59 protein-coding genes and 1 tRNA gene (2 of these 60 running past the window's edge) are annotated in these 55,134 nt (G+C 69.7%); 37 read left to right on the top strand and 23 right to left on the bottom strand.

Annotated features, from left to right (window positions below; all coding sequences use genetic code 11):
- The 3 genes in view from AB0B82_RS05645 to AB0B82_RS05635 are tightly spaced (at most 48 nt apart) and all read left to right on the top strand, a layout consistent with a single transcriptional unit that may run on beyond the window.
- A protein-coding gene (locus AB0B82_RS05645) for a hypothetical protein (protein ID WP_360162937.1) crosses the window boundary here: on the top strand, positions 1-54 show its 3' end. The gene continues 543 nt to the left of window position 1, outside the view; the window shows 54 of its 597 coding nt (coding positions 544-597); the start codon falls outside the window, past its left edge; the stop codon is at positions 52-54.
- Positions 55-102: 48 nt separating this feature from the next.
- Positions 103-768, top strand: a complete 666-nt coding sequence (gene cseB, locus AB0B82_RS05640) for a two-component system response regulator CseB (RefSeq protein WP_360162934.1) — start codon at positions 103-105, stop codon at positions 766-768.
- 3 nt (positions 769-771) lie between these two features.
- Positions 772-2,016, top strand: coding sequence for a HAMP domain-containing sensor histidine kinase (locus AB0B82_RS05635; protein WP_360162931.1), 1,245 nt, complete (start codon positions 772-774; stop codon positions 2,014-2,016).
- A gap of 140 nt (positions 2,017-2,156) precedes the next feature.
- Here the strand turns inward: AB0B82_RS05635 and fahA are convergent, their stop codons facing one another.
- The gene (fahA, locus tag AB0B82_RS05630) at positions 2,157-3,362 is read right to left on the bottom strand and encodes a fumarylacetoacetase (RefSeq protein ID WP_360162929.1); all 1,206 of its coding nucleotides are present in this window, start codon (positions 3,360-3,362) and stop codon (positions 2,157-2,159) included.
- Complete coding sequence (locus AB0B82_RS05625; RefSeq protein WP_360162926.1) at positions 3,359-4,219, bottom strand: hypothetical protein; 861 nt, start codon at positions 4,217-4,219, stop codon at positions 3,359-3,361. The genes fahA and AB0B82_RS05625 overlap by 4 nt, the downstream gene beginning before the upstream one ends.
- Before the next feature lie 94 nt (positions 4,220-4,313).
- Between AB0B82_RS05625 and AB0B82_RS05620 the strand changes: the two genes are divergently transcribed.
- From AB0B82_RS05620 to AB0B82_RS05610, 3 genes are read left to right on the top strand one after another with little or no spacing between them, the layout of a single operon-like run.
- Positions 4,314-5,507, top strand: coding sequence for a homogentisate 1,2-dioxygenase domain-containing protein (locus AB0B82_RS05620; protein ID WP_360162923.1), 1,194 nt, complete (start codon positions 4,314-4,316; stop codon positions 5,505-5,507).
- Between the two features lie 46 nt (positions 5,508-5,553).
- Positions 5,554-6,246, top strand: a complete 693-nt coding sequence (locus AB0B82_RS05615) for a hypothetical protein (RefSeq protein ID WP_360162920.1) — start codon at positions 5,554-5,556, stop codon at positions 6,244-6,246.
- Between the two features lie 25 nt (positions 6,247-6,271).
- Entirely contained in the window at positions 6,272-6,829 is a 558-nt protein-coding gene (locus AB0B82_RS05610; protein ID WP_360162917.1) for a hypothetical protein, read from the top strand.
- On the opposite strand, the gene AB0B82_RS05605 is transcribed toward AB0B82_RS05610, so the two are convergent.
- A complete protein-coding gene (locus AB0B82_RS05605; RefSeq protein WP_360162914.1) occupies positions 6,804-7,631 on the bottom strand; it encodes a polysaccharide deacetylase family protein in 828 nt (275 codons plus the stop codon). The genes AB0B82_RS05610 and AB0B82_RS05605 overlap by 26 nt on opposite strands.
- A gap of 123 nt (positions 7,632-7,754) precedes the next feature.
- Between AB0B82_RS05605 and AB0B82_RS05600 the strand changes: the two genes are divergently transcribed.
- Positions 7,755-9,617, top strand: a complete 1,863-nt coding sequence (locus AB0B82_RS05600) for a 5'-nucleotidase C-terminal domain-containing protein (RefSeq protein ID WP_360162911.1) — start codon at positions 7,755-7,757, stop codon at positions 9,615-9,617.
- A 30-nt stretch (positions 9,618-9,647) separates the two neighbouring features.
- Here the strand turns inward: AB0B82_RS05600 and AB0B82_RS05595 are convergent, their stop codons facing one another.
- Entirely contained in the window at positions 9,648-10,622 is a 975-nt protein-coding gene (locus tag AB0B82_RS05595; protein WP_360162908.1) for a hypothetical protein, read from the bottom strand.
- Between the two features lie 96 nt (positions 10,623-10,718).
- Here AB0B82_RS05595 and AB0B82_RS05590 point away from each other — a divergent pair, with 96 nt between their 5' ends.
- From AB0B82_RS05590 to AB0B82_RS05575, 4 genes are all read left to right on the top strand, one after another.
- A complete protein-coding gene (locus AB0B82_RS05590; protein ID WP_360162905.1) occupies positions 10,719-11,408 on the top strand; it encodes a FadR/GntR family transcriptional regulator in 690 nt (229 codons plus the stop codon).
- A 53-nt stretch (positions 11,409-11,461) separates the two neighbouring features.
- The gene (locus AB0B82_RS05585; RefSeq protein ID WP_360162902.1) at positions 11,462-12,190 is read left to right on the top strand and encodes a creatininase family protein; all 729 of its coding nucleotides are present in this window, start codon (positions 11,462-11,464) and stop codon (positions 12,188-12,190) included.
- 86 nt (positions 12,191-12,276) lie between these two features.
- Positions 12,277-13,212 (top strand): poly(3-hydroxybutyrate) depolymerase, encoded by a 936-nt coding sequence (locus AB0B82_RS05580; RefSeq protein WP_360162899.1) that lies wholly within the window; start codon positions 12,277-12,279, stop codon positions 13,210-13,212.
- Positions 13,209-14,744 (top strand): AbgT family transporter, encoded by a 1,536-nt coding sequence (locus tag AB0B82_RS05575; RefSeq protein WP_360162896.1) that lies wholly within the window; start codon positions 13,209-13,211, stop codon positions 14,742-14,744. The genes AB0B82_RS05580 and AB0B82_RS05575 overlap by 4 nt, the downstream gene beginning before the upstream one ends.
- A 10-nt stretch (positions 14,745-14,754) precedes the next feature.
- Here AB0B82_RS05575 and AB0B82_RS05570 read toward each other — a convergent pair whose 3' ends face one another.
- Positions 14,755-15,333 (bottom strand): isochorismatase family protein, encoded by a 579-nt coding sequence (locus AB0B82_RS05570; RefSeq protein WP_360162893.1) that lies wholly within the window; start codon positions 15,331-15,333, stop codon positions 14,755-14,757.
- A 78-nt stretch (positions 15,334-15,411) separates the two neighbouring features.
- Complete coding sequence (locus tag AB0B82_RS05565) at positions 15,412-16,188, bottom strand: SDR family oxidoreductase (RefSeq protein WP_360162890.1); 777 nt, start codon at positions 16,186-16,188, stop codon at positions 15,412-15,414.
- 179 nt (positions 16,189-16,367) lie between these two features.
- Here AB0B82_RS05565 and AB0B82_RS05560 point away from each other — a divergent pair, with 179 nt between their 5' ends.
- Positions 16,368-17,912 carry a fibronectin type III domain-containing protein gene (locus tag AB0B82_RS05560; protein ID WP_360162887.1) on the top strand — a complete coding sequence of 515 codons (1,545 nt, stop codon included), beginning with the start codon at positions 16,368-16,370 and terminating at the stop codon, positions 17,910-17,912.
- A gap of 2 nt (positions 17,913-17,914) precedes the next feature.
- Here AB0B82_RS05560 and AB0B82_RS05555 read toward each other — a convergent pair whose 3' ends face one another.
- Complete coding sequence (locus AB0B82_RS05555) at positions 17,915-19,324, bottom strand: alpha/beta fold hydrolase (protein WP_360162884.1); 1,410 nt, start codon at positions 19,322-19,324, stop codon at positions 17,915-17,917.
- Between the two features lie 65 nt (positions 19,325-19,389).
- Between AB0B82_RS05555 and AB0B82_RS05550 the strand changes: the two genes are divergently transcribed.
- The gene (locus AB0B82_RS05550; protein WP_360162882.1) at positions 19,390-20,502 is read left to right on the top strand and encodes a histidine kinase; all 1,113 of its coding nucleotides are present in this window, start codon (positions 19,390-19,392) and stop codon (positions 20,500-20,502) included.
- On the top strand, positions 20,495-21,166 hold the full coding sequence (locus AB0B82_RS05545; RefSeq protein ID WP_360162879.1) for a response regulator transcription factor: 672 nt from the start codon (positions 20,495-20,497) through the stop codon (positions 21,164-21,166). Before AB0B82_RS05550 ends, AB0B82_RS05545 begins: the two co-directional genes overlap by 8 nt.
- Before the next feature lie 8 nt (positions 21,167-21,174).
- Here AB0B82_RS05545 and AB0B82_RS05540 read toward each other — a convergent pair whose 3' ends face one another.
- Positions 21,175-22,176: a YdcF family protein gene (locus tag AB0B82_RS05540; protein WP_360162876.1), complete on the bottom strand. Its 1,002-nt coding sequence runs from the start codon at positions 22,174-22,176 to the stop codon at positions 21,175-21,177.
- Positions 22,177-22,345: 169 nt separating this feature from the next.
- Between AB0B82_RS05540 and AB0B82_RS05535 the strand changes: the two genes are divergently transcribed.
- On the top strand, positions 22,346-23,581 hold the full coding sequence (locus AB0B82_RS05535; RefSeq protein WP_360162874.1) for a D-arabinono-1,4-lactone oxidase: 1,236 nt from the start codon (positions 22,346-22,348) through the stop codon (positions 23,579-23,581).
- 106 nt (positions 23,582-23,687) lie between these two features.
- Here the strand turns inward: AB0B82_RS05535 and AB0B82_RS05530 are convergent, their stop codons facing one another.
- Both AB0B82_RS05530 and AB0B82_RS05525 read right to left on the bottom strand, forming a co-directional pair.
- On the bottom strand, positions 23,688-24,164 hold the full coding sequence (locus AB0B82_RS05530; protein ID WP_360162871.1) for a MarR family transcriptional regulator: 477 nt from the start codon (positions 24,162-24,164) through the stop codon (positions 23,688-23,690).
- Entirely contained in the window at positions 24,161-25,495 is a 1,335-nt protein-coding gene (locus AB0B82_RS05525) for a nicotinate phosphoribosyltransferase (RefSeq protein ID WP_360162868.1), read from the bottom strand. Before AB0B82_RS05525 ends, AB0B82_RS05530 begins: the two co-directional genes overlap by 4 nt.
- A 49-nt stretch (positions 25,496-25,544) precedes the next feature.
- On the opposite strand from AB0B82_RS05525, the gene clpS reads away from it, so the two are divergent.
- The 6 genes from clpS to AB0B82_RS05495 all read left to right on the top strand — a co-directional run bounded on the left by clpS (position 25,545) and on the right by AB0B82_RS05495 (position 29,267).
- Positions 25,545-25,832: an ATP-dependent Clp protease adapter ClpS gene (gene clpS, locus AB0B82_RS05520; protein WP_360162865.1), complete on the top strand. Its 288-nt coding sequence runs from the start codon at positions 25,545-25,547 to the stop codon at positions 25,830-25,832.
- Entirely contained in the window at positions 25,829-26,383 is a 555-nt protein-coding gene (locus AB0B82_RS05515) for a DUF2017 domain-containing protein (protein ID WP_360162862.1), read from the top strand. The genes clpS and AB0B82_RS05515 overlap by 4 nt, the downstream gene beginning before the upstream one ends.
- A 122-nt stretch (positions 26,384-26,505) precedes the next feature.
- Positions 26,506-27,483: an aldo/keto reductase gene (locus AB0B82_RS05510; RefSeq protein ID WP_360162859.1), complete on the top strand. Its 978-nt coding sequence runs from the start codon at positions 26,506-26,508 to the stop codon at positions 27,481-27,483.
- Between the two features lie 71 nt (positions 27,484-27,554).
- Entirely contained in the window at positions 27,555-28,010 is a 456-nt protein-coding gene (locus tag AB0B82_RS05505; RefSeq protein WP_360162856.1) for a M67 family metallopeptidase, read from the top strand.
- 3 nt (positions 28,011-28,013) lie between these two features.
- Complete coding sequence (locus AB0B82_RS05500; RefSeq protein ID WP_360162853.1) at positions 28,014-28,292, top strand: MoaD/ThiS family protein; 279 nt, start codon at positions 28,014-28,016, stop codon at positions 28,290-28,292.
- 27 nt (positions 28,293-28,319) lie between these two features.
- On the top strand, positions 28,320-29,267 hold the full coding sequence (locus tag AB0B82_RS05495) for a pyridoxal-phosphate dependent enzyme (RefSeq protein ID WP_360162850.1): 948 nt from the start codon (positions 28,320-28,322) through the stop codon (positions 29,265-29,267).
- 112 nt (positions 29,268-29,379) lie between these two features.
- Here AB0B82_RS05495 and AB0B82_RS05490 read toward each other — a convergent pair whose 3' ends face one another.
- Positions 29,380-29,742 (bottom strand): hypothetical protein, encoded by a 363-nt coding sequence (locus AB0B82_RS05490; protein ID WP_360162847.1) that lies wholly within the window; start codon positions 29,740-29,742, stop codon positions 29,380-29,382.
- A gap of 167 nt (positions 29,743-29,909) precedes the next feature.
- On the opposite strand from AB0B82_RS05490, the gene murI reads away from it, so the two are divergent.
- Together murI and AB0B82_RS05480 are read left to right on the top strand one after the other, a co-directional pair.
- A complete protein-coding gene (gene murI, locus AB0B82_RS05485; protein ID WP_360162844.1) occupies positions 29,910-30,713 on the top strand; it encodes a glutamate racemase in 804 nt (267 codons plus the stop codon).
- Between the two features lie 127 nt (positions 30,714-30,840).
- Complete coding sequence (locus AB0B82_RS05480) at positions 30,841-31,587, top strand: MBL fold metallo-hydrolase (protein ID WP_360162841.1); 747 nt, start codon at positions 30,841-30,843, stop codon at positions 31,585-31,587.
- Positions 31,588-31,589: 2 nt separating this feature from the next.
- Here the strand turns inward: AB0B82_RS05480 and AB0B82_RS05475 are convergent, their stop codons facing one another.
- Positions 31,590-32,414: a hypothetical protein gene (locus AB0B82_RS05475; RefSeq protein WP_360162838.1), complete on the bottom strand. Its 825-nt coding sequence runs from the start codon at positions 32,412-32,414 to the stop codon at positions 31,590-31,592.
- A gap of 173 nt (positions 32,415-32,587) precedes the next feature.
- Complete coding sequence (locus AB0B82_RS05470; RefSeq protein WP_360162835.1) at positions 32,588-33,760, bottom strand: Gfo/Idh/MocA family oxidoreductase; 1,173 nt, start codon at positions 33,758-33,760, stop codon at positions 32,588-32,590.
- Positions 33,761-34,077: 317 nt separating this feature from the next.
- Between AB0B82_RS05470 and rph the strand changes: the two genes are divergently transcribed.
- From rph to AB0B82_RS05455, 3 genes are read left to right on the top strand one after another with little or no spacing between them, the layout of a single operon-like run.
- Positions 34,078-34,794, top strand: a complete 717-nt coding sequence (rph, locus tag AB0B82_RS05465; protein ID WP_360162832.1) for a ribonuclease PH — start codon at positions 34,078-34,080, stop codon at positions 34,792-34,794.
- Positions 34,791-35,396 (top strand): RdgB/HAM1 family non-canonical purine NTP pyrophosphatase, encoded by a 606-nt coding sequence (gene rdgB, locus AB0B82_RS05460; RefSeq protein WP_360162829.1) that lies wholly within the window; start codon positions 34,791-34,793, stop codon positions 35,394-35,396. The genes rph and rdgB overlap by 4 nt, the downstream gene beginning before the upstream one ends.
- A 2-nt stretch (positions 35,397-35,398) precedes the next feature.
- The gene (locus AB0B82_RS05455) at positions 35,399-35,989 is read left to right on the top strand and encodes a hypothetical protein (RefSeq protein WP_360162827.1); all 591 of its coding nucleotides are present in this window, start codon (positions 35,399-35,401) and stop codon (positions 35,987-35,989) included.
- On the opposite strand, the gene AB0B82_RS05450 is transcribed toward AB0B82_RS05455, so the two are convergent.
- Both AB0B82_RS05450 and AB0B82_RS05445 read right to left on the bottom strand, forming a co-directional pair.
- Entirely contained in the window at positions 35,990-36,577 is a 588-nt protein-coding gene (locus tag AB0B82_RS05450; protein WP_360162824.1) for a transcriptional regulator, read from the bottom strand.
- A complete protein-coding gene (locus AB0B82_RS05445; RefSeq protein WP_360162821.1) occupies positions 36,577-36,957 on the bottom strand; it encodes a hypothetical protein in 381 nt (126 codons plus the stop codon). Before AB0B82_RS05445 ends, AB0B82_RS05450 begins: the two co-directional genes overlap by 1 nt.
- A gap of 72 nt (positions 36,958-37,029) precedes the next feature.
- On the opposite strand from AB0B82_RS05445, the gene AB0B82_RS05440 reads away from it, so the two are divergent.
- Positions 37,030-38,103 carry a PEP/pyruvate-binding domain-containing protein gene (locus AB0B82_RS05440; RefSeq protein ID WP_360162818.1) on the top strand — a complete coding sequence of 358 codons (1,074 nt, stop codon included), beginning with the start codon at positions 37,030-37,032 and terminating at the stop codon, positions 38,101-38,103.
- An 11-nt stretch (positions 38,104-38,114) separates the two neighbouring features.
- Here the strand turns inward: AB0B82_RS05440 and AB0B82_RS05435 are convergent.
- The 3 genes from AB0B82_RS05435 to bcp all read right to left on the bottom strand — a co-directional run bounded on the left by AB0B82_RS05435 (position 38,115) and on the right by bcp (position 40,691).
- Positions 38,115-38,195 (bottom strand) — tRNA-Leu (locus AB0B82_RS05435).
- Positions 38,196-38,253: 58 nt separating this feature from the next.
- Positions 38,254-39,906 carry a substrate-binding domain-containing protein gene (locus AB0B82_RS05430; RefSeq protein ID WP_360162815.1) on the bottom strand — a complete coding sequence of 551 codons (1,653 nt, stop codon included), beginning with the start codon at positions 39,904-39,906 and terminating at the stop codon, positions 38,254-38,256.
- Between the two features lie 317 nt (positions 39,907-40,223).
- A complete protein-coding gene (gene bcp, locus AB0B82_RS05425) occupies positions 40,224-40,691 on the bottom strand; it encodes a thioredoxin-dependent thiol peroxidase (RefSeq protein WP_360162812.1) in 468 nt (155 codons plus the stop codon).
- An 88-nt stretch (positions 40,692-40,779) separates the two neighbouring features.
- On the opposite strand from bcp, the gene AB0B82_RS05420 reads away from it, so the two are divergent.
- The 9 genes from AB0B82_RS05420 (at position 40,780) to AB0B82_RS05380 (ending at position 49,233) form a co-directional block, all read left to right on the top strand.
- The gene (locus AB0B82_RS05420; protein WP_360162809.1) at positions 40,780-41,823 is read left to right on the top strand and encodes a glucose 1-dehydrogenase; all 1,044 of its coding nucleotides are present in this window, start codon (positions 40,780-40,782) and stop codon (positions 41,821-41,823) included.
- 79 nt (positions 41,824-41,902) lie between these two features.
- Positions 41,903-42,166, top strand: a complete 264-nt coding sequence (locus tag AB0B82_RS05415; RefSeq protein WP_360162806.1) for a DUF3618 domain-containing protein — start codon at positions 41,903-41,905, stop codon at positions 42,164-42,166.
- A gap of 41 nt (positions 42,167-42,207) precedes the next feature.
- Positions 42,208-42,501 (top strand): co-chaperone GroES, encoded by a 294-nt coding sequence (locus AB0B82_RS05410; protein WP_360163134.1) that lies wholly within the window; start codon positions 42,208-42,210, stop codon positions 42,499-42,501.
- A gap of 67 nt (positions 42,502-42,568) precedes the next feature.
- A complete protein-coding gene (gene dapC / locus AB0B82_RS05405) occupies positions 42,569-43,669 on the top strand; it encodes a succinyldiaminopimelate transaminase (protein ID WP_360163131.1) in 1,101 nt (366 codons plus the stop codon).
- Positions 43,670-44,059: 390 nt separating this feature from the next.
- Positions 44,060-45,208, top strand: coding sequence for a M15 family metallopeptidase (locus AB0B82_RS05400; protein ID WP_360162803.1), 1,149 nt, complete (start codon positions 44,060-44,062; stop codon positions 45,206-45,208).
- 134 nt (positions 45,209-45,342) lie between these two features.
- Complete coding sequence (locus AB0B82_RS05395; protein ID WP_360162800.1) at positions 45,343-45,990, top strand: hypothetical protein; 648 nt, start codon at positions 45,343-45,345, stop codon at positions 45,988-45,990.
- A gap of 58 nt (positions 45,991-46,048) precedes the next feature.
- On the top strand, positions 46,049-47,203 hold the full coding sequence (locus AB0B82_RS05390; RefSeq protein ID WP_360162797.1) for an amino acid deaminase/aldolase: 1,155 nt from the start codon (positions 46,049-46,051) through the stop codon (positions 47,201-47,203).
- Positions 47,200-48,501 (top strand): D-arabinono-1,4-lactone oxidase, encoded by a 1,302-nt coding sequence (locus tag AB0B82_RS05385; RefSeq protein ID WP_360162794.1) that lies wholly within the window; start codon positions 47,200-47,202, stop codon positions 48,499-48,501. Before AB0B82_RS05390 ends, AB0B82_RS05385 begins: the two co-directional genes overlap by 4 nt.
- 9 nt (positions 48,502-48,510) lie before the next feature.
- Entirely contained in the window at positions 48,511-49,233 is a 723-nt protein-coding gene (locus AB0B82_RS05380) for a PIG-L deacetylase family protein (protein WP_360162791.1), read from the top strand.
- Positions 49,234-49,938: 705 nt separating this feature from the next.
- On the opposite strand, the gene AB0B82_RS05375 is transcribed toward AB0B82_RS05380, so the two are convergent.
- The 4 genes from AB0B82_RS05375 to gndA form a co-directional block, all read right to left on the bottom strand.
- Positions 49,939-50,352, bottom strand: a complete 414-nt coding sequence (locus tag AB0B82_RS05375; RefSeq protein ID WP_360162788.1) for a hypothetical protein — start codon at positions 50,350-50,352, stop codon at positions 49,939-49,941.
- Positions 50,353-50,561: 209 nt separating this feature from the next.
- Positions 50,562-51,098, bottom strand: coding sequence for a DUF6817 domain-containing protein (locus tag AB0B82_RS05370; protein ID WP_360162785.1), 537 nt, complete (start codon positions 51,096-51,098; stop codon positions 50,562-50,564).
- A 324-nt stretch (positions 51,099-51,422) separates the two neighbouring features.
- Positions 51,423-51,890 carry a DUF6319 family protein gene (locus tag AB0B82_RS05365; RefSeq protein ID WP_360162782.1) on the bottom strand — a complete coding sequence of 156 codons (468 nt, stop codon included), beginning with the start codon at positions 51,888-51,890 and terminating at the stop codon, positions 51,423-51,425.
- Positions 51,891-52,031: 141 nt separating this feature from the next.
- Positions 52,032-53,504 carry an NADP-dependent phosphogluconate dehydrogenase gene (gene gndA / locus AB0B82_RS05360; protein WP_360162779.1) on the bottom strand — a complete coding sequence of 491 codons (1,473 nt, stop codon included), beginning with the start codon at positions 53,502-53,504 and terminating at the stop codon, positions 52,032-52,034.
- Positions 53,505-53,737: 233 nt separating this feature from the next.
- On the opposite strand from gndA, the gene AB0B82_RS05355 reads away from it, so the two are divergent.
- Positions 53,738-54,259, top strand: coding sequence for an isochorismatase family protein (locus tag AB0B82_RS05355; protein WP_360162776.1), 522 nt, complete (start codon positions 53,738-53,740; stop codon positions 54,257-54,259).
- Between the two features lie 418 nt (positions 54,260-54,677).
- On the opposite strand, the gene tyrS is transcribed toward AB0B82_RS05355, so the two are convergent.
- On the bottom strand, positions 54,678-55,134 hold the 3' end of the coding sequence (gene tyrS / locus AB0B82_RS05350; RefSeq protein ID WP_360162773.1) for a tyrosine--tRNA ligase. It continues 728 nt past the right edge of the window; the window shows 457 of its 1,185 coding nt (coding positions 729-1,185); its start codon lies beyond the right edge, outside the window; its stop codon occupies positions 54,678-54,680.

Genomic DNA, 55,134 nt, shown 5'->3' with positions numbered 1-55,134 from the left:
GTCTACCGTTGGAACGGCCGGCAGATGATCAAGGTGAGCTCGACGGACCAGTAGGGAGACTGAAGTTCGGTGGTACCGGAAGAACCGGCAGCGCGCATTCTCATGGTCGAGGACGACGCGGTGATCCGTGAGGCGACCCAGTTGACCCTCGAGCGGCACGGCTACGACGTGACCACGGCCGAGGACGGCCTGGAGGCGATCGAGCGCTTCGAGAAGATCCATCCCGACGTCGTGATGCTGGACATCATGCTGCCCGGGCTGGACGGCATCTCGGTGTGCCGGCGGATCCGCGAGTCCAGCACGGTCCCGATCGTGATGGTCTCCGCCCGCGGTGACGCGCTCGACGTCGTCCTCGGCCTGGAAGCAGGCGCCGACGACTATGTGACCAAGCCCTTCGACACCCAGGTGCTGGTGGCGCGACTGCGGGCGGTGATGCGGCGCGCGGTCTCCGACCCGGAGCGTCCGGCCCCGGCGGCCGGCTCCGGCGTCGAGTCGTTCGGCGACCTGGAGCTGGACCGCGAGGCGCTCGAGGTACGCCGCGGCGGGCAGACCGTGCAGCTGACGCCGACCGAGCTGAAGCTGCTGATCGAGTTCGCGAACAACCCCGGTGTGGTGCTCAGCCGCTCGACGTTGTTGCAGCGGGTCTGGGACTACGAGTGGGGCGGCGACGGCCGGCTGGTCGACGTCCACCTGCAGCGGCTGCGGACCAAAATCGGTGCCGACCGCATCGAAACCGTCCGCGGCTTCGGGTACAAGCTGCGGGCGTAACGGATGGGACTGCGCGCGAAGCTCGGTCTCATCTTCCTGCTGGTTTCGTCGCTCGCGATCCTGGTGCTGTGCGTCGCGGTCTACACCCAGGCCCAGTCGGCCCGGCTGGACCGCACGCGCAGCTTCGCGGACGAGCGGATCCAGCTCGCGGCGCAGAGCTACGACACCAACGACGTCCCGGTGTTCGGCGCGAAGGTCGACGATCCGGACCTGCCGCCGCAGCTGCGGGAGGCCGTACTGCAGGGCAAGCGCGCCACGTTCAAGACCGGCTCGCCGAACGCGAAGATGTGGGCGGCGGTCGCGGTCAAGGACGGCAAGGTGCTGTCGATCGAGCAGGACTACGAGAGCACCGACGACTCGATGAAGGCGCTGCAGCAGGCGCTGATCCTGGGCGGCATCGGTACGGTCGCGCTGGTCGCACTGGTCTCGGTGATCCTGGCCGGCAGCCTGTCGAAGCGGATCGTCGCGGTCGCGGGGACGGCCCGGCGGATCGCGGCCGGTGACCTGGACGCGTCGGCGGCCGAGGCCATCGGCAAAGGCAAGGACGAGGTGCAGGCGCTGGCGACCGCGCTGGACACGATGGCCAGTTCGTTGCGCGGTCAGCTCGAGGCCGAGCGCCGCTTCACCGCGGATGTGGCGCACGACCTGCGGACCCCGGTGACCGGGCTGACCACCGCCGCCGAACTGCTGCCGCCGGGCCGTCCCAGCGAGCTGGTCCGCGACCGGGCGAAGGTGTTGCGCCGCCTGGTCGAGGACCTGCTGGAGATCGCGCGCTTCGACTCCGGTGTCGAGCAGGCGGACCTCGAGCTGGTCGGTCTGGGTGCCTTCGTCGGCTCGGCGGTCGCCCGGTTGCGGATGCAGCAGGCGCTCGCTCCGGACAGTGTCGTCGTACACCAGATCGGGCCGGACCAGACGGTGTCGACCGACTCGCGCCGGATCGAGCGCATCCTCGCCAACCTGATCGTCAACGGCATGCGGCACGGCAAACCGCCGGTCGAGGTGACGGTCAGCGGCCGGACGGTGGAAGTCGTTGACCATGGCAACGGCTACCCGGAGGAACTGATCGCCGAGGGCCCGCGCCGGTTCCGGTCCGGGATGGCCGAGCGTGGCGTCGGCCACGGCCTCGGCCTGACCATCGCGGCCGGCCACGCCAAGGTCCTGGGCGCCGAACTCACCTTCGGCGAGGCTCCCGGCGGCGGCGCCCTCGCCCGGCTGATCCTCCCGGCCGGCCCTGAGGCGCAGTCTTGACCACCATCCCTGGCGTCGGCCACTTCTCGGGGGAGTGGACAGGTAATGGGGGCCTTGCACACGAAATAACCTGTGCAAGGCCCCCGTTCAGGGTGCAAGCCCCCGACTTCTGGGCGGCGGCGCGACCGTGCACACCCAGTTCAGCTGCGTGCGGGCAAAACCCGACCGCTGACCGCACCCAAACCTGTCCGGGAGCCGTCCGCTGCGGTTGCCCAGGCAGTGATCGTGACCTCGTCGCCGTCCTCGAGGAATGTGCGCTCCCGGCCGTCCACGATCAGCGGCTCGCGGCCGCCCCAGCTCAGCTCGATGAACGAGCCGCGCTGGTCCTTTTCGGGTCCGCTGACGGTGCCGGACGCGTACAGGTCACCGGTGCGGACGCCGGCGCCGTTGACGGTCATGTGCGCGAGCATCTGCGCCGGCGACCAGTACAGGTGCTTGTACGGCGGGGTGCTGACGAGGTGACCGTTGAGGAACACCTCGAAGGTGATGTCGTAGTTCTCCAGGTTCTCCCCGGCGAGGTACGGAAGGACCGGCGGATCCTGCGGCCCGAGCGGTACGGCGGCTGTGGCCAGCGCGTCGAGTGACACCACCCACGGCGAGATCGACGTCGCGAACGACTTCCCGAGGAACGGGCCGAGGGGGACGTACTCCCACGCCTGCAGGTCGCGCGCGGACCAGTCGTTGACGACGACCACGCCGTAGACGTGCTCGGCGAAGTCGTCCACGGACACCGGTCGGCCGAGGGCAGACGGTGTACCGACGACGTACCCGAGCTCGACCTCGATGTCGAGCCGCTGCGACGGTCCGAACGTCGGTGCCGGCGCGTCCGGCGCCTTGCGCTGGCCTGACGGCCGGACGATGTCGGTGCCGCTGGCAACGACTGTGCCGGCGCGGCCGTGGTAGCCGACCGGGAGGTGTTTCCAGTTCGGCAGCAGCGGCTCGGCGTTCGGGCGGAACAGGCGGCCGAGGTTCGTGGCGTGGTGTTCCGAGGCGTAGAAGTCGACGTAGTCCGCGACCTCGAACGGCAGTTGCATGGTCACGGCCGACTGCGGGATCAGGTGCGGCTCGACGGCGTCGCGCTGCGCGGGGTTACCAACCAGGTCGAGCAGCCATTCGCGCGTCGCGCGCCACCCGGACCGGCCGACGGCGAGGAACGCGTTCAGTGTCGGCTGGGTGAACAGCTGGGCGCCGTCCAGCATCTGCGCGGAAGCGACCGGCGCGAGGTCGATGATCTGGTCTCCGATCGCGGCGCCGACCCGCGGCTCCTCCTCGCCGTACCGGAACACGCCCAGCGGCAGATTCTCCGGCCCGAACGGCGACCCGTCCGGAATACTGATCCAGCTCACGACGCCTCCGTCAGACGCAGGGTGGTCAGGTCGGTGTGGGGTTCGTCGATGCTGCACGAGCCGAACGAGGTGAACCAGCGGCGGGTGCTCGCGGCCTGGTCGTCGGACAGTTCGCGGGCGCGCGCCGCCAGCGTCTCGCCGGACCGCTCGCTCAGAACCGCCGCCACCTCGTCGGCGGACGCGCCGTCGAGCGACGCCCGCGTGGCGAGCAGTACGTTCAGGAACCCGTGATGCTCGAAGCCGGTGTCGGACGCCGTGTGCCGTACGGCGTTGTGCAGGCCGGCCGTGCACTTGAAGGCGACCTCGCGATCCAGGCAGGCGGTGATGAAATCGGCCACCTGCCGCTCCGACGGGAACAGCGACGCGTCGAGACCGCCGGTCCGGAGCTTCGCGGCGTAGCCGGCGTCCGCGACCACGTCGAGCGCACGCTCCCAGCCGCCGTCCAGGCCGACCTCGACGTACGCCGTCTCGTCGTCGAGGCAGTCGTCACACGCCCGCACCACGCGCAGTGCGTTGCGTGACAGGTCGTCCTCGTCACGCAGCCGAACCTCGACCCCCGTGACCACGATGTCGTCCGAGCGGTCGCCGTACCGCACTGCGGGCGCGATGCCGCCGGCGCCGCCGCTGATCACGACGCTGACCGCGAGCGGGCCGTGGTCTGCACCGGTCCGCGCGGCCTCGGCCGCGACCTTCATCAGGTCCTCGTCGGTGCAGACGAACGGGCCGACGAGGTCGCCGTACGGCGCGACGCGGTGTGCCCGGTGCGCGGCGGCGGCCTCGGTCAGCGGCAGATTGCCGGGCGGGAACATCGAGGCGTCGTCGACCAGGTGCCGGAACAGGGCAGGGATGGTTGACATGGTGTAGAGCCTAACGGATGCTTTCGGTAAGCGGACGCAAGCGTTCGCATATCGGATAGGCGCTCAGGCAGCATCGGATTGGCAGGGCAGGACGATGGCGTACTACCGGCAGGTCGGCGAAGTTCCGCCCAAGCGGCACACCCAGTTCCGCAGACCGGACGGCGGGCTGTACTACGAGGAGCTGATGGGCGAGGAGGGGTTTTCGTCGGACTCGTCGCTGCTCTACCACGCCGGCGTCCCGTCCGCGATCGTCGACTCCCAGGTGTGGGACCTGCCTGACCTGGCCACGGTCGCGAACCATCCGCTGACGCCGCGGCACCTGAAGCTGCACGACCTGTTCACCGACACCGCGAAGTCGAACGCCGTCGAGGACCGCCGGCTCGTGCTCGGCAACGGCGACGTGCGGATCTCGTACGTCGTGGCCGAGCAGCCCTCGCCGTACTACCGCAACGCGATCGGCGACGAGTGTGTGTACGTCGAGAAGGGCTCGGCGACCGTGGAAACGGTGTTCGGCGTGCTGAACGCGGTGCAGGGCGACTACGTGATCATTCCGCGCGCGACCACGCACCGCTGGCTGCCCGGTCCCGAGGGCGTCCACCTGTACTGCATCGAGGCCAACTCGCACATCGCGCCGCCGAAGCGTTACCTGTCGCGGTACGGGCAGTTCCTCGAGCACGCGCCGTACTGCGAGCGCGACCTGCACCCGGCGACCGAGCCGTTCGTGGTCGAGGGCACCGACGTCGAGGTGCTGGTGAAGCACCGCGGCAACGGTCCGGGCGGGATCGTCGGCTCGCGGATGACGTACGCCACACATCCGTTCGACGTGGTCGGGTGGGACGGCTGCCTGTATCCGTACACGTTCAACGTCAGCGACTTCGAGCCGATCACCGGGCGCGTGCACCAGCCGCCGCCCGTGCACCAGGTCTTCGAGGGGTACAACTTTGTGGTCTGCAACTTCGTGCCGCGGAAGGTCGACTACCACCCGCTCTCGATCCCGGTGCCGTACTACCACTCGAACGTCGACTCCGACGAGGTGATGTTCTACTGCGGCGGCGACTACGAGGCACGGAAGGGCTCCGGGATCGGGCTCGGGTCGATCTCGCTGCACCCCGGCGGGTACGCGCACGGGCCGCAGCCGTCGGCGATCGAGGCCTCGCTCGGGGCCGAGCGGTTCGAGGAGCTCGCGGTGATGGTCGACACCTTCCGCCCGCTCGAGCTCGGCGAGGCCGGTCGCGCCGTCGACGACGGTGTCTACGCCTGGACCTGGGCGGGCCGCCGCAAGGAGTGACCGGCTTCGGGAGGCGGGTGCACACCCGGTGTGGGATTCTTCTCCCGTGAGTGAGGACGGGGACGCGGGATCGCAGGTCATTTCACAGGACACTCCGGAGGTGCTGGTGCAGCAGGCACCACCTGAGCTGGGCAAGCCGTTCCTGGTCGGTATCGACCGGGAGGCGGTACTGCGGCGGCGCGAGGTGGTGCGGACGGTCGAGCGCCGCGGCGCGTGGATCACGTTCGTGCTCGGCGTGGTCGGTATCGCGGCCGCGGTCTACGCGCTGGTCGCGTTCCGCGGATCCGGGCTGTGGCCGTTCGCGTTGCTGCTGGTCGCTGCCATGGTCCCGCTCGTCCTCAGCACGGTGATGGTGTACCGCCTGCAGGCCGAGCGTGCCGAGTGGTACGACGCCAACGAGCTGCCGCCGGTCGCGATGCGGATCTCCGCCAAGGGACTCGAGCTCGCCTGCGACGGAGCGGCGTACCCGGTGGTGCTGCCGTGGGGCACGGTCCGCGGTTTCACGCAGCACAAGCTGCTCGGCCAGTACATGCTCGACCTGGCGCTGGTCCGCGGCGTGTCCGCGACGACGGCCGGCGTTCGCGGTCTGGATCAGCCGTCGGTGCGGAGTGTCGTCAAACCGAACCCGTTGCTTCGGCCAACCGGAATGTTCCTGGTCAAGGCCCTCGACCAGCCCGTCCATGTCATCGACGAAGCCCTGAAGCACTTCTCGAACGGAACCGCCGCCATCCAGCGCTGACCCGCCGGCCTGCCAGGCTCGGGGGATGGACGAGAGCTTCGTGGTGGGCCTGAAACACGACGAGATCCTGCGCCGCCGGACCCGGACCCGGCGGCTCCAGGTGATCAGCAGCGGATTCAATTTCGTGCTCTCGCTGGTCGGCCTGGGGCTCGCGCTCGTGCTGCTCCTCCGCAGCGACGGCGGCTGGGTGGTGGGCGGGCTGCTCTTCGCGGCGATGTTGCTGCTCCTCGGCAGTGCGCTCGTCGTCATCGTCCAGCGGGCGAAGCTGCAGCGGTGGGCCGCCGGCACGGACCTGCCGCCGTACGCCCTGCGGATGACGCGCGCCGCGCTCGAACTCGGAGTGGAAGGCGCTTCGGCCCCGGTCGTGCTGCCCTGGCCGGCCGTACGCGGCTTCCGGCGGAAGCGGAAGCTCGGGCAGTCACTGCTGCAGATCGCCGTACAGCCCGGGGTCACCAGCGTCAGCGGGCGGGCCGGGCTCTACAGCGTCGCGGCCCTCGACCAGCCGGTCGAAGCCATCGATCAGGCGCTGCACTACTTCTCGAACGGCACCGCCGCCGTCAGCAGGGGAGGGCACGGTAGGTAAAGCCGAGCTTGGTGAGTTTGGTGAGGGCTCGGTCGAGGGCGGCGACGGTTTGGGCGCGGTTGCCGCCGCCGTCGTGCATCAGGATGATCGCGCCGGGGCGGGCGCCCTTGAGGATCGCGTGTTCGATGTGTGCGGCGCCTGGCTTCTCCCAGTCCTTGGTGTCGACGTCCCACAGCACCTCGCGCTGGTGGTACGCCGCCGCGGCGGCAGCGACCTTCGCGTTGGTCGCACCGGTCGGTGGCCGCAGGCACTTCGACGTGATCCCGCCGGCGATCTCCTGGCGGATCTTCGCGTCCGGCAGGCCGGTCAGCGTCTTGTGGTCGTAGGTGTGGTTGCCCACGGTGTGTCCGGCGGCGCGCTCGGCGGTGACGAGTTCCGGGTACTGCGCGACCTGGATCCCGAGCACGAAGAAGGTCGCCCGCGCGTTGTGTTTGCGCAGTACCTGCAGGACTTTCGGCGTCCACTCGTGCTGCGGGCCGTCGTCGAAGGTCAGGTACAGGACCTTGCCGTGACCTGCAAGGTTCCAGTCGTCGGGCTGTGCCCGGGACGCTCGGGTCGACGACGCCGGCGGCTTCGTGGCCGGTGGATGGGCGGTCGGCGTGGGAGCAGGGTGCTTCGACGACGACGGTTCACCGCGTTTGGCGGTGATTGGCAACCCGCCCGACTTCGGGTGTGGCGACGTACCGGCGGAAGGGGCGGCGGACGTGACGGTGTGGTCGGAGGGCGTGGCGGCTTGAGCGAGGACGGCACCGCAGAACAGGGCGGCGACCAACGGCAGCAGCCTGCCGGGCGAGTTGGCCATGCGAAGGATCTTCTCGTGTCGGTGGGGGCAACGGTTGGCTGGGTGGGGGTGTGTCGGTCGTATCGTGTGGTCTCGGCCGGAGATCCCGGCGTACGAGACAGATTCGACCAGTGAGGCGGGGCGATGACGGACAGCGGTGAGCGGACCACGATGACACGACGCGCGGTGATCGGCGGGGCGGCGGCGCTGGCCGCGGCCGGCTTCCAGGCGGTTCCGGCGTACGCCGGTGGACAAGGCGGCACGGGTGGTCAGCGCCCCGGCAAGACGGTGCGGCTGACCGTGCTGGGCACCACCGACCTGCACGGCAACGTCTTCAACTGGGACTACTTCAAGAACGCCGAGTACGACGACAGCGCGCACAACGACATCGGCCTGGCCAAGATCTCCACGCTGGTCGACGCCGTTCGCGAGCGCGCCGCGGCGGACCGGCGCGGGCCGCGTCCACTGCTGCTGGACGCCGGCGACACCATCCAGGGCACCCCGCTGGCGTACTACTTCGCGAAGATCGAGCCGATCACCGGCGGGCACGTCCACCCGATGGCCGCCGCGATGAACCGGATCGGGTACGACGCCGCGGCGCTCGGCAACCACGAGTTCAACTACGGCCTCGACATCCTCCGCAAGTTCCAGCGGCAGCTGCGGTTCCCGCTGCTCGGCGCGAACGCCCAGGACTGGACGACCGGGATGCCGGTGTTCCCGCCGTACACGCTCAAGCGCGTGCACGTGCCGGGCGCGAAGCCGATCACGGTCGGCATCCTCGGCCTGACCAACCCCGGCATCGCGATCTGGGACAAGGCGAACGTCGAGAACAAGGTGAAGTTCGGCGGCATCGTCGAGCTCGCGAAGGTCTGGGTGCCGCGGGTCCGCAAGGCCGGCGCGGACGTCGTGATCGTGTCGGTGCACTCCGGTATGGACCTGTCCTCGTCGTACGGCGATGCGCTGCCGTACCCGGAGAACACGTCGGCGCTGATGGCCGAGACCGTACCGGGGATCGACGCGGTGCTCGTCGGGCACGCGCACCTCGAGGTCCCCGAGCGGCTCGTCACCAACAAGACCACGGGCGAGCAGGTGGTGCTGAGCGAGCCGCTCAAGTGGGGTATGCGGCTGTCAATGTTCGACCTCGACCTGCAGAAGGTCCGCGGGCAGTGGAAGGTCGTCGGCCGGCACAGCCAGGTCCTGAACGCCAACACCGTCGACGCCGACCCGGCCGTGGTCGCGCTGCTGCAGAAGGACCACGACAAGGTCGTCGAGTACGTGAACTCGAAGATCGGCACCTGCACCGAGGCGATGTCCGCGGCGACCGCGCCGTGGGAGGACACCGCCGCGCTCGACTTCGTGAACTTCGTCCAGGCCGACGCGGTCTCGAAGGGCATGGCCGGTACGCCGGAGGAGTCGCTGCCGGTGCTCGCGATCGCGGCGCCGTTCAACCGGGGCGCGGCCATTCCGGCCGGTGACGTGTCGGTGCGGGACGTCGCGGGGCTGTACATCTTCGACAACACGCTGCTCGGGGTGACGATGACCGGTGCGCAGCTCAAGGAGTACCTGGAGTTCTCCGCGCAGTACTTCAAGCAGGTCACCGGCACCGGACCGTTCCCGTCCGACCAGATCACCAACGCGCCGACGCCGACCGCGCCGAACGGTACGCCGGACTACAACTACGACATCGTCGGCGGGCTGACGAAGCCGCTCACGTACACCATCGACATCGCCAAGCCGGTCGGCGCGCGAATCACCGACCTGGCGTACGACGGTACGGCGGTGGCAGCCGACCAGCAGTTCGTGGTTGCGGTGAACAACTACCGCCAGTCCGGCGGCGGCAACTTCCCGCACGTCTCCACGGCGCCGGTCGTGTACAACCGTCAGGAGGAGATCCGCCAGCTGATGATCGACTACGTGACCGAAACCGGAACGGTGGACCCTGCCACCTTCCACACCACTGACTGGTCCCTGACCTCGAACGGTTCCCCCATCACCGTCACCCCCTGATCGACGGCACCGGCTTCTGCGAGGCGGCCGTCATCCCAGCCACTCGCAGAAGCCGCATTCGATCGATGCGGCGGCCAAGGGGAACGCGGAGCGGGGGCGGAGGGACTTGGCGACTTCGGCGGCGCGTTGGTTGTATGCCGGCTGCACCTCGGGGCCGTAGGTGCCGGTGCGGACGTAGGCCCGTTGGCCGTCTGCAGCGTGGACGAAGTAGCGGGCTTCCCCGTGGGCACCGCGTCCTTCCCAGACGCGGGGCTGGATCTCGGTGCAGTTGGTGACCGTGACCGGACCCTCCACGCGGTCGGCGAAGCCGGCGCAGGGGGCATCGCCTGGGGCGGCCTGGTGGACCGAGACGGTGACGCGAGCGATCCGGCTTCCGTCGGACCACGGTTCCAGGACGGAGTACTCGAACCCGGAGTCCCACTCGATCACGGTGTACGGCCAGGTGCCGTCGTCCCAGTCGGCCTGCAGCGGGCGGGCGACGACGGCTTCCAGGCGGCGCTGTTCGGTCCACACCTCGGCGAGCTTGACCACGGTCGGCAGCGCGCCGAGGACGACGACGCCCGCCGTGATCACGACCGCGACCGTCGACGGACGGGTCCAGCGCGCGGGGCCGCCGTCGGGAGACCGCCGGTAGCAACGCTGGAGGAGCGCGCCGCCGGCGAACGCGACCGCGGCCAGCAGCAGGAACGGCTGTCCGCGCCCGGTGAGCGCCAAGTACCCCGCGCCGAGCAGCGCCAAGACGCCGATCCCGACGCCGACGCCGAAGTACGTACCGGCGTCCCAGCGGATCGCGAGTACGAGGAACGTGAGGGCCGTCGCGGCACCGCCCGCAAGGGTGCCCCAAGCAATCCCAGCGAGGGCCGCGAAGCACTCCTCGTCCGGAATGCAGGACGACGACTGGACGCTCGTCACGATCACGCCGACGACCAGGGCCACGCCCAGACCGATCCCCAGTGCCGCCCCGGCGACGGCGACCATCGACTTGCCCCCAGTGCGTTCGTTCACCCGACGACCGTAGAGCGACGGACGGTCACTTCGCCTGAGCAGAACTACTCGACCGAGGTCTTGACCCGACGAATGGCTAAGTGATTTAGTCAGTTTGTGAGTTACTCAGCTGCCGAGGTACCGCCCAGCCTTTCCGACCGGTTGACCGAGTCGATCCTCGGGATCATCCGGGAGGGCGGGTTGCGGCCCGGTGACGCGATTCCCTCGGCACGCGAGCTGGCGAAGCGGTTCTCGATCACCACGCCGACGGTGCGCGAGGCGCTGCGGAAGCTCGAGGCCACCGGCGCGGTGGAGTTCCGGCACGGGTCGGGCACGTACGTCGGCCCGACGATCAACAACGTCGTACTCGCGAATCCGCACCGGCCGCCGATCACCAAGGACTCGGTGCTGCAGCTGATCAGCGCCCGGCTGGTGATCGAACCGGCGGTCGCGGCGGAGTCCGCGACCGCGCGGCGACCGGAGAACCTCGAGCGGCTGGAAGCAGCGGTCACCAACGCGCTGGTCCCGCCCGGCGGTCCGGCGTTCGCGCTGAACTTCCACATCGAGCTCGCCGCAGCGTCCGGAAACCCGCTGCTGCAAGAGGTTCTGGCCTCACTGCTCAAGGTCCGGGTCCGCGAGCAGCAGCAGATCCGCGCGCTGTACGACAACCGCGAGCGCGACCACAAGGAACACCAGGCGATCCTCGAAGCGGTCCGCGCGCAGGACGCCGTACGCGCGGAGCAACTGACCCGCGAGCACCTGGACAACATCCGCCGCACCGTCCAGTCCGCCCCGGAGTTCTCATGACCGCCGCACCGCAGACAAACGATCGGTATGCGGCGAAAAGGCGGCTGGCCGAGATGACGACCGACGAGGCACACGGTGCAGTCCGGACCGCACCGTTGGTGATCATCCCGGTGGGAGCTCAGGAGCAGCACGGCGGCGGGATGGCGATGTCCACCGACACCGTCCGCGCGGTCGGTGTCGCGGACCGGGTCGCCGAACGCTTGGCCGGTCGGGCAGTCGTCGCGCCGCCCGTGCCGTACGGCGTCTCACCGCACCACATGGCCTTCGCCGGCACGATGACGTTGTCGCCGGCAACCTTCATGCAGGTGCTGCGCGATCTCGTCGCGAGCCTGTCCGACCACGGCTGGCGGCAGTTCCTGGTGATCACCGGGCACGGCGGCAACAACGCCGCGCTGTCGGTGCTCGCGCAGGAGTACGTCCGCAGCGACGTCACCTTCGCCTGGACGCCGGTGACCTCCGTGGTCGCCGATCTCATCACCGACGTCAGCGCGGTCCACGGTCACGCCGGTGAGGCGGAGACCGCGCAGATGCTGTATCTGGCACCGGACCTGGTCCAGGCCGATCGCCTGGAGCCCGGTGCCACCACACCGGACGAGTTGACCACCCCGGCCCGACTCTCGCGGCAGTCGTCCGGACCGCGACTGTCCGTCGGGTTCGACGCGTATCACAAGCGGGGTGTGCTGGGTGATCCCCGGCGCGCCACCGCCGCGGACGGCAGGCTCCTGGTGGAGTCCGCCGCCGACCGGATCGCCGCCTTCGCCGACGAGCTGCTCACCGCCTGATTCCCCGCACGACACTGGACCTTCGGCTCAGGGAGGTCCAGGCGCGAGCCTGCCCACAGGCCGCCTGCCCCGAGGAGGCACCCCTGATGAATCCACGCCCCACAACGTCCCGCCGGCGTACGGCGCGACGCATCGGCGCACTGCTGGCGTCGGCGGCTCTGGTGACCGCCGCCACCACGTTGCCGACGGCAACCGCGGCCGGTGCGCCCAGCGCCGGCTGCGGTCAACCGGCCGCACCGAGCGGCGACTACACCGTGAGCAGCGGCGGCCTGGCCCGGACCTACCGCCTGCACGTTCCGGACAGCTACCAGCCGTCGAAGGCGAAGTCGCTGATTCTCGTGTACCACGGCCGCGGCAAGACCGGTGCGCAGACCGAGGCGTTCTCCGACCTGTCGAAGCTCGACGCGATCGTTGCCTACCCCAACGGTGTGATCGGCGACGAGAACAAGCAGGCCTGGCAGGGTGCGCCGTACTCCGCGGACGGCGTCGACGACGTCACGTTCACCGCGGACCTGCTCGACCAGCTCGAGTCGTCGTACTGCATCGACACCAGGGCCGTCTACGCGACCGGCAAGTCGAACGGCGCCGGCTTCACCGCGATCCTCGCGTGTCGGCTCGCCGATCGGATCGCCGCGATCGCCCCGGTCGCAGGCGCGTTCTACCTCGACCGCGGCCGGTGTGCGCCGAGCCGTCCGGTGCCGGTGCTCGACATCCACGGCACCGGCGACACCACGATCCCGTACGGCGGTGACGGCCAGCGCGACCTGCCCGACGTCCAGACCTGGGTCCGTGACTGGTCCGTGCGCAACCACTGCAAGCAGGACCCGAAGACGAGTCAGGTCGGATCCGATGTCCTCACCTTCACGTACAAGGGCTGCAAGGCCGACGTCGTGCACGTCGCGGTGACCGACGGCGGGCACAGCTGGCCGGGTTCGGACTCGACGTCCGGGCCGGGCTACGTGACGCAGACGTTCGAGGCGGACGAGCTGATCGGCGCGTTCTTCAAGGCGCACACGTTATGAGTACGGCGAGTACGGACACCCGGGAGCTGCCGCGGATCGTCCGCGCGATGGCGGTGATCGAACGGATCGGGAACGCGCTGCCGCACCCGTTCTGGCTGTTCTGGATCCTGTCCGCGATCCTCGCCGTGGTGAGCGCGATCCTGTCCGCGCTCGACGTCTCGGTGGTCTCACCGAAGGACGGCAAGGAGGTCGCCGTGCAGAACCTGCTGTCCGGCGACGGCCTGCAGCTGGCGGTGTCGACGGCGATCTCGAACTTCGCCGAGTTCCCGCCGATGGCGACGATCGTGGTCGTGATCATGGGCGTCGCGCTGGCCGAGCGGACCGGGTTCCTGCAGGCGCTGATGCGGGTGAGCGTGTCGCGGGTACCGCAGTCGATGGTGGTGTTCGCGGTCGCGTTCGCCGGTACGATGGCGCATGTCGCGTCGGCGGCGGCGTACATCATCCTGGTGCCGCTCGGCGGGCTCGCGTTCCGCGCGGTCGGCCGGTCGCCGATCCTCGGCATCGTGGTCGCCTACACCGCGATCGCGTCCGGGTACGACGCCAGCCCGATCCCGACACCGAACGACGCGATCTTCGCCGGGATCACCACGGCCGCTGCCCGGACGATCGACCCGGACGCGCACGTCTCGGTGCTGTCGAACTGGTTCTTCAACATCGCGTCCTCGATCCTGCTCGCGCTGGTGATCACGCTGGTCACCCGGTTGGTGCTGAGCAAGCGGCCCGACCTCGACGCCGACCCGGACGCGCCCGGTGACGAAGCCGATCGGCTGGCCGTATCCGTTGCCGAGCGCAAGGGTCTGCGGCGGGCCGGCCTGGTGTTCCTGGTCGTGGCCGCGGCGATCGTCGCCGTCCTGCTCCCGCACGAATCGCCCCTGCGGGGCAAGGACGGCAGCATCGTCGACTCGCCGTTCCTGGACGGGATCGCGATGGTCGTCGCGGTGCTCTTCGGCCTCGTCGGCATCACGTACGGCGTCACGGTCCGGGCGATCGAGCGCGCGGCCGACGTGCCGAAGCTGATGGCCGAGGGGATCAAGCAGATGGCGCCGGTGCTGGTGCTGTTCTTCGCGATCGCCCAGTTCCTGGCGTACTTCGACTGGAGCAACATCGGCGATCTGCTGTCGGCGGAGTCGGCGCGGGTGCTGGGTGATCTCGGCGCGCCGAAGGTGGTGATCTTCCTCGGCATCCTGACGCTGCTGACGCTGATCAACGTACTGGTGACGAGCGGGTCGGCGATGTGGTCGCTGACCGCGCCGATCCTGGTGCCGATGATGCTGCTGCTGAACGTCCCCGCCGAGACGACGCAGGCGCTGTTCCGGATCGCCGACTCGGGGTCGACCGCGATCACCCCGATGAGCCCTTACTTCGTGATGGCACTCGGCTTCCTGCAGCGGTACCGCAAGGACGCCGGTGTCGGCACGCTCGCGTCGTACACGGTCCCGCTCGCCGTCTCGATGACGATCGCCTGGACGCTGCTCTTCCTGGCCTGGTGGGCCCTCGGCATCCCACTCGGCCCAGGTGCGCCGGTCCGGTGAGGGCTCAGTGTCAGGCGAGGGTTACGCCGGCGTTGCGGAGGTCATTGAGAGCCTGCTGGGTGCTGGTCTCGGCGACACCGGCGGTGAGCGTGGTGAGGACGGTGGTGGCGAAGCCTTCCGTGCGGGCGTCCAGCGCCGTGGCCCGGACGCAGTAGTCGGTCGCGATACCGCAGACCTCCACGTCGGTGACGCCCTTGTCGCGGAGCCAGTCGGCGAGCGCCTGGCCGCCCTCGTGAGACTTGCCTTCGAAGCCGGAGTACGCCGCGGCGTACTCGCCCTTGTCGAAGATCGCGTCGAACGGCTGCGGGTCGAGGTTCGGGTGGAAGCCGACGCCGTCGGTGCCGGCCACGCAGTGCGGTGGCCACGAGTTGACGAAGTCGGGCTCGCGGGAGAAGTGGTCGCCCGGGTCGATGTGGTGGTCCCGGGTGGCGACCACGTAGTCGTACATCCGGTCGCGCGGCTCCGCGTCGTGCCACTTGTGCAGCAGTTCACCGATCCGGAAGGCGACGTCGGCGCCACCTGCCACGGCCAGGCTTCCGCCCTCGCAGAAGTCGTTCTGCACATCCACCACGATCAGTGCCCTGGTCATCGCGACGCTCCTTCGACGGGGTGCTCCCTGAGCCCACGGTACAAGCGTCGACGCGTCGAGCGGCGTATCAACCGCCCGTCAACTGGGCATCAACTGGCCGCCGGTGACGTGCAGCAGCTCACCCTGGACGGACTTGGTCCGCGGCGAGGTCAGGTACAGGATCGCGTCGGCGAGCTCGGACACATCCGGCAGGTGCCGCGCGGTGAACCCGGCCGTGATCTGCGCCAGGGCGTCCTGCGGGATGATCCGGTGCGCGCCGTGCTCCAGCGTGATGCCGGGGACGACGACGTTCACCAGTACGCCGTCCGCGCCCAGATCGTGCTGCAGGTTCGCGGCCAGACCGTGCAGTCCGGCCTTCGCCGCGCCGTACGCCCAGGCGCCGCCGGGAATCCCGCGCACCGCGACGTCGGTCGAGACCAGCACCAGCCGCCCGTGCGCGGACCGCCGCAGCGCCGGCGCCACGTGCTGTGCGAGGTACATGTTGCCCTCGAGGTTCGCCCGCACGATCGACGTCCACCACGCCGGATCGGCGTCTTCGATCCGGGCCGTCCGGCCGTCGATCGGGCCCCAGTCGACCGCGTTCGCGACCACGGCGTCCAGTCCGCCCCAGTGCTCCACGACCGAGGTCACCGCGGTCGCGATCGTGTCCGGCGCGCTGAGATTCAGCTGCGCGAGGTACGCCGTACCGCCCGCCGTCTCGATCTCCTCCGCAACGGCTTCGGCGGCGTCCTTGCGCGAGTTGTAGGTGATCGCGACGCGGGCGCCTTCGCGTCCGTAGGCGATCGCGGTGGCCCGGCCGATCCCCGACGAACCGCCGGTCACCAGTACCGCCAAGTCCTTGAACCCGAGGTCCATGATTCGTCCTTCCAGTTATGCTTAGTCGGCTAAGAAGAAAAGTTAGCCAACTAATAAACTTGTCGCAACCCCTGCCCGGGTTCATCGCTCCGCGTGCTGACAGTTATCGTTTGAGCGCGCATTGTCATCGAGTCATGGGCCGGCCTCTTCCGCCGGAGCAGGCCCCTGGGGGTTCGCTCATGCAGAAAACCGTCCTGGCTGTCGTCACCGCCGCGGCTGTGGCCGCCGCCGCGCTGATCCCCTCGGGGCCGAGTGTGCAGGCCGCCACCGAAGCAGTCGGTACGGCGAGTTCGCCGCCGGGCTTCGGGTCGGCGCTGTCGTCGGTGCAGCAGCCCGCCTGGCAGACCAACGCGAGCGTGAACGCCGTCGCGGTCGCCGGGAACCTGGTGTTCGCGGGCGGCCTGTTCACGCGGATCCGGCCGCCGGGGAAGGCCCGTGGCGTGAGTGACGCGTCGCGCAAGTACTTCGCGGCCTTCGACCGGACCACCGGAGCGCCGACCCGATTCGCCCCGCAGGTCAACGGGCCGGTGTGGAGCGTCGCCACCTCGCCGGACGGCCGTCGGGTGGTGATCGGTGGTGACTTCACCGCCGTCGACGGGGTGCCGCGGTCGCGGGTGGCGATGTTCGACGTTGCCTCCGGCAAGCTTGTGGCCGGCTGGGATCCGGTGGTCAGCTACCGGGTCGCGGCGTTGAAGGTCACCGGCAGCACCGTCTACCTGGGCGGTTCGTTCGGCAGTGTGGACAAGGTCGCGCGGAGCCGGATCGCGGCGGTCAGTCTGAGTACGGGCGCGTTGCTGCCGTGGAATCCGGGCGCCGACGACGACGTGCACGCGATCGAAGTGTCCACGGACGGCAAGCGGGTCTTCGTCGGCGGCGGGTTCGTCGAGATCGGCGGCCGCTCGTCGCACTCGCTCGCGATGCTCAGCGCCGCCACCGGTGCGGCGTACGACATGCCCGCCGCGCGGGCGATCCCGATGCTGACGCCGTACTGCGACAGCCGGGTGAAGGACCTGGAAATCCAGGGGAACAAGGTGTACGCCGCCAACGCGGGTGCCGGCATCGGATGCTACGACGGTGTGCTCGCGGCGGACGCGACCACCGGCAAACTGATCTGGCAGAGCCACTGCCTGGGGGCGACCGAGGCGATCAAGGCGATCGGCAACTGGCTCTACAAGGGCTCGCACGCGCACGACTGCAGCGCGGACGGCGGCTTCCCGGACAAGACCGGGATGCACCACCTGCTGGTCTACAGCGCGATCACCGGCAAGCTCGGCCCGTGGTTCCCGAACGTCACCGCCGGCGGCAAGACCCTTGTCGGTCCGCTGTCGTTCGCGTCCGGCGGCAACGACCTGTGGGCGGGCGGTGACTTCATCGAGGTCAACGGCGTATCGCAGGAGGGCCTGACCCGTTTCACCAACGCCCCGGGTGGCGCCGCACCGGCGCGCCCCGCGGCGCCGAAGCTCGCGAGTGCGCGCCCGAACAAGGTGACGATCGCGTTCGAGACGGCCGTCGACCGGGACAACATCAAACTGATCTACCTGCTGTACCGCGGCAGCACCCGGATCGGCACCTGGACCCGGTCGTCGAACTCCTGGACGAAGCCGACCGTCACGTCGGTCACCGACTCCGGCCTGGCAAGTGGCCGGACCATGTCGTACCACCTCGAGGTCAGCGACGGCCGCAACGTCCAGAAGAGCCCGACGGTCTCGGTCCGCGTCCGCTGACGTCAGCAGCGGGTACCGCGCGGCGGTACGACGAGGTCCATCAGGTAGCTGTCGATCTTCGTCCGGGCGCACACGCTGGACTGGTAGAGCGTGTGCCCCGGGCCGTCGTGGTAGATCGATCCGCTGCCCGGCACCTGGTCGACGACGCGCAAGGCCGCGTCGTACTCGGTCCAGTTGCCCGCCATCAGCAACGGCGGCAGCCCGTCCGGTAGCGCGGCGGGTGCGTTACGAACGGGCACCGGCCAGCCGATGCAGGACAGTACGGCGAGCTGAATGGTGCCGGCGGCACCGGTGTACGGCGCTGCGGCCTCCATCCGCCGTACCTGCTGCCGCAGTTGCCGCTGACTCGTCGGATGCGGCCAGTCCAGACATTCGACGACGCCGGGCGACGGCGTCGCCGGGAACGGCGCGTTCGGCGGTTCAGGGACGAAACCCGACGCGTCACCGTGTGCGGCGGCCTTCTGAAGCGCAGCCAGCAGCTTCGGGTACGACGCCTCGCCCCGGCGCGCGAGCTGCAACCCGGTTGCGCGGATCTCGTTGCCGTCGTACGTCGTACTCCCGGCGCGCATCGGCGTACGCTGCGCTCGCGCCACCACCCGCTGCCACAGCGGCGCGCAGTCGCACCAGTCGAGGAAGCGGGTGACAGAGCCCTGGACGTCGCGCGCGAGTCGCCCGAGTTCGCGGTCCCAGTTGCTCGCGCTGTGGTTCCATGTCCCGTCGAGGACCATCGAGCGCACGTGCTCCGGGAACAGGCGCGCGTACGCCTGACCGATGAACCCGCCGTACGACGCACCGTAGAAGTTCACCGCCGGCTCGCCGAGGGCCCGCCGTACCGCGTCGAGATCACGCGCATGGCTGCCCGAGTCCATCGCCGCGAACAGCTCCGGATCCTTCGCCCGGCACCGCTCCGCGGCGGCCCGGTTCGCCTTGGCCAGCGCGTCGAACGCGGCCTGGTCGCGGGGCACCCGCGGCTGGCGGACGCCGGTCCACTCGCAGGGGAGGTTGGTGCTCATCCCGGGAACGTTCGGGCCGCCGCGCAGGTCCCAGGTGATGATGTCCATGGTCCGGCGCAGACCGGCGAACGCGTCCGCGCCGCCGTACGAGCGCAGCAGGTCGATGTTCATCCCCATCGGGCCGCCGAGGTTGACCTGGACCGATCCCTGCTTCGGCCCGGTGGCCGGCAGGCGGCCGACCATCAGCGTGATCCGGCGGCCGTCGGGCCGGTCCCAGTCGACCGGCACCTGCAGGGCGGCGCACTCCATCCCGACGGTTCCCGGACCGCCCGGGCAGTCACCCCACGACAACGATGCCTCGGCGGCGGTCAGTGGATTGGCGGCCAGCGCGACACCGGCCGCGAGCGAAAGTATTTTCGGCATGCCGGGGAGGTTGTCGCGGATGCGTCGTTCGCACATCGGACCGGAGGCTGTCGGACCACGGTCCGAGGCGGTGATCCGGAGGCTCGGTTAGGTTCTGACGGGTGACCGCGGAGTCTGGAGGGTACGGCCTGAGTCGACGCCAACTGATCGTCGCGGACTGCGCCGTCGCGGCCGGGTACGCCGTCCTCGTCATCCTCACCGCGCCTGTCGGGATCCTCGCCGTCCTGGTCGCGATCGGACTGGCGTTGCCGGTCGCCGTGCGCCGAGTCTGGCCGCGTCCCGCGTTGGCCGTCGTCGTGCCGATGTCGGCGATCGCGTACGCCGTGGACGTCTTGCGCGACCCGTTGCTCGCTGCGGCGTATGTGCTGTACGTCGTCGCGCTGACCACTGGATCGAACCGGCCGTTGTCGAGCCGTCGCCTGATCGGGTTGTCCGGCGGCATCGGCTTCCTTGTCCTGCTGCTGGCTGTCGTGGCCGGGACGCCGGCCGATCAGCCCGGCGCTCCGCTCGTTCTGACCGGTGTCGCCGCACTGTACGGCGCCTGGGCGCTGGGGCAGGTCGTCCGCGACCGTCGGGCCGCTGCTGCCCGCGCCGCACAGATCCTGGCCGAGCAGGCGGTCGCCGCCGAACGACTCCGGATCGCTCGCGAACTGCACGACATCGTTGCCCACAGCATGGGTCTGATCGCGGTCCAGGCCGGCGTCGCGAACCACGTGCTGCGGGTCCGTCCCGAGGAGGTGTCGGCCGCGTTGTCGGTGATCGAGTCCACGAGCCGGGACGCGCTGGTCGAGCTGCGGCACATGCTCGGCCTGCTGCGGACGCCTGGTGAGCCGGCGGACCTCGTGCCGCCGGTCGATCTGGACGGACTGAAGGAACTGGCCGCGCGGGTCGAGTCGACCGGCGTCCACGTCGAGCTCGAGGTCGAGGTCCCCGAGCTGCCGGAGGCCGTCGCCCGCACCGTGCACCGGATCGTCCAGGAGTGCCTGACCAATGTCACCAAGCACGCCCGCGCCAACCGCTGCCGCGTCACGGTCACCGGCGACGCGCACGCCGTACACATCGAGGTGACCGACGACGGGATCGGGGGAGTGCCGGTCGAGGGGCATGGGCTGATCGGGATTCGCGAACGGGTGAGTGTGTACGGCGGTTCGTACCACGTCGGGCCGCGCGCGGACGGCGGTTTCGAGGTCGTCGTACGGCTGCCGCATGGGTGAGATCCGAGTCCTGGTGGCCGACGACCAGGCGTTGCTGCGCGGCAGCTTCCGCGTGCTGATCGACACCACGCCCGGCCTGACCACAGTCGGCGAGGCGGCGGACGGCGCCGAAGCGGTCGAGCTCGCGCGCCGGGAGCGGCCGGACGTCGTGCTGATGGATGTGCGGATGCCGGTCCTGGACGGGATCGCGGCCACCCGGCAGATCTGCACCGCGCCGGAAACCGCCGGGACCAAGGTGCTGATCCTGACCATGTTCGACCTCGACGACGCGGTGTACGCCGGTCTGCGCGCCGGCGCGAGCGGGTTCCTGCTGAAGGACGTGCCACCGGTCGACCTGCTGCAGGCGATCGAGGTCGTCGCGGCCGGCGAGGGGTTGCTCGCACCGTCGATCACCCGGCGGCTGATCGCGGAGTTCGCCCGGCTGGCCGAGCCGGGGCAGGCGCCGCTGACCGGGCTCGACGGCGTCACCGACCGGGAGCGCGAGGTGCTGTCGCTGATCGCCCGCGGGCTGTCGAACGACGAGATCTGTGCGCATCTCGGGGTGGGGCGCGGGACGCTGAAGACCCATATCGGGCACCTGCTCGCCAAGCTGCACGCCCGCGACCGCGCGCAACTGGTGATCGCCGCCTACGAATCAGGCCTGGTGCGGCCGCGTCGGTCGTGACGGCGGGTTCACAGGTGGGAGAAGACCGACGCGGCGGCGATCAGCAGGCAGATGCCGCCGTTCAGGTACTTGTGGCTCACCAGGATCGCGACGAACTCGCGGATCGTTGCCGTCGGCCAGTAGTACGCCGCGGTCGGTGAGCCGACGACCTGGCCGTTCACCCGCGCCTTGCGGGCGGTCAGCGCGGCGCGGAACGCGTGGAAGTTGTTCGTGACGATCAGGCAGCGATACCCGGGCCGCCGCTCGACCATCAGGTTCCGGCTGAACGTCAGGTTCTCCCAGGTGGTCCGCGACTTGTCCTCGCGGATGATCCGCTCCTCGGGGACACCGCGCTCGACCAGGTACGCCGCCATCGCGTGCGACTCGGGGACGTCCTCGTTCGGGCCCTGACCGCCCGATGTCACGAGCAACGGCGTACGACCCCGGCGCAGTGCGCGCTCGTACACCTGCTGCGCCCGGTCCAGCCGGCTCGCCAGCAGCGGCGGGACCCGCGAGCCGCCGACCAGCCCGGAGCCGAGCACCACGACGAAGTCGACCTTTCGCGACGACCGGATCCGGCTGTAGACGAACGCGTACACCAGGAAGCAGAGGAACAGGAACGAGATGTAGGTCAGGATGCCGAGCAGCATCGACCGGACGACGGCCAGCGGCTCCCAGCCGATCTTCTCCACCAGCACGCTGAAGACGACGAAGCCGATGATGCCGAGGCCGGCCAGCAGCGACAGCAGGTTCGGCAGCCGGCGGCGCTCCCGGCGCAGCATCGTGACGCCGTTCACGACCAGGAAGACGGCGAGTACCGCGATCGTGACCGGGATCGCCACCACCACCGCGAGCACCAGCAGGCGCGCGGCGGTCCGGCTGACCGCGTCGACCGCGAAGATCACGCCGATGCCGGCGAACATCAGCGTCAGGACCAGGAAGATCCCGTTCTTGAACAGCCGCCGGTCGCGCAGGAAGCTGACGCCGAAGACGAGGAACCAGAAGGCGGCGATTGCGAAGCTGATGACCATCGGACGCCATCCAATCACTGCCGGTGCGCCCGGCGGTGGAGGCGCGGTGGGAGACGCTCGGGGGATGGACGGGCGGGGATGTCTTCGCGGCGGTGTGCGAGGCTGCGGGTGGGTCCCTGGGATCCGGTCTGTCGGGTGCTTCGGTGAGGTCGAGAAAGGTGGGGTCGGCGTGGGTACGGTGACCAACTGGGCGGGGAACGTCAGCTTCGCGAGCGAGCTGCGGCGGCCGCGGACGATCGAGGAACTGCAGGAGCTGGTCGCGTCGGCGGAGAAGGTCCGCGTGCTCGGCACCGGGCACTCGTTCAACCGCATCGCCGACAGCACCGGCACCCTGGTCTCGGTTCAGGACCTGCCCAAGGTTGTCGAGGTCGGCGAGCGCGGTGCGACCGTCTCGGCCGGTCTGCGGTACGGCGAGGTCACGGCCGCGCTGGAGGCCCAGGGCCTCGCGCTGCACAACCTCGGCTCGCTGCCGCACATCTCGGTGGCCGGTGCTTGTTCGACCGGGACACACGGGTCCGGCGACACCAACCGTCCGCTCGCGGCCGCGGTCAACGCGATCACGTTCGTCGACGCGTCCGGCGAACTCGTCACGCTCACCCGCGACGACCCCGATTTCCCTGGGTCGGTGATCTCACTCGGCGCGCTCGGGGTCACCGTCAGCATGACGCTCGACGTCCAGCCGTCGTACCAGATCAGCCAGGTGGTGTACGACGGGCTGCCGGTGGAGCGGCTCGGGACCGATCTCGACGCGGTGATGGGCAGCGCGTACAGCGTCAGCGCGTTCACCGACTGGGTCGACCCGGACGTCATGGTGTGGCGCAAGCGGCGCGAGCTCACCGACCCCGAGCCGCAGTGGCTGGGCGCCACGCTCGCCGACGGACCGCGGCATCCGATCAAGGTGATGCCGGCCGACTACGCGACCCAGCAGGGCGGCATCCCCGGACCGTGGAACGAGCGGCTGCCGCACTTCCGGCTCGAGTTCACCCCGTCGAACGGTGACGAGCTGCAGTCCGAGTACTTCGTCGCACGCGACCGCGCCCCCGAGGCGTTCGACGTACTGCGGGCCCTGGGCAACCGGTTCGCGCCGGTGATCCAGGTGTCGGAGGTCCGGACGATCGCCGCCGACGACCTGTGGCTGAGCCCGAGCCAGGGGCGCGACACCGTGGCGCTGCACTTCACCTGGATCCAGGACGAGAGCCAGGTCCGTCCCGTGGTCGCCGCGCTCGAGGAGGCGCTGGCCCCGCTGGACGCCCGCCCGCACTGGGGCAAGGTCTTCGCCGCCGACGCGACCACCCTCGCCCAGCGCTACCCGCGCGTCCCCGACTTCATCGCGCTGGCCGACCGTCGCGACCCGACCGGAAAGTTCCGCAACGAGTACCTGGACACCTTCCTGCCGCGGGGGTGATGTGCCATCTCGACAGTTAGTGCACTGGTGGACGGTGTACGCGCGAGCGTAGGTGCACTGATTGCGCTGCCCGTTGGGGCGACACGTCCTGTTGAGCTGACACGCGTCAGAGGTGGCTGAGGTCCTCGATGGTGCCGGTGACGGTCCAGAGCAGGTTGCGGAGGACGCGGCGGTCCTCCGGGCTGAGCCGGGCGAGGGCGCGGCGGCCGGCGCGGTCGTAGATCTCCTGGACGGTGTGGGCCAGCTCCACGCCGCGGTCGGTCAGTTCGATGCTGACCTGACGCGCGTCGGAGGTGTTCTTCACCCGCCGGACCAGCCCGGCCGCCTCCATCCGCTGCGTGGCCTTGGTCGCGGTGGGGACCTCGACGTCCAGCACTTTCGCCAACCGGGCCACGGGCAACGACCCGTGGTGCAGCAGCTTGGCGAGCACGAGCTCCTGCCCGGTGTGCAGGACGGTCCCGGCGAGCTCCTCCGTGATCGCCTTCCGGGCGGCCCGCTCCGCGAACCGCAGTGCCACCAGCACGTCCGCCTCGGACGCCGGCGCATCCGGCGACCACTCGGTCTGGCCGGTGTCGGCACTCATGTGTGGCTCCGCGGGCGGAACGGGTTGCGGCTGGTGAAGTCGCCGATGTAGTCGGTCGGGATGGCGGGCTCACCGCGGCTGAGCTGGCTCGCGAACCTGGGCAGCTCGTCCCGCACCTTCAGATGATGCGCCTGGGCCTGCTGCGGCGCGGTCCGGCCGACGATCTCGCCACCCTTGACCAGCGGTTGCAGCAGCGGGCGGTCGTCTCCGTCGTCGGTCGGCTGCTCGCCGACGCCGATCAGTTCGGCCTCCGCGACCCCGTCGGCGTTCCGCCGCCGCAGTGCCCACTTCCGGCCGCCGATCGAGATCTTGTCGGGGCTCTTCTTCGCCACCGGGACCAGGTCACCGCTCGCGTCCTCGCGCGCGACCAGCTTGTACACGAACCCGCAGGTCGGGTGCCCCGAGCCGGTGACCAGCGACGTACCCACGCCGTACCCGTCGACCGGCGCCGGCGCCAGCGCGGCGATCTGGAACTCGTCGAGGTCGCTCGTCACGATGATCCGGGTCTTGGTCGCGCCCAGCGAGTCCAGCTGTTCGCGCACCTGCGCGGCCAGCGACGGCAGGTCGCCCGAGTCCAGCCGGACCGCGCCCAGTTCCGGGCCGGTCAGTTCGATGGCGGTGCGCACGGCCTCGGCCACGTCGTAGGTGTCGACGAGCAGCGTCGTGCCCTTGCCGAGCGCATTGACCTGCGAGCGGAACGCGTCCTCCTCGCGGTCGTGCAGCAGCGTGAACGCGTGCGCCGCCGTGCCGGTGCTGGGGATCCCGTACCGGCGGGCGGCCTCCAGGTTCGACGTGGCGGAGAAGCCGGCGATGTACGCCGCCAGCGCCGCGCCGACCGCCGCGCCCTCGTGGGTGCGCCGCGAGCCCATCTCGATACAGGGGCGGCCGCCGGCCCACCAGGTCATCCGGGACGCCGCCGAGGCGACCGCCGAGTCGTGATTGAGGATCGACAAGAAAACGGTTTCCAGCAGTACCGCCTCGGCGAACGTCGACTCCACCACGAGCACCGGTGAACCGGGGAAGAAGATCTCGCCGTCGGAGTAACCGGAGATGTCCCCCGAGAACCGGTACTGTGCCAGCCAGTCCCGGGTAGCCTGGTCGACGACGCCCCGATCGGCCAGGAAGGCGATCGTCTCGTCGTCGAACCTGAACCGCTCGAGTGCGTCCAGCAGGCGGTTGACGCCCGCGACCACGCCGTACCGGCGGCCGTCCGGCAGCCGGCGCGCGAACAGTTCGAACACCGAGCGGCGCTGCGCCGTGCCGTCGGCCAGCGCGGCCTGCAGCATGGTCAGCTCGTAGTGGTCGGTCAGCAGGGCCGTCGAGTGGGTCACAGGTGCAGCCTATTGCGAGAGCGGAACCGATAGTGGAGAGAATGGACAGGTGACCACCGCACCAAGCGAACTCGAGAGCCCCGAGGTCGACGAGGCGATCGAGCTGAGCCCACCGTGGGTGACCATCGTCTGGAACGATCCGGTCAACCTGATGGACTACGTCACGTTCGTCTTCCAGACCTATTTCGGCTACCCGAAGGCGAAGGCCGAAAAGCTGATGCTGCAGGTGCACCAGGAAGGCAAGTCGGTGGTCTCGAACGGGAACCGGGAAGCGATGGAACGCGACGTGGAAGCGATGCACAGCTACGGCCTGTGGGCCACCTGCGAGAAGTCGTGACGCGGTTCCGCAAGCGCCGCCGGACCGTGGTCGTCAGTTTCGCCGAGCACGAGGCGGACATCCTGGCGAACCTGCTCCGGAACCTGGTCGAACTGCTGTACGACGGCATGCCGCCGCGCGCCACCGAGTCCAGCGACCCGCTGGCCGCGCTGCTCGACTCCGACGGGCCGACGTCGCCGCCCGAGGACATCGTCCTGCAACGGCTGCTGCCGAACGCGTACTCCGAGGACGACCAGGCGGCCGGCGAGTTCCGCCGGTTCACCGAGCGCGGGCTGCGCGAGGGCAAGGTCACCGACGCCAAGCGGGTGCTGTCCGCGCTGGAGGAGTCCGGCGCCGACGAGATCGCGCTGGAGCCGGACGAGCAGCTGTCCTGGCTGCGCGCGCTCAACGACCTGCGCCTCGCCATCGGCACCCGCCTCGGGATCAAGGACGAGGACGACTACAACGCCTGGGAGAAACTTCCCGACGACGACCCCCGCCGCCTCACCTACGACCTCTACGACTGGCTCGGCTACCTCCAGTCGGCGCTCCTGCACCACATGCGTCCCTAGGCGGACGCCCATCACTCAGTAACCGTCGCCGCCGGGCGGATGCCACGCTCAGGCAGCCTTCGCAAGGGCGCCGGTGGGGGACTTGGTGAGTGCTGGAGGTCCGCCCCACTAACCTGCTTCCTATGGAGACGCGGCGGCTCGGGCGGACCGGGCGGGATGTTGGTGTGGTCGGGCTCGGGGCGTGGCAGCTCGGGGCGGACTGGGGTTCGGTGGACGAGAGCGACGCGCTCGCCGTACTGCGGGCCGCGGTCGACGGCGGCGTGACGTTCATCGACACCGCGGACGTGTACGGCGACGGGCGCAGCGAGCGCCTCGTCGGGCAGGTGCTGAAGGGATCCGAGGGCCTGACCGTCGCGACCAAGATGGGTCGCCGGGTCGACCAGGTCCCGGAGAACTACACCCTGGACAACTTCCGCGCCTGGAACGACCGCTCCCGGCAGAACCTCGGCGTCGACACCATCGACCTGGTCCAGCTGCACTGTCCGCCGACCCCGGTGTACTCCGACGACGCTGTCTTCGACGCGCTGGACACCCTGGTCGACGAGGGACGGATCGCGGCGTACGGCGTCAGCGTCGAGACCTGCGCCGAGGCGCTGACCGCGATCGCGCGGCCGAACGTGGCGTCGGTGCAGATCATCCTGAACGCGTTCCGGCTGAAGCCGCTCGACGAGGTGCTGCCCGCGGCCCGGGCGGCCGGGGTCGGGATCATCGCCCGGGTGCCGCTGGCCAGCGGTCTGCTGTCCGGCAAGTACGACGAACACACGACGTTCTCCGCCGACGACCACCGCACGTACAACCGGCACGGCGAAGCGTTCGACCTCGGTGAGACCTTCTCCGGCGTCGACTTCGGCACTGGTCTGGAGGCCGTCCGCAGGCTGATGCCGTGGCTCCCGGCCGGCGCCACCATGGCCCAGTTCGCGCTCCGCTGGATCCTCGACCAGCCCGGCGTCTCGGTCGTCATCCCCGGCGCCCGCAACCCCGGCCAGGTCGCAGGCAATCTCGCCGCCGCCACGCTCGCACCCCTCACCGCCGACCAGCTCGCGGCGGTCCAGGAGACCTACGACACCCTGATCCGCCCGCAGATCCACGACCGCTGGTAGCGCCTCGTCCGCATTGTGGACGGACCCCGCGGTTGGCGGGGTCGATGCGGCGCGCGCCGTACCGTGGATGTGTGTTGGTGATCGAGAAGGCGACGTACGAGGCGATCGTGGCGCATGCCCGGCGGGACCACCCGGACGAGGCGTGCGGTGTGGTCGCGGGGCCGGCAGGGTCGGACCGGGCCACGCGGTTCATTCCGATGCTGAACGCCGCGATGTCGCCGACGTTCTACGAGTTCGACTCCGGGGACCTGCTGCGGCTCTACAAGGAGCTGGACGAGCGGGACGAGGAGCCGATCGTGATCTACCACTCGCACACCGCCACCGAGGCGTACCCGTCCCGTACCGACATCAACCTGGCCCAGGAGCCGGGGGCGCACTACGTGCTGGTGTCGACCCGGGACGGCGCCGACTCGCCGGAGTACGACGGGCCGGTCGAGTTCCGGTCGTACCGGATCATCGACGGCGAGGTCACGGAAGAAGAAGTACGCGTGGTTGGTTCCTACACAGAAACCGAAGGAGAGATCTGAGTTATGGCGATCGAGCTGCGCGTGCCGACGATCCTGCGCACCTACACCGGGGGCGCGAAGGCGGTCACCGGTGACGGCGGAAACCTGGCCGAGTTGATCGACAACCTGAACGGTGCCCACCCGGGCCTCAAGGAGCGCATCGTGGAGGGCGAGCCGGAGGAGCTGCGCCGGTTCGTGAACGTCTACGTCAACGACGAGGACGTCCGGTTCACCGGCGGCCTGAAGACCGAGGTCAAGGACGGCGACGTCGTGGTCGTGCTGCCCGCGGTCGCCGGCGGCTGAGCGGCCGGGCGAGCAGAAAGACAGACAATGCGCTTCGACAGCCTGCTGGACTCGGTCGGCGGTACGCCGCTGATCGGGCTGCCCACGCTGTCGCCGTCGGCCGACGTGCGGCTCTGGGCGAAGCTCGAGGACCGCAACCCGACCGGGTCGATCAAGGACCGGGCGGCGCTGCGGATGCTGCTGGACGCCGAGAAGGACGGCCGGCTGCGCCCGGGCAACACGATCCTCGAGCCGACGTCTGGCAACACCGGCATCTCGCTCGCGATGGCGGCCAAGCTGCGCGGCTACCGGATGGTCTGCGTGCTGCCGGAGAACACCTCCGAGGAGCGCCGCCAGATCCTCCGGATGTGGGGGGTCGAGATCATCTCCTCCCCGGCCGCGGGCGGCTCCAATGAGGCGGTCCGGGTCGCGAAGCAGGTCGCCGAGGAGCACCCGGACTGGGTGATGCTGTACCAGTACGGCAACCCGTCGAACGCGCTCGCGCACTACGACGGCACCGCGCGGGAGATCCTCGCGGACCTGCCCTCGGTGACGCACTTCGTCGCCGGGCTCGGCACCACCGGCACGCTGATGGGCGCCGGCCGGTTCTTCCGTGAGCACAAGCCCGACGTGAAGATCGTCGCGGCCGAGCCGCGGTACGGCGAACTCGTCTACGGCCTGCGCAACCTCGAGGAGGGGTTCGTGCCGGAGCTGTACGACGAGACGCTGATCGATGCCCGCTTCTCGGTCGGGCCGCGGGACGCGGTCCGCCGGGTCCGCGAACTGCTCGACACCGAGGGCATCTTCGCCGGCGTCTCGACCGGCGCGATCCTGCACGCCGCGCTCGGCCAGGCCGCCAAGTGCGTGCGCGCGCGGGAGTCCGCGGACATCGCGTTCGTGGTCCCCGACGGCGGCTGGAAGTACCTGTCGACCGGCGCCTACGAGGGCACCATCGACGAGGCCGAGGACCGCCTCGAAGGCCAGCTCTGGGCCTGACGGTTCGCTGGGGTGGCGCGGCCGGCGGGCGGAGGGCCGGTCCGTGCCGTTCAGGGTGCCTGATGTTGCTCGAGGCACCTGGTGTGCAGGGGTGGTGTTACGTCATCTCCGCCTACGGTTGTTTGAACAGGACCCGGCGACCGAGTCGTGGCTGGACCCCGCGGCCCTTGCAGCTGGTGCACGGACGCTGGGCGTAACTGAAGAGGCTGCCGCGGTGCCGGCCGGCACCCTTGCACCGATAGCACTTGGCATTCGGGTGCAGCGACAGCGAGACGACGTACACGAGGAACGCCGCCATGGCGAGCACCAGCAGCATCCCGGTCGGCCCGAGGGACGACGCGATGGTTGCGGCTGTGCCGGCAGTCGGCTCCGTGGCCTGATTGGCCGCCTGACCTGCGGCGGCGACCTGCTCGGGTTTCGGAGTTGGTGCAGCGGTGGTAGTCAGCGCCACCGCGAGGTGATGCGTCAGGTTCATGGCATCACGAAGGGCGGTCGAACAAACATCGCTCCAGAGTGGCGTGCATCACGCGAAAAGGCAATTCCATAACGTAAAGATGTGGACAACCTCGGCGTGTCGCCGGGGCTGGTTAGGTAAGCCTGGCTTCGGATCTGCCCGCCGCCGGACCCGTATAAGCTCGGTGCGTGGCTGATGCACCGGTGGGGATCTTCGATTCAGGCTTCGGCGGACTCACTGTCGCTCGCGCGGTGCTCGACCAGTTGCCGCACGAGCCGATCCTGTACCTGGGCGACACCGCCCGCCAGCCGTACGGCCCGAAGCCGATCGCCGAGGTACGGGAGTACTCGCTGGAGTGCCTGGACCATCTCGTCGAGGCCGGCGTGAAGATGCTGGTGATCGCCTGCAACAGCGCGAGTGCGGCGATGCTGCGCGACGCCCGCGAGCGGTACGACGTACCGGTCGTCGAGGTGATCCTGCCGGCCGCGCGCCGTGCCGTCGCCGCCACGCGGAACCAGCGCGTCGGCGTGATCTGCACCAAGGCGACCGCGCAGTCGCTCGCCTACGAGGACGGGTTCGCGGCCGCGCCGCAGGTGGAGCTGTTCACCCGGGCGTGCCCGAAGTTCGTGGACTTCGTCGAGTCCGGTGTCACGTCCGGTTCGGAGCTGCTCGAGGCCGCGCACGAGTACCTGGATCCGCTGGTCGAGGCGGACGTCGACACGTTGATCCTCGGGTGCACCCACTACCCGCTGCTCACTGGCGTGATCTCGTACGTGATGGGCGACAACGTCACTCTGGTCAGTAGCGCGGAGGAGTGCGCCAAGGACGTGTACGGCGTGCTCACCAAGACCGGCCTGCTCCGCCCGGACCATCTGCCGGCCCCGCAGCACCGGTTCGTGACGACCGGCAACCCGGCGGAGTTCGCTGCCATCGGCTCGCGCTTCCTCGGCCCCGCGCTGAGCACCGTGGACCAGTTCGCCTGGGTCCGCTGACTGTGATCTGCATCGCATGTCGGCCGTTGTCGGCGGCACCCGACGCGGCTCGAACCCCTGTGCAGTAACCGGATCGACGCGTCCGCGCCCGCTGCGAAGGCCCGGACTCGCCGGTAGGGTTCCAGGTATGAAGCTCACCGTGATCGGTTGCTCGGGGTCCGTACCCGGCCCGGACTCGGCCGCCTCGAGCTATCTGGTCACCGCCGACGGGTTCCACCTGATCCTCGATCTCGGCAGTGGCGCGCTCGGTTCGCTCCAACGGCACCTCGCCGTCCCCGAGATCGGGGCGATCGGCCTGTCCCACCTGCACCCGGACCACTGCATGGACCTGTGCGGGTTGTACGTCGCGGCGCGGTACGCGCCCGGTGCGCCGATCCCGAAGATCCCCGTGTACGGACCACCCGGTACGGCGGGACGCATGGCGCTGGCGTACGACCTGCCGCTCGATCCCGGGATGGAGGAGGAGCTGGAGTTCCACGCCTGGCAGGAAGTGCAGCAGGTCGGCCCGTTCACGATCCGCACCGCGCAGATGGTGCACCCGGTGCCGGCGTACGCGATCCGCGTCGAGCACGGCGGTAAGTCGTTGGTCTACACCGGCGACACCGGACCGAACGACGCGCTCGTCCAGCTCGCGCGCGGCGCCGACGTCCTGCTGTCCGAGGCCGCGCTGCCGGACAACGAGCCGGACAACCCGGTCGACCTGCACCTGACGCCGTCCGACGCCGGCGAGCACGCGAAGAAGGCCGGTGTGAAGCGGTTGATCATCACCCACGTGCCGCCGTGGTACGACCGTGAAACCCAGGCCGAGAACGCTCGCCGCACCTTCCCGGGTCCGGTCGAGCTCGCCGCACCGCACGCCGTCTTCGACATCTGAGGTCACGCGACCCTGGCGGCGACCGGTTCCAGCAGGAGGTCACCGGGGCGGAGCCCGAACTCCGCCGCGGCCGACCCGCCGCGGATCACCAGTTCGGTGAAGCCGTTGCCCGAGCTGCCCGGCACCAGCCCGGGTGCGTTCCGCGGTACGGCGGTCAGGTGCGGGTAGCAGGTCACCTCGACCACCGTCGTACTGCCGTCTTCGTTGCGTCGGGCAACGGGTAGCGTGCCGCCGAAGTCGAGGTCGAGATTCCGGTCGAGTTTGCAGTTGCCGAAGTTGTCGACGACGGCAACGGTCGGCTCGTCGTCCGCGACCTCGGGTACGGCGGTGGCGATCGCGGGGACGTCGCGGCCGTCGACGACCCATTTCGCCAGCAACGGCAGGTACCACAGGCTGCGGAACTGGGTACCGGCGATCTTGTCGACCTCGTCCGCGGCGAAGCCGGCCGCCGTCACCGCCGCGCGGATGTCGGTGACGTAGACGGTGTCGATGCCGAGCTCACGGCGTACCAGCGACAGCACGCCGGCGTTGAAGGTGCTCGCGACCAGATGTTTGCCGGAGAAGAAGAAACAGAACGGGACGCCGTTCGGCCAGACGCCGTCGCGGGGCGCGATGTTGACCAGGATGACGGTCGGGTGCCCGTCCTCGCCGAGGGCGTCGGTCGAGAGCAGGCAGTCGAGCAGCGTGAGCGCCGCGAACGACTCCGGATCGGGGCCGTCGGCCGCGACGATCGTCGGGGACTGGCCGAAGAGCGCTCCGATCCGGGTGCTGAGTCTGGCGCGGGCGTTGCCGTCGAAACAGTCGGTGATGTAGGTGATCGGGTACACGAAGTAACTCCCAGGATGGTCGCAGCGGAATTCGTCCGGAACGAGAAAGAGGCCCCCGACACCGGGGGCCTCTCGCTGCAAGCACACGTGCCTACGCCGCTGAAGTCCTCCCGGATCGAGGGCTCAGCATTCGCATCGCGGCGTACCTGGTCACGAGCACGAGAGTAGCACTCTCACCGAGCCTGGCCGTTGTCGAAGTACGCGACCAGCTCCGGGTCCAGCGCGGGGACGTCCTGCGGTACGCCGTTCGCGCGCAGCGACTGGGTGGCGGCGTACCCGGCGGCGACCGCGGCGCGGGCGGCGACCGGGGACGTCAGCGTGGCGCCGCCGTTGCGGACGAAGTTCACGAACTCGGCGACCAGGTGCGGGTCGGCGCCGCCGTGGTGCTCGCTCTCGCCGGCGATCTCGACCACCTGGTCGGCGTCCTCGCGGTAGCCCGAGCGGCGGCTGTTCCACACCTTGACCACGCCGCCCGCGGTGTCGCCGAAGTTCTCCAGGCGGCCGTGGGTGCCGATCACGGTGTAGTTGCGCCAGTAGTCCGGCGTGTAGTGGCACTGCTCGTAGGTCAGGAAGACGCCGTTGTCGAGCAGCAGGTTCGCCATCGACAGGTCCTCGACGTCCATCACCGGCGCCAGGCCCGTCTGCTCCAGCGGCGGCCAGTTGTCGGACGACACGAAGTCGCTGAACCGCTGCCCGGTCCGGTCCATCCGATCGGTGATCCCGCCGTACAGCGTGAGCGCGCCCATCGCGTTCACCCGGGTGGTGTAGCCGCCGGCCAGCCAGTGCATCACGTCGATGTCGTGGGCGCCCTTCTGCAGCAGCAGTCCGGTCGTCCGGCTCCGGTCGGCGTGCCAGTCCTTGAAGTAGAAGTCGCCGCCGTGGCCGACGAAGTGCCGGCACCAGATCGTCTTCACGTCGCCGATCGCGCCGTCCTGGATCAGCTTGCGCATCGTCAGCACGACCGGCATGTGGCGCATGTTGTGGCCGACGTACAGACGGGCGCCGGACTCGTACGCGGCCTGCAGGACGCGGTCGCAGCCCTCGGTGGTGATCGCCAGCGGCTTCTCCACGAACACCGAGACGCCCGCCCGCAGGAAGTCGATCGCCGGGCCCTCGTGCAGGTCGTCGGGCGTGGTCAGGAAGACGCCGTCGAGCTTCTGCTCCAGCAGCTCGGTGTGGTCGGCGTGCGCGCTCGCGTCCGGGTACAGCTCGAGGGTCGCGTCCCGCTGCGGCGCCGACGGGTCGGCCACGGCCACGATCGCGGACCCCTCGCCGGGGCGGTGCGCGTACTGCGCGATGCGGCTGCGGGCACCGAGACCCACCAGCCCGAACCGAAGATCACTCATACCAGGCAGCTCCTGCACATAGTTGTTTGCAACAGCCTAACTCCGAGCAATTCCGCCCCACAATCGCCGGTCTCACCCAGCCTCCCCTCGCCCCTCCCACCCGCGTCCTCCCCACTTTGTGCATCAGATCCGTATTTTTCGTGCTGCCGTGTACGGATCTGGTGCACAAAGTGGGCCTGGCCGGCGGGGTTGGTGCTCGGCGGCCCGCGAGCCCCGGCCGGGGCGGGGCGGGTGCCGGGGCGGGCGATGCGGGGTCGGGCGGGTGCGGGGGTTGGGCGGGTGCGGGGGTTGGGTTGGTGACGGCATAGGGTCGGAGCATGGCCCGTATCGATGGACGTACTGCTGACCAGCTCCGCCCCGTCAAGGTGACCCGGAACTGGCTCGACCATGCCGAGGGCTCGGTGCTGGTCGAGTTCGGTCGCACGCGGGTGCTGTGTGCGGCGAGTGTGACCGAGGGCGTGCCGCGCTGGCGCAAAGGCTCCGGTCTCGGCTGGGTGAGCGCGGAGTACGCGATGCTGCCGCGGGCCACCAACACCCGCTCGGACCGCGAGGCGGTCAAGGGTCGGATCGGTGGCCGCACCCACGAGATCTCCCGGCTGATCGGCCGGTCGTTGCGGGCGGTGATCGATTACAAGGCGCTCGGTGAGAACACCATCCTGCTCGACTGCGACGTCCTGCAGGCCGACGGCGGCACCCGGACCGCGGCGATCACCGGTGCGTACGTCGCCCTCGCCGACGCGGTGTCGTGGCTGCGCGAGCGGAAGCTGCTGAAGAGCGAGCCGCTGACCGGCAGTGTGTCCGCGGTGTCGGTCGGGATCATCGACGGTACGCCGATGCTCGACCTGTGCTACGAGGAGGACGTCCGCGCCGAGACTGACATGAACCTGGTGATCACCGGCGACGGCAAGTTCATCGAGGTGCAGGGGACGGCAGAGGGCGCGCCGTTCGACCGCGCCGAGCTGGACAGCCTGCTCGAGCTCGGTCTGGCCGGCTGCGCCGACCTCGCCAAGATCCAGCAAGAGGCCCTGGCATGACGCGTGTGTTGCTTGCCTCGAACAACAAGAAGAAGCTCGAGGAACTGCGGCGGATCCTGACGCCGATCGTGCCCGGGATCGAGGTGCTCGGGCTCGGCGACGTCCCGCTGTACGACGAGCCGCCGGAGACCGAGCCGACGTTCGAGGGGAACGCGCTGCTGAAGGCGCGCGCCGCCCTCGAGGCGACCGGGTTGCCGTCGATCGCGGACGACAGCGGGATCTGCGTCGACGCGCTGAACGGGATGCCCGGCGTGCTCTCCGCCCGCTGGGCCGGTCCGGCGAAGGACAATCACGCGAACAACCTGCTGCTGCTCGGGCAGCTGGAGGACGTACCGGACGAGCGGCGCGGCGCGTCGTTCGTGGCGGCGGTCGCGTTCGTCCGTCCGGACGGCCCGGACGAGGTGGTGCACGGCGAGATGCGCGGCTCGGTCATCCGGGAACTGCGCGGCACCGGCGGCTTCGGGTACGACGTCTTGTTCCAGGCCGAAGGCTACGACCGGACCACGGCCGAGCTGTCGATCGAGGAGAAGGACGCGATCAGCCACCGCGGCAAGGCCCTGCGCGAACTGGCCCCGATCGTGGCCAAGGCATTGGGGAGCTAGGAATGCTGTTCGCGGGATTGGACAAGGACGGCGTCGCGGCCGGGCGGATCACGGTGGCGTACCGGCGGTGGGCGGAACCGCGGGTGGTCGAGGGGCGGGTCTACCGGACCAACGCCGGGCGGATCGAGATCGACAGCATCCGCCAGGTGAACCCGGACCTGATCGCCGACAACGACCCGGACCTGGAGCTCGCCGATCGCCGGAACGCGAAGGACGTCCGGCGCCGCTTGCGCGGTGACGAGACACTGCCGACGTTCTTGATCCGGTTCCACCTCGTCGAAGGTCCGGACCCGCGCGACGAGCTTGCCGCTCAGACCTCGCTGTCACCGGAACAGCTGGCGGATCTGCGAGCGCGGCTGGCGCAATTCGACGAACTCAGCCACCACGGCGCGTGGACGCTCGAGACGCTCCGGCTGATCCAGACCAAGCCGGCGACGCGGGCTGCCGAGCTGGCCGCATCGCTCGGGCGGGAGACCGCGCCGTTCAAGCTTGACGTACGCAAGCTGAAGAACCTTGGTCTCACCTACAGTCTCGAAGTCGGCTACCGGCTCTCGCCCCGCGGGGCTGCTTATCTGGACGCCGAGGGCAACTAGCTAACGCTGCAGGTTGAGTGTGGCCAGCAGGTCCTCGTGCAGCTCGAACCACACGCGGTGACAGGAGTCGCTGTCGCTGCGATCCACGTCGCCCCGACGTAGCGCAGCCGCGAATCGTGCGTCGTACCCGCTGAAGCGCGGCAGCACATCGCTGAGCTGTCCGACCATGCCGCCGAGCGCGCGCTCGACGGCCTCGAGCTCGTGCCGGACCCCGGCGTCCCACTCGGCGTCGGTGTGGTCGTTCGCGGCGAGCGGGTCGGTCGGCGTCGGCCGGAGTTGCCAGTCGGTGCAGGCCTGCTGCAGAAGGGCATTCAGCGGCAAGAACTCGTCGTACACCTGCTGGACTTTGCCGGCGCCGCCCGGCACCTCGTCGAGCTCGGCTCTGAGCAGTCGCTCGTTCTCGGTGCGGCCTTGTTCAGTGAGTGACCAGCCGGACGTGCCGGCGAAGCTGCTGTACGTCGTCCAGCCGCGCGCCTGCGCGTCCTGCAACGAGTCCTCGACGGTGGCGTGGCCGAGGTCGAACCGGCGGGCGATCGCCGTCGCCGAGCCGAATCCGAGCAGCCGAACCGCGTGCAGCACGCGGTGCATCAGGCGTCCCGGCGTGCGGCCAGGCGGTTGAACCGCTGCTGGCAGGCCTGTGGCGAACCGAAACCCATCGCGTCGGCCATCTCGGCCCAGGTCAGCCCCGAACTCCTGGCCAGGAACAGCAATCCGGCCTCGACCTCGTCGACCTCGGCCCGCGCGGCCGGCAGCAGGGCCAGTGCCGCGAGCAGGTCGTCGTCGCTCAACTCGTGGGCACGCCAGACCGCGAACTGAGTCAGATCCACGGCGGCCAGCGGGATCGGCGCCGGGCGCCACGGCCGCCTCGGCAGGTCCTTCGCGCCCTTCGCGAGCAGCTGCTCGCGGGCCGCGCGCTCCCGCTCGGCCTGCAGTTGATCCGCCTGTGCCGCGTCGTGCTTGCGTCGCATGGCGTCAACGGTGGATCATCAACAGAACGTTGTCAACATTGTGTTGTCAACGTTTCGTTGATAGGAGCTCGGATGCTGGTGCCCCTCGCGGCGGCGACGGTGGAGCAGTGCGGTGCCAAGGCGGCCACGCTCGGCGTTCTGCTTCGCAACGGTCTGCCGGTGCCGGACGGCGTGGTCGTCCCGTTCTCGTGCGCCGACTCGGGTCTCGCGGAGTGGCTCGCGCCGTTCGGTGACGCGCCGGTGGCGGTACGGTCGTCCGCGGCGAATGAGGACACCGCGCTCACCTCGGCCGCGGGGCAGCACGACAGCTTCCTCGGCGTCCAAGGTGTTGCCGCGGTCGTGGACGCGGTACGGGCCTGTCGTGAGTCGTCGCGGTCCGCGCGAGCCACGGCGTACCGGGCCGGCGGTGTCGAGCCGGCGATGGCGGTGATCGTGCAGCGGCAGGTGGACGCTGATGTTTCGGGTGTGCTGTTCACCGGCGTTGCCGGGACGCTGATCGAGTCCTCGTGGGGTCTCGGGCCGAGTGTGGTCGAGGGGCGCGTGACACCCGACCGGTACGAGGTGGTGGACGGTGCTGTCACGCGGACGGTCGGCGACAAGCGGACGTCGCTGGAGCGTGACACTTCTGGACTGGCGGTACGCCGGGTGCCCGCCGACCGACGCCGTACGGCGAGCCTCACCGACGCGACCGCGCGACAACTGGCGGACCTGGGCGGCTCGGTCACCACGGTGCTGGGTGGTGGCGCGCAAGACATCGAATGGGCGATCGCAGGCTCGCAGCTGTGGATCCTGCAGGCTCGTCCGGTCACTGTGCAGCCGCCTGCTCCTGGAGCTTCGGGGTTGGCAGGTGTCCCCGGCAGCCACGGCACGGCGACCGGACCGGCCAGGGTCGTCCGTGGGCCGGCCGACTTCTCGACCGTCCGCCCCGGCGACATCCTCGTCTGTCCCTACACCGACCCCGCGTGGACGCCACTGCTGTCCATCGCCGCCGGCGTCGTCACCGAACACGGCGGCATCCTGTCCCACGCCGCCATCGTCGCCCGCGAGAAACACATCCCCGCCGTCCTCGCCGTACCGCAGGCAACAACCCGCATCCGGTCCGGCGAAACCATCACGATCGACGGCACCACAGGCGCGATCAGCTGACCAACGGTGTGTGCCAGAGGCGGGAGTTGAACCCGCACGCCCGGGGGCGCCGGCACCTAAAGCCGGTGTGTCTGCCGTTCCACCACTCTGGCTGGTTCCGAAGAGGACACGCCCTCCCCGGGAAGATCCATCCTAGGGGAGGGCGTGGTCTCAGCGGCTCTGCAGGGCGTCGATGAACACCTTCTTCAGCTCGGCGGGGTCGCGCGTGACGTACGACGCGCCGCCGGTGGCGCCGGCCAGGGCGCTGAGTTCGTCGGCGTTCGCCTCCGGGCCCATGCCGAGGGCGATGATCCGGACCGGGCGGGCCGGGTCCTGCAGGCTGCGCAGCGTCTGCACGGCCTGGGCCAGCGTCGGGCTGCCCGGGTCGTCGTTCTTGCCGTCGGTGAACAGCAGGACTGTGTTGACCGCGTTCGACTTGTACTCCTGCCGGACCTGGCGGACGGCGGCGATCGCGGTGTCGTACAGCCCGGTGCCGCCGTTCGGGATCGGCTGCTGGATCCGCAGCTGGGCGGTGATCTTGTCGCGCTGCACCTTCGACAGTGGCGCGATCGGCACCAGCGGCTTGTAGTCCGCGTCCAGCGAGCCGATCTTGGTCGAGAACGTCCACAGGCCGAGCTGGGCGGTGTCCGGGAACAGGCTCAGACCGCCGACCGCGGCCTCGATCGTGAGCTGCATCCGGGTCTTGTCGCCGACCTTCTCGGCCATCGAACCGGAGACGTCGATGACGGCCAGCGAGTGGGTGGACAGCGACAGCCGGGTCCAGTTCTGCAGCGTCGAGGTGATCGCCGCGCTGGTCGGCTTGGGCAGCTGGTTGAGGTCGCCGACGCCACGGCCGCCGTTCAGCGGGCTGAAGGTGGTGTCGCGGAACCCGGCCTCGTCGCGGGCCTGCGCGGCGCTGTCGGTGAGCAACTCGCCGGCCAGCGTCTGAGCGGCCTCGGTGGCCGCGTCGGTGTCGGTCTTGGCGGTGACCACGATCGGGTAGTCCAGGGTGAGCGTGCCGGTCACCGGCTGGATCGCCCGCAGTTGCGCCTCCGGGTGCTCCTCCTGGTACTTCACGAAGCTCTGCTCGGAGGCCGGAACGACGATCTTGCTGCCGTCCTGGTCGGCACGGCCGAACAGCGCGTTCACATCTGTGTACGGCTTGGCCAGCGAGCCGAGGTGCTGCGCGAGCGGTACGACGAGTTGCGCGATCTGGGTGTCCGACGCGGAGGTCTTCTGCCGCTCCATCTGGACGGCCAGCAGCGACAGGGCGCCGACGGAGGTGTTCAGCGGGTCGAGCAGGGCCGGCTCGGTCGCGCCGAGGATCCGCAGCCAGGACGAGGTGTCGGCGAAGTTGTCGTTGCGGCCGACCAGGACCAGCGGGGACGTGGCGACCGAGGCGACCGCGACGTTCGGGACGCTCTGGCCGTCGTCGGCCTGGGCGACCCACAGCGAAGAGTCCGGCACCCAGAGATCGGGGCGGTTGTCACTGCCGCGCGCGACGTCCCGGGCGACCTGGGCCGACGAGACCGCGGTGATCGTGACCTGAAGGCACGGCGTCCCGTCCTTGCCGCCCTTCGCGGCCAGCGACTTGGCCGCCGCCTCGAGCGGGGCCTGCATCTCCGGCGTCGTGGACAGCTGGATCTGCGTCGGGTCCTTGCAGTCCGAACCGGAACCGAGGAACCCGTCGGCGCCGGCCTCGCTCCCGAAGGACCGGACCACAAACACGGCACCGAGCGCGAGCACCAGGACGCCGACCGCGGTGATGTACACCGACCGCCGGTTGTTGTTACTTCGCGTCACCGCAGAGGAATGCTTTCCCATCGCGGCAGGTCCCTCCCTCCCAGAGGCTGACTGCGCGCGCAGAGTACCCGGTTTCCGCACGTCACCGCGAAGGCCGCGAACGGTCGTGACACACCCGTCGCTGAACCGGAACCGTCGCCGCAGTACCGGTCTTTCGCAGGAACGCTCAAAAAATCACCCTGCGTACCGACGCCGCTGCGATCCGCTGAGAAGTTCGTGTGACCCGAATCACATCAGGAGTTTGCCCAAACGACCGTTCCATGGACCGTGGTCGTGAAACGGTCGAAGGTTTCCCTCCGGTAACCAGCAGAAGGGAAGTCTTTTCACACCCCAGCGCGTCAGAGGCCCAGGTCGCGGCGGAGCTTCGCGACGTGGCCGGTCGCCTTCACGTTGTACTGCGCCAGCGCGATCTTCCCGTCCGGGTCGACGACGAACGTGGACCGGATCACCCCGGTCACCTTCTTGCCGTACATCGTCTTCTCGCCGAACGCGCCGTACGCGGTCAGCACCTCTTTGTCCGGGTCGCTGAGCAGCGGGAACGTGACGCCGTCGCGCTCGCGGAACTTCGCCAGCTTGGCCGGCTTGTCCGGCGAGATGCCGAGAACGGCGTACCCGGCCGCCTGGAGCGAGTCCAGCGAGTCCCGGAAGTCGCAGGCCTGCTTGGTGCAGCCCGGGGTCATCGCGGCGGGGTAGAAGTACACGATCACGTTCTTGCCGCGCAGGTCCGCCAGCGCCACGTCGTTGCCGTCGGCATCGGGCAGGGTGAAGTCGGGTGCGGTGTCGCCGACGGACAGCCGGTCGGGCATCAGGTCCTCCACGGGTCGGTTCCTGGCGCCATCGTACGTGCGTGGACGGAGCGCGGCGCGGCGGGCATCGCCCGGTTAGCCTGAGCCGATGCGGGCCATGACGATCACCCCGGGACAAGCCGGTTCGGCAACTGTTGACGAGGTCCCCGAACCGCCGGCCGCGGACGGGTCGATCCTGGTGGAGGGCCTGCTGACGGGGATCTGCGGGACCGACCTCGAGATGGTCTCCGGCGTCTTCGGCAGCGGGCGGTACGGCTCCGAACGGCTCGTCCTCGGGCACGAATCGCTCGGTCGCGTACTGGAGGCGCCCGAGGGAACGGGCTTCGCGGCCGGCGACCTGGTGGCCGGTGTGGTCCGCCGGCCCGACCCGGTGCCATGTCCGGCGTGTGCGCGCGGCGAGTGGGACTTCTGCCGCAACGGGCGGTACACCGAGCGCGGCCTCAAGGAGATGGACGGGTACGGCTCCGAGCGCTGGCGGGTCGACCCGTACTTCGCCGTACCGGTGCCGGCCGAGCTGGGCGAACTCGGCGTACTCGTGGAGCCGGCCAGCATTCTCACCAAGGCGTGGGAGCAGATCGACCAGGTTGGTGCGCGGTCGTGGTTCGCGCCGCAGCACGTACTGGTGACGGGCGCCGGTCCGATCGGGCTGCTGGCGGCTGTGATCGCCCGGCAGCGCGGGTACGACGTCCACGTGCTCGACCGTGTCGAGGACGGGCCCAAGCCGGAGCTGGTACGGGCGCTCGGCGGGACGTACCTCACCGACCTGGCGCAGCTGGACGTCGTACCGGATGTGGTCATCGAGGCGACCGGTGTCGGTCAGTTGGTATATGACTGTGCTGCACTGCTGCCGCCTGCTGGTGTCATGTGTCTGGCAGGGATCCACCCCGGACCGGCGAGTGTCGACGTACAGCTCGACGCGCTGGTTCGGCAGTTGGTGGTCCGCAACGCCGCACTGGTCGGGACCGTGAATGCGGGGAAGCGGCACTACGTCGACGCCGTGGACGTGCTGCTCGCCGCGGACCGGGACTGGCTGTGCCGCCTGGTCACCCGGACCGTCCCGCTGTCCTGCTGGCCGGACGCATTGCAGCGGGAACCGGATGACATCAAGGTGGTCGTGGACTTGCGGAGATGACCTGCGAGGATGGTTGTTGACGAGGGGCAGATCGGGCCCCACCCCTGACAGCCCCGTTGTAGGAAGGGAGCGCCGACTCGTGTCGGACACGAAGGCTCGGACCGCCGAGCAGATCGAGGCGGACATCGCCGCCACCCGTGCGCGCCTGGCCTCGACCGTGGACGAGCTGGTCGACCGGGCCAACCCGAAGAACCTGGCCCTGCGGCAGGTCGAGCAGGCCAGGTCCCAGGTCTTCGACGAGCAGGGCCAACTGCGGACCCAGAAGATCGTCGCGGTCGCCGGTGCGGTGGCCGGGGTGGTCGGCGTCCTGCTGCTGATCCGTCGCCTGGTGGGCCGCCGGTGACTTCTCGCAAGCGGCTCTCCGACGACAAGCTGCCGATCCGGATGCTGCACGACCGCGTCCTGGTCGCCCTCGAGCAGGAGGGCGAGCGCAAGTCGTCGGCGGGCATCCTGATCCCCGCCACCGCGCAGATGGGCCGCCGCCTGGCCTGGGCGAAGGTCGTCGCGATCGGCGCCAACGTGCGCACGGTCGAGGTCGGCGACCGGGTCCTGTTCGACCCGGAGGACCGGGCCGAGGTGGAGGTCCGCGGCGACGACTACATCCTGCTGCGTGAACGCGACCTGCACGCGGTGGCCGCCGGCCGCCTCGAGGACGGCCAAACCGGCCTCTACCTCTGACGCCGATTCTCGCGGAGCGGGCAGGCGGTGCCGGTGGTCACCGCCGCCGGGGGAGAATGGGGCGGTGATCTTCGAGACTTCGCGGCGGTTGCCGGATTTTCCGTGGGACATGTTGCAGCCGTACAAGCAGAAGGCGGCCGCGCATCCGGACGGGATCGTCGACCTGTCGATCGGTAGTCCGGTGGATCCGGTGCCGGCGCTGGTGAAGCAGGCGCTGGCGGATGCGGCGGACGCCCCGGCCTACCCGACCACGATCGGTACGGCGGCGGTGCGGCAGGCGGCCGTCGACTGGATGGCCCGCCGACTCGACGTCACCGGTGTGGACCCGCAGAGCGGTGTGCTGCCCGTGATCGGCACCAAAGAGCTGATCATGATGCTGCCGACGCTGCTCGGGATCGGTGCCGGTGACACCGTCCTCATCCCGGATCTGGCCTACCCGACGTACGAGGCCGGCGCCGCGCTCACCCGGGCGACCAGCGTCCCGGTCGCGGACCCGACGACGTACGACGGCCCGGTCCGGGTCGCGTACCTGAACTCGCCGCGCAACCCGTCCGGTGAGATCACCTCGCCGGACGACCTGCGCCGTACGGTCGACTGGGCGCGAGCGAACGACGTACTGCTGGTCAGCGACGAGTGCTACACCGAGTTCGGCTGGGACGAGAAGCCGGTGTCGGTGCTGCACCCGGACGTGTGCGGCGGCAGCTTCGACAACCTGCTGGCGGTGCATTCGCTGTCCAAGCGGTCCAACCTGGCCGGGTACCGCGGTGGCTTCGTCGCGGGCGACGAGACGGTTGTGGCCGAGTTGCTCGCCGTGCGGAAGCACGCGGGGCTGATGGTGCCGTCACCGATCCAGGCCGCGATGGCTGTCGCGTTCGCCGACGACGCGCACGTGGAGGAGCAGCGTGCGCGGTACCTGCGGCGCCGCGCCGTACTGCGGGACGCGCTGACCGACGCCGGCTGGGAGATCACCCTGTCGAACGGCGGACTGTACCTGTGGGCGTCGCACCCGTCGTACGACGCGTACGGCTCCGTCGGTGCGCTGGCGGACCGGGGGATCCTGGTCGCGCCGGGGGCGTTCTACGGGACGGCCGGGGAGCGTCACATCCGGGTCGCGCTGACCGGGACGGACGAGCGCGTGGACGCCGCGGTGAAGAGACTTCAGGACTAACACAACCAGCCGCCAACTTTTGGCGTCTCTCTGTGTGACGGCGTGTCAATTGGGTACGTGTTCGTCCACGGGAGGGGGAGGCGGATGAAACGCTTCGTTGGGGTGGCGGTCGCGGCGCTGGTGATTCTGGCGCCGGTGGGGGTGGCGCAGGCGGACGAAAGTCCGTCACCGGGTCCCTCGTCGAGTCCGTCGGGCAGTACATCGCCGAGTGCGCCGGAGAGCGAGTCGGGGAGTGCCTCGCCCGGGCCCGGTACGTCGTCGCCGTCCGAGACGCCGCCACCGTCCACATCGCCTCCATCCGCACCGCCTCCATCCACACTGCCTCCGTCCACGCCGTCTCCGTCCACAACCACGCCGACCCAGCCGGCGACGCCCCGGCCGACGAGTGCGGTGGCGACTCCCGCGGCGGCGTGGTCGATCACGCTGAACCAGCCGGCCGCGTCCTACGAGGACAAGCCGACGGTCTTCACCGGAAAGATCAGTCAGCCGATCACGGGCTCGTACATCACCCTGTGGCAGCGCGTTCCCGGCGCCTGGGTGCTGCGCGCGTCGACCCGCACCACGACCGGCGGCGCGTACCGGTTCAGCTACGTCGCGCCGTACACCGGCACCTGGGCGTTCCGCACGATGATCGGTGTCAAGGCGGAGACAGCGCTGGCAATCTCCGACTACCGCAACGTGACGATCCAGGACCGGAAGATCCTGATCAACACCCCGGCACCCTGGTACGCCACCCTGACCGGAGTCTCCGTCACCGGGCGGATGGTGCCGGCCGAGCCGGGCAAGGAACTCGCGCTGCAGGAGTACCTGGGCAGCGGCAAGTGGCGGCTCGTCACCATCGGAAAGATGGATGCCGCGGGCAACTTCCGGCTCCGGGTCCCGGACGATCTGCCGGCGACGCGGACGGTTCGCGTCGTCACGCGGTACGTCACGCAGCCCGCGATGGAGTACTCCGGCCTGGCGAAGATCGTCGTCAAGGCCGCGCTGAACCCCAAGGTGTATGCCGTGAGCGCCGCGATGGTGCCGTACACGTACCGCGCCGGATGCCCGGTGAAGCCGTCGTCGCTGCGCTTACTGCAGATGAACTACTGGGGATTCGACGGCCGGGTGCACCGCGGTGAGCTGATCGTGCGGGACGCCGCGGTGTCGAAGCTGATCACCGCGTGGACCTCGACGTTCGCGGCGAAGTTCCCGATCCGGCAGATGCGCCGCGTCGACCGGTTCGGCGGCAGCGACATCAAGTCGATGGCGGCCGACAACACGTCCGCGTTCAACTGCCGCCGCGTCACGGGTGATCCGTACTCGCTGTCCCCGCACTCGTACGGCTGGGCGCTCGACATCAACACCGTCGAGAACCCGTATCTGGCCGCGAACGGCGTCTGGTACCCGTCGAACGGTGCGTCGTACCGCAACCGGTCCGTGGCGCGCCCGGGCATGCTGTTCTCGACCAGTACGCCGACCAAGGCGCTGATCGGACAGGGGTACTTCTGGGGCGCGCGCTGGTCCAAACCCGACTATCAGCACTTCCAGCCGAAGTGAAAACGCTAGTAGTAGGTGCCGCCGTGCTCGGCACTGCGCTGTCTGCCTTACTGGCGGGGTGCAGTGCTGACGCGGCGACGCCACCTGCTCCGGCTGCGTCGCCGACCCCGGTCGACGGGACTACGGGGCCCACGGTGCCCGTGCCGACCAACACGTTGAGTACGGCGGAGCCGACGGACGCCGCCGTACCGCCGGAGCTGCCCGAGGAGGCGACCGCACCACCTCCGGCCACTGCTGGTCCGCTGACGGCCGGCAACCTCCCGGCGCCGGACAAGCTTGGAGCGGGCTGGAAGACGTACACCGACCCAGGTGGCGCTGAGGTCGGCTTCGTCGGCAACAACACCTGGACGCGTCGCCGCAACGCACACCAGGCGTCCTACGAAGCCCTGCCCTCTGGGTGTGCTGGGCGGGAGGTCACGGGCTCGCTGCCTGTTCCCACGTACGCGCTGACCGGCAGCTACCGCACTGCGGACGCGCAGCCGGCGACAGCCCTGCTGCTTCGCTTCGCCACGCCAGACGCGGCCGAGAAGTACTACGACGGGTATGCGGCTCGGATGAAGGCCTGCGGTACAGGTGGCGACCTGAGCGTCCGGGAGCTGTGGACCGACGAGCACGCTGCCGCCTCCGTGCGCTCGTACGCCGGAGCGGAGTCGTACGTCGACGTGTCGGTGGTGAAGGGGTCGACGGTGGCGTTGCTGGCCGCGACCTCGGGTGATGCGGCGGAGCAGTCCGGTTGGGCGCGCAGCGTCGTACCGGCCCTGGAAGCGGTCATCGATCAGTAGCCGGACCGATCGCCGAAGTTGTATTACCTTTCAGTATTTCGTGTCCTACACTCCGGTTATGGGTGACTTCGACCGGTATGCGCGGCTCACCGCGCGACTCGATGCGCCGTACGCGGTGATCGACCTCGCCGCGTTCCGCCGGAACGCGGACGACCTGGTCCGCCGCGCTGCCGGTACGCCGATCCGGATCGCCTCGAAGTCGGTCCGCTGCCGCCCGCTGATCATGGCCGCGCTCGAGCGGCCCGGGTTCCACGGTGTGATGAGTTATGCGCTGCCCGAGGCGCTGTGGCTGGCGCGCAACGGCGTCGACGACATCCTGCTCGGGTACCCGACGACCCACCGCGGCGCGCTGCGCGAGCTGTCCGAGGACCCGGTCGCCGCGTCGCGGATCACGTTGATGATCGACTCGCCGGAGCATCTCGGCTACATCCGCGCCGCCGCGACCGGTCCGGCGCGGCTCCAGGTCTGTCTCGACGTCGACGCGTCGCTGCGGGTGTTCGGTCAGCACCTCGGCGTCCGGCGGTCGCCACTGCGCACGCCTGCCGAGGTCGCGACGCTCGCCCGGACCGTTGCCGGTGACGACAGGTTCGAGCTGGCCGGCGTGATGTTCTACGAGGCGCAGATCGCCGGGCTCCCCGACACGTCGCCGGCGGTCCGCTGGGTGAAGCGCCGCTCGGCCGCCGAACTCGCCGACCGGCGCGGCGCCGTCGTCGACGCGGTCAAGCAGGTCGCTCCGCTGCGGATCGTCAACAGTGGCGGGACCGGCAGCCTGGAGATCAGCAGCGCCGACCCAGTGGTCACCGAGGTCACCGCCGGCTCCGGTCTCTACGGGCCGACCCTGTTCGACAAGTACGACGTGTTCCAGCCCGAGGCCGCGATGGTCTACGCGCTCGACGTCGTACGGCGGCCCGCGCCGGGAATCGCCACGCTGTTCGGCGGCGGGTACGTCGCGTCCGGTCCGGCGAAGAAATCCCGGCTGCCGTTGCCGGCGTGGCCGGCCGGGCTGAAGCTGCTCGGCACCGAAGGCGCCGGCGAGGTGCAGACTCCGGTCCGCGGACAATCGGCCGATCGGCTGAAAATCGGGGACAAAGTGTGGATGCGGTACGCGAAAGCGGGGGAGATGCTGGAGCGGTTCGACATTCTGTACGCGATCGACGGTGCGGAGGTCAGCGAGCTCAAGACCTATCGCGGCGAAGGGAAGAACTTCGGATGACCACCTGGCGGAACTGGTCCGGCACCGAGTCGGCGACGGGTGTGGAAACGCTGCGCCCCGGCTCGACCGACGAGCTCGCGGCGGCGGTCAAGGCCGCGGCCGCGCAGGGCAAGAAGCTCAAGGCGGTCGGTTCCGGCCATTCGTTCACCGGGTGCTCGGTGCCGGAACAGGTGATGATCCGCCTCGACGGACTCTCGGCGATCACCCACGCCGACCGCGTCACCGGCCTGGTCACCGTCGGCGCGGGCACCGGTCTGCGCAAGCTCAACGCCGGGCTCGCGGCCTTCGACCTGGCGATGGCGAACCTCGGCGACATCGACAAGCAGACGATCTCGGGCGCGATCTCCACGGGCACCCACGGGACCGGCGCGCGGCTCGGCGGCCTGGCCACGCAGGTCGTCGCGCTCGACCTGGTCACCGCCGACGGCTCGGTGCTGCACTGCTCCGCCGAGGAGAACCCGGACGTCTTCGCGGCCGCGCGGGTCTCGGTCGGCGCGCTCGGCGTGATCAGCTCGCTGACCCTGCAGTGCGTGCCGGCGTTCTTGCTCCGGGCGCAGGAGATGCCGCTGCCGCTCGCCGAGGTGCTGGACGGCTTCGACGAATTTGCCGACGGCAACGATCACTTCGAGTTCTACTGGTTCCCGCACACCGACCTCGCGCTCACCAAGCGCAACAACCGCGTCGCGCCGGGCGTCGGCCCGTCGCCGATCGGCCGGGTGCGCGGCTGGATCGACGACGAGTTGCTCTCCAACCGGGTCTTCGAGCTGACCAACCGGATCGCGACGCGGCAGCAGGAGCTGGTGCCGCGGATCAACCGGCTCGCGTCCCGGGCGCTGACCGCGCGCGAGTACGTGGACGCGTCGTACAAGGTGTTCTGCTCCGAACGCAACGTGGTTTTCCGCGAATCGGAGTACGCCGTGCCGCGCGAACACGTGGTCGACGTACTGCGCCGGCTGCGGGCGTGGATCGACGCGTCCGGCGCACGGATCCAGTTCCCGATCGAGGTGCGGGTGGCGGCACAGGACGACATCTGGTTGTCCACCGCGTCCGGGCGCGACACGGCGTACATCGCCATCCACCAGTACCACCGGCTGCCGCACGAGCCGTATTTCCGCGCCTTCGAGAAGATCGTCGCCGACTACGACGGGCGGCCGCACTGGGGCAAGCTGCACACGCTGACCGCCGCCGAGCTGCGCCGGCTGTATCCGCACTTCGACGACTTCCTCGCGGCCCGCGACCGGCTGGATCCGCAACGCGTGTTCGCAAACCCCTACACCCGCCTGGTGTTCGGCCAGTAGCCTGCCAGCATGAACGAACTGCACCGGCTCGAACCGGTCGACGAGGACTGGCACAAGGCGCTCGCCGTCGTCGCGCACCCCGATGACCTCGAATTCGGGACCGCGGCCGCGATCGCCCGCTGGACCGCCCAGGGCAAGCAAGTCGTGTACTGCCTGCTCACCTCCGGCGAGGCCGGCATCGACGGCGTCGACCCGGCCGAATGCGGCCCGCTCCGCGAAGCCGAGCAGATCGAGTCGTCGCGCATCGTCGGCGTCTCCGCGGTCGAGTTCCTCGGCCAGCCGGACGGCACCATCGAGTACGGCGTCGCGCTCCGCCGCGTCATCACCGCCGCGATCCGCCGCCACCAGCCCGAGATCGTCATCACCAACAACTTCCGCGACACCTGGGACGGCGACACCGCCCTCAACCAGGCCGACCACATCAACACCGGCCGCGCCACCCTCGACGCCGTCCGCGACGCCGCCAACCGCTGGATCTTCCCCGACGCCGGCGACAAATGGGACGGCGTCCGCCAGGTCTGGGCCGCCGCCTCCCCGAACGCCCGCCACGCCGTCGACACCACCGACACCTTCGACCTCGGCGTCCGCTCCCTCGAAGCACACAAGGCCTACATCGAAGGCCTCAACCGCGACTTCGACCCGGTCGAGTTCCTGGAAGGCGCCTCCCGCCCCGCCGGCACCCAACTCGGCACCCGCTACGCCACCCGCTTCGAAGTCTTCTACCCCCAGTAACCCGCCCCCGCGGTACCGAAAGCGTACTCGCGCGGGTTGCGTCGGAGCCGACCCGCGCGGGTATGGCGGGAGTCAACCGCGCGGGGTACGTCTCCGGTGGGGTACGCCTCCGGGTGGGGGATGCCGCCGGTCGGGTTCCCCCACCGACCATCGCGACATGACCCGCGGCGGTGCACGTGCTTCGGGAGATGCCCGCGTGGGTACGCCGCCGCGCAGGTAACCACCCACCACCCACCACCCGGCGCCGTGGTTCGGTGGGACGCGCAGCGGATACGTCCAGACCTTCACACCCCACCGGCTCGCGGCGGTGTCTCGCGCCTGCGCGGTAGTGCTGGTATGCCTGGGGCTCGCACACCTTTGGTCGGCGGTCGCGGCGAGCGCCTGCGACCGGCCGCCCATGACCCCACCTCTGGAGGCGTTGAACAGGAAATTACGTGTTCACGGCCCCCATTTCCTGTTCAAGGCACCTATTCCCGGTTCGAGGCCCATAGATGATGATGCACGGCCTGGTCTGGATTCGATGGTCGTAGGCGGTGATGGAGCGCGCTCGGGCGTGCGGCGTGCGGCGCGTGTCAGGTCTCATTAGGACGTCTCCCGTGCGAGGGGTCACAGCTGAGCGTGAATCAGACACCGAACAGACCCGTCCCGCGCCACACTAACTGTCGAGCGTGCACACCTTCGGGCCGTGCATCAATCATCTAGGGCTCAGTGTGGGGGTTCGGGGCGGTAGGCGCGGAGGGACGGTGGGGTGGGTTTGGGCTGGCGGGGTTCGCGGTCGCCGGCGGTGCCTGGCGGTGGAGTATGCGGGCCGGGCCAGGAGCGGATCAGGGCTCGGCCGCCTTTGCGGGTCAGGCGGTGGAGGTCGATGCGTTCGACCTGGCGGGCGGGGATGCCGAGTTGGGCGAGGCTGCGATTCGCCAGTTCGCGGGCGGTGTCGTGTTTGCGGGGAGACATCTTGTGCTGCAGCACGACGGCGATCGTGCCGTCCGGCAGGTCCTCGACGCGCTGGAACTTGAGCGCCTTGTCCAAGGACGACGAGTTCAACGCCAGGTCGATGTAGGCGGCGTTCGACAGACGCCGGACGGGCTTCGCGCGCGCAACCACTTCGTATTGGGCCATGCCTCGATCATCCGCTCCCAGCCACCCCAACACCAGGAATCTGCGCTCAGCGAAGTACCTCAGCACCCGCCGCCACGCCGCCCCAGTGCGAGTTGAGTGCGAGGTGATCTGCGGTCAGCGAAGACCATCAGCTGCCGCAGCGATGCCCGCAAAACCACCGCCGCAGGAGCCTCTTCACACCCGCCAGTCTGACAGCCGTGCGTGCAGACTCAGAGTTGGAGGATGCGGTGGGATTCGTTCAGGACGGCCGGGGAGGCCAGCGATTGCCAGCGGGGGATCTGGTCTTGGAGGAAGGGGCGGAGTTTCTCGGCGCGTTCGGCGTCGTGGTCGAGGACGTCGAGTTCGTTGACGATGGTGAGGTCGACGAAGTCGCGGAGGGCTTCGGTGCCGAGCTCTTCCGAGGTACCGGTGAAGCGGTCGGTGACGGTGCGATGTTCGGCGAGGTCGCGCCAGGTGGTTTCGCGGTCGCAGGCGCCGTACCGGTAGACGATCGCCTCGGCCTCGGAGCCGATCACCGACTCGAGGACCGGGCGCTCGGTCTTCCAGTCGAACAGATGCGTCGGGAAACCGTCGGTCCCGTACGCCGCGTGCGCGAGCCCGGCGAGGACCAGTGTGTCGGACGCGCCCAATGAACCGAGGCGCTTGGCGACCCGGTGCAGATGGACATAGAGGCTTCCGCCCGCGTGGTCGATTTCGTCGGCGCCGCGCACCAGCAGCAGCGAACCCAAGTCCTGGAAAGTGCCCATCTGACCCCTTCTCACCCCGGAGCGGCCAGATCCCTCGAACAGACCAGGGATCCCGAACAGACCGGGCCCACCCACCGGCCCAGGTCACCCACGGTAAGGCCAACCGCCTCTGCCCGCCCACACCTTCGGCGTGCCATTTCAGTCACATCCCGTCCACCCGACCGCCACCTGCTCACCAGGCAGCGGCCGGCGGGAGGTGCGTTCAGGCCCCGTCCGCAACCACCTCACACGGATGCGGACGGGGCCTGCACTGACTGCCCCGTGGTTGATCAGGGAAGGTGACCGACCACGGGGAGCTGAGGGCCCAGCCGGGAGCCGATCGGGTCAGTCGAGGTCGGCCAGCGCCCTGCGGGCTGCTTCCAGCTCCGCTTCCAGAGCGGCGACCTTCGCGGCCTGCTGAGCGCGGGCCTCTTCGATGACCTCGTCGATCGGGGTCGACAGGTCTTCGTGCAGCTCCTTGGCTGCGCGCGACACGGCGGCCGCTGCGACGGCCAAGTCACGGGCTAGGTACGTGGTGCCCTGCTTGAGCTCGGCGCGCCACTCGCCGTCGGCCGTGCCGGTGACGGTCAGCGTGAGCTCGAGGGTCTTGCTCTTCTTGCCCGCGGCCTTCTTCGCCGGCGCCTTCTTCGGCTTCGCGGCACCGGCCTCGGAATCAGCGGCCGGAGTGGCGGGCACGTCCGACGGGGCGGACGGAGCCGGGGCGGTGGCCTCGGCAGCGCCCGATGAGTTCATCAGGCCGGGAGTGTCGGCGGTGTCGGACGGCGTCTCTACTGCCAGAGTGTCTACAGTCATCGTTGCGGCGATCCCTTCGAACTGGCGCTGTGCGGTCCATTAGAACATATGTTCGATCGCCGCACCAAGAAAGCCTGACGAAGCAACGATTACTGAGCAAGCGGCCGCCCGGAGATCAGACGGCCGCCTGCGACTGAAGTGCTACTGAGCGGTCTCGGAGCGGTCGCCCGACCACTCGAGGTGGAAGCTGCCCTCGCGGTCGACGCGCTTGTAGGTGTGCGCCCCGAACAGGTCGCGAAGACCCTGGATCAGCGCCGCAGGCAGTCGCTCAGCCCGCAGTCCGTCGTAGTACGACAGCGCCGCCGAGAATCCGGGGGCCGGCACGCCGACGGTAGCCGCGGTCGCCACGACCCGGCGCCATGCCTCCTGTCCGCTCGCCACGGCGTCCCGGAAGTAGTCGTCGACCAGCAGCGACGGCAGTTGCGGGTTGCGGTCGTACGCCTCCTTGATGCGATCCAGGAACCGCGCCCGGATGATGCAGCCGCCGCGCCAGATCGTCGCCATCGCGCCGAGGTCGACGTCCCAGCCGTACTCGTCGCTGGCCGCCCGGATCGCGTCGAACCCCTGCGCGTACGCGACCAGCTTCGACGAGTACAGCGCGTGCCGCACGTCCTCGACGAAGGCTTCGCGGTCCACATCGGCCTTCGCTTCCGCAGGTCCGGGCAGTACGCCGGCCGCCGCCTCCCGCCGTACGACGTCACCCGACAGGGACCGTGCGAACACGGCCTCGGCCATGCCGCTGACCGGGATGCCGAGGTCGAGCGCGGACTGCACCGTCCAGCGGCCGGTGCCCTTCTGCTCGGCCTGGTCCAGGACGATGTCGACGAACGCGCCCCCGGTGGTCGGATCGGTCTGGCTGAGGACCTCGGCGGTGATCTCGATCAGGAACGACTCGAGGTCGCCGGTGTTCCACTCGCGGAACACGTCCGCGAGCTCGGCGGGCGTCAGGTCGAGGACGTGGCGGAGCAGGTCGTACGCCTCTGCGATCAGCTGCATGTCGGCGTACTCGATGCCGTTGTGCAGCATCTTGACGAAGTGGCCGGCGCCGTCCGGACCGACGTGGACGCAGCACGGCTCGCCGTTCACGTGGGCGGAGATCTTGGTCAGCATCGGCTCGAGCGCGGCGTACGACTCGGGGGAGCCGCCGGGCATGATGCTCGGGCCGTTCAGCGCGCCCTCCTCGCCGCCGGACACGCCGGAACCGACGAAGTGCAGGCCCTTCTCGCGCAACGCGGCCTCGCGGCGCCGGGTGTCGACGAAGTGCGCGTTACCCGCGTCGACGACGATGTCACCTTCGTCGAGCAGCGGCACCAGCTCGTCGATGACCGCGTCGGTCGGTGCGCCGGCCTTGACCATGATGATCACCTTGCGCGGCCGCTCGAGCGACGCGACGAAACCTTCCAGGTCGGTCGATGGGATGAAGTCGCCCTCGTGGCCGAACTCCGCGACCAGCGCGTCGGTGCGGGACTGGGACCGGTTGTGCAGCGCGACGCGGAACCCGTTGCGCGCGAGGTTCCGGGCCAGGTTACGGCCCATCACCGCGAGGCCGGTGACGCCGATCTGGGCCTCGCCCGACCGGGCTGGGGTGGAGCCGTCAGCAGCACTGGTAGTCATCGAAATCTCCCGCAGTCTCAAGTTGTGTGCGGATCAAGTCTCCCGCGTCCGGCGGACGCCGTCCGCAGCGGGCTCGGCAACTGGACAGCCGCGGGTACTTCGACTGCGGTTCTGAGCTGAACTCAGCACGGTGTACGAGAGCGAGCACGAGTTCACGGTGACGTTGGCGGCAAGAGCGCGGCAGAGACCGGGTACCTCGTCGGTGTGGATCTCGTCGACCTTAAGCTCGCGTCGTGAATCGCCTGGAACCTCGCCGTACGGCGCTGATACTGATCGATCTGATGCCGCGGATCGTTGCTCTCGACACCACGCCGCTGAACGGACCGGCTGTGCTCGCGCGCTGCGCCGAGTTGGCCGCGGCGACGCGGGCCGCCGGTGGGGTGGTGGTCAACGTACGGGTGGAACGGCCGGGGGTGGAGGTGCAGCCGGAGGGGAGTGGGTTCGCACCTTCCGCGGCGCCGCAGGGAGGCGACCTGGAGATTGTGAAGCGGTCGATCGGCGCGTTCGGCCGGTCGCCGCTGGACGCCGAGTTGCAGTCCCGTGGCATCGCGAACGTCGTCCTCGCCGGCATCGCGACGAACTTCGGGGTCGAATCGACGGGGCGCGCGGCGTCGGACCTCGGGTACGAAACCGTCTTCCTCGCCGACGCTATGACCGGGCTGGACGGCGACGCGCATGAGTTCGCCGTTTCGTACGTGTTTCCTCGGGTGGGTGCGGTGTGTACGTCAGCGGAGTACCTCGAAGCACTGACCTGACGCCTGATGCCTGGGCCTGACGGCTGACGCCTGATGCCTGGGCCTGGGCCTGACGGCTGAGGGGCTGACCGCGGAGAGCGGCTGGCCTGGTGTGTCCGGGACAGTTGTGGGGGCGTGGACAGGTTGTGGTGGGTGGGGACCCGTTATTTCCTGTCTCAAACCCCCGCGTGATGTCGCACCACCCGCCAACTGGCCGCTTGCCTCCGGGGCCGGGGCGGGCTGTGCATGCCCAACTTCGGCGTCGTCGGCGTGGACGAGGCGCAGGACGACGGCCCGTACGCCGAGCAAGGCGTCGAGATGTCGCGTGATCGCCTCGACCTCGGACCACCACCCCGGTTCGACCTGGAACGTCGGCGCCCGCCCGACGTAGCGGGTGCCGACGCTGACCAGGGCTTCGACCGTCTTGGTTTCCACGGGCCTACTCTCGCTCGATGCGGTGCCAGGTGCGGGGTCCCGACTTCACCACAGCGCCGGGCGACAGGGCAACGGGTTCGCCAGGGTCGTCGATGCGGACGCCGTCGACTGTCACCGCACCTTGGCGGACGAGACGGCGGAGTTCGGAGTTGCTGTCGGCAGGACGAACCATCCGGAGCAGGTCGAGCGCCGTGGTCACCGTCGACGGGACGATCACGACCGGCATCTCGGACGGCCCGGAACGCTCGGAAAACGTGTGACGAAAGGCTTTCAGCTCAGCTCGGGCGACGCCGGCGCCGTGGTACCGCGTGACGATCGCGGCCGCCAGCCGGAGCTTGGCGTCGCGCGCGGCCGGGCCGGTGGCGTCGCCGAGTGCGACGACCGTGTCGAGGGGCAGTTCGGTGTAGACGCGGGCGTACGGTTCGATCAGCGTGTCCGGAATGCTCATCACTTTGCCGAAC

It is taken from the genome of Kribbella sp. NPDC048915, assembly GCF_040649595.1.
In the GTDB taxonomy this organism is placed as follows: Bacteria; Actinomycetota; Actinomycetes; order Propionibacteriales; family Kribbellaceae; genus Kribbella.
Note: the sequence above shows the minus strand (reverse complement) of the source record. Positions and strands in the feature narration are given on the sequence as shown.

Excerpts from the sequence above, each read along its gene's own strand:
- cseB (WP_360162934.1), top strand. The coding sequence starts at position 103 with ATGGTCGAGGACGACGCGGTGATCCGTGAGGCGACCCAGTTGACCCTC.
- AB0B82_RS05635 (WP_360162931.1), top strand. The coding sequence starts at position 772 with ATGGGACTGCGCGCGAAGCTCGGTCTCATCTTCCTGCTGGTTTCGTCG.
- AB0B82_RS05625 (WP_360162926.1), bottom strand. The coding sequence starts at position 4,219 with ATGTCAACCATCCCTGCCCTGTTCCGGCACCTGGTCGACGACGCCTCG.
- AB0B82_RS05620 (WP_360162923.1), top strand. The coding sequence starts at position 4,314 with ATGGCGTACTACCGGCAGGTCGGCGAAGTTCCGCCCAAGCGGCACACC.
- AB0B82_RS05610 (WP_360162917.1), top strand. The coding sequence starts at position 6,272 with ATGGACGAGAGCTTCGTGGTGGGCCTGAAACACGACGAGATCCTGCGC.
- AB0B82_RS05605 (WP_360162914.1), bottom strand. The coding sequence starts at position 7,631 with ATGGCCAACTCGCCCGGCAGGCTGCTGCCGTTGGTCGCCGCCCTGTTC.
- AB0B82_RS05600 (WP_360162911.1), top strand. The coding sequence starts at position 7,755 with ATGACGGACAGCGGTGAGCGGACCACGATGACACGACGCGCGGTGATC.
- AB0B82_RS05585 (WP_360162902.1), top strand. The coding sequence starts at position 11,462 with ATGACGACCGACGAGGCACACGGTGCAGTCCGGACCGCACCGTTGGTG.
- AB0B82_RS05580 (WP_360162899.1), top strand. The coding sequence starts at position 12,277 with ATGAATCCACGCCCCACAACGTCCCGCCGGCGTACGGCGCGACGCATC.
- AB0B82_RS05575 (WP_360162896.1), top strand. The coding sequence starts at position 13,209 with ATGAGTACGGCGAGTACGGACACCCGGGAGCTGCCGCGGATCGTCCGC.
- AB0B82_RS05570 (WP_360162893.1), bottom strand. The coding sequence starts at position 15,333 with ATGACCAGGGCACTGATCGTGGTGGATGTGCAGAACGACTTCTGCGAG.
- AB0B82_RS05565 (WP_360162890.1), bottom strand. The coding sequence starts at position 16,188 with ATGGACCTCGGGTTCAAGGACTTGGCGGTACTGGTGACCGGCGGTTCG.
- AB0B82_RS05560 (WP_360162887.1), top strand. The coding sequence starts at position 16,368 with ATGCAGAAAACCGTCCTGGCTGTCGTCACCGCCGCGGCTGTGGCCGCC.
- AB0B82_RS05555 (WP_360162884.1), bottom strand. The coding sequence starts at position 19,324 with ATGTGCGAACGACGCATCCGCGACAACCTCCCCGGCATGCCGAAAATA.
- AB0B82_RS05545 (WP_360162879.1), top strand. The coding sequence starts at position 20,495 with ATGGGTGAGATCCGAGTCCTGGTGGCCGACGACCAGGCGTTGCTGCGC.
- AB0B82_RS05540 (WP_360162876.1), bottom strand. The coding sequence starts at position 22,176 with ATGGTCATCAGCTTCGCAATCGCCGCCTTCTGGTTCCTCGTCTTCGGC.
- AB0B82_RS05530 (WP_360162871.1), bottom strand. The coding sequence starts at position 24,164 with ATGAGTGCCGACACCGGCCAGACCGAGTGGTCGCCGGATGCGCCGGCG.
- AB0B82_RS05510 (WP_360162859.1), top strand. The coding sequence starts at position 26,506 with ATGGAGACGCGGCGGCTCGGGCGGACCGGGCGGGATGTTGGTGTGGTC.
- AB0B82_RS05500 (WP_360162853.1), top strand. The coding sequence starts at position 28,014 with ATGGCGATCGAGCTGCGCGTGCCGACGATCCTGCGCACCTACACCGGG.
- AB0B82_RS05495 (WP_360162850.1), top strand. The coding sequence starts at position 28,320 with ATGCGCTTCGACAGCCTGCTGGACTCGGTCGGCGGTACGCCGCTGATC.
- AB0B82_RS05490 (WP_360162847.1), bottom strand. The coding sequence starts at position 29,742 with ATGAACCTGACGCATCACCTCGCGGTGGCGCTGACTACCACCGCTGCA.
- AB0B82_RS05480 (WP_360162841.1), top strand. The coding sequence starts at position 30,841 with ATGAAGCTCACCGTGATCGGTTGCTCGGGGTCCGTACCCGGCCCGGAC.
- AB0B82_RS05470 (WP_360162835.1), bottom strand. The coding sequence starts at position 33,760 with ATGAGTGATCTTCGGTTCGGGCTGGTGGGTCTCGGTGCCCGCAGCCGC.
- rph (WP_360162832.1), top strand. The coding sequence starts at position 34,078 with ATGGCCCGTATCGATGGACGTACTGCTGACCAGCTCCGCCCCGTCAAG.
- rdgB (WP_360162829.1), top strand. The coding sequence starts at position 34,791 with ATGACGCGTGTGTTGCTTGCCTCGAACAACAAGAAGAAGCTCGAGGAA.
- AB0B82_RS05455 (WP_360162827.1), top strand. The coding sequence starts at position 35,399 with ATGCTGTTCGCGGGATTGGACAAGGACGGCGTCGCGGCCGGGCGGATC.
- AB0B82_RS05450 (WP_360162824.1), bottom strand. The coding sequence starts at position 36,577 with ATGCACCGCGTGCTGCACGCGGTTCGGCTGCTCGGATTCGGCTCGGCG.
- AB0B82_RS05445 (WP_360162821.1), bottom strand. The coding sequence starts at position 36,957 with ATGCGACGCAAGCACGACGCGGCACAGGCGGATCAACTGCAGGCCGAG.
- AB0B82_RS05440 (WP_360162818.1), top strand. The coding sequence starts at position 37,030 with ATGCTGGTGCCCCTCGCGGCGGCGACGGTGGAGCAGTGCGGTGCCAAG.
- AB0B82_RS05430 (WP_360162815.1), bottom strand. The coding sequence starts at position 39,906 with ATGGGAAAGCATTCCTCTGCGGTGACGCGAAGTAACAACAACCGGCGG.
- bcp (WP_360162812.1), bottom strand. The coding sequence starts at position 40,691 with ATGCCCGACCGGCTGTCCGTCGGCGACACCGCACCCGACTTCACCCTG.
- AB0B82_RS05420 (WP_360162809.1), top strand. The coding sequence starts at position 40,780 with ATGCGGGCCATGACGATCACCCCGGGACAAGCCGGTTCGGCAACTGTT.
- AB0B82_RS05410 (WP_360163134.1), top strand. The coding sequence starts at position 42,208 with ATGCTGCACGACCGCGTCCTGGTCGCCCTCGAGCAGGAGGGCGAGCGC.
- AB0B82_RS05390 (WP_360162797.1), top strand. The coding sequence starts at position 46,049 with ATGGGTGACTTCGACCGGTATGCGCGGCTCACCGCGCGACTCGATGCG.
- AB0B82_RS05385 (WP_360162794.1), top strand. The coding sequence starts at position 47,200 with ATGACCACCTGGCGGAACTGGTCCGGCACCGAGTCGGCGACGGGTGTG.
- AB0B82_RS05380 (WP_360162791.1), top strand. The coding sequence starts at position 48,511 with ATGAACGAACTGCACCGGCTCGAACCGGTCGACGAGGACTGGCACAAG.
- AB0B82_RS05375 (WP_360162788.1), bottom strand. The coding sequence starts at position 50,352 with ATGGCCCAATACGAAGTGGTTGCGCGCGCGAAGCCCGTCCGGCGTCTG.
- AB0B82_RS05370 (WP_360162785.1), bottom strand. The coding sequence starts at position 51,098 with ATGGGCACTTTCCAGGACTTGGGTTCGCTGCTGCTGGTGCGCGGCGCC.
- AB0B82_RS05365 (WP_360162782.1), bottom strand. The coding sequence starts at position 51,890 with ATGACTGTAGACACTCTGGCAGTAGAGACGCCGTCCGACACCGCCGAC.
- gndA (WP_360162779.1), bottom strand. The coding sequence starts at position 53,504 with ATGACTACCAGTGCTGCTGACGGCTCCACCCCAGCCCGGTCGGGCGAG.